Annotated in this window: 45 protein-coding genes and 1 pseudogene (1 of these 46 running past the window's edge); 24 read left to right on the forward strand and 22 right to left on the reverse strand. The window is 58.8% G+C overall.

All coding sequences use genetic code 11. The features are described 5' to 3' along the window. Positions 1–153: 153 nt before the first annotated feature. The 5 genes from K6U75_00005 to K6U75_00025 form a co-directional block, all read right to left on the reverse strand. Positions 154–975 carry a hypothetical protein gene (locus K6U75_00005; GenBank protein ID MCL6473421.1) on the reverse strand — a complete coding sequence of 274 codons (822 nt, stop codon included), beginning with the start codon at positions 973–975 and terminating at the stop codon, positions 154–156. Positions 976–991: 16 nt separating this feature from the next. Next, complete coding sequence (locus K6U75_00010) at positions 992–4,924, reverse strand: DUF6531 domain-containing protein (GenBank protein MCL6473422.1); 3,933 nt, start codon at positions 4,922–4,924, stop codon at positions 992–994. Positions 4,925–4,938: 14 nt separating this feature from the next. Beyond that, complete coding sequence (locus K6U75_00015) at positions 4,939–6,015, reverse strand: tetratricopeptide repeat protein (protein ID MCL6473423.1); 1,077 nt, start codon at positions 6,013–6,015, stop codon at positions 4,939–4,941. A 112-nt stretch (positions 6,016–6,127) separates the two neighbouring features. Continuing rightward, complete coding sequence (radA, locus tag K6U75_00020; GenBank protein MCL6473424.1) at positions 6,128–7,495, reverse strand: DNA repair protein RadA; 1,368 nt, start codon at positions 7,493–7,495, stop codon at positions 6,128–6,130. Next, positions 7,488–8,708, reverse strand: a complete 1,221-nt coding sequence (locus K6U75_00025) for an acetylornithine transaminase (protein MCL6473425.1) — start codon at positions 8,706–8,708, stop codon at positions 7,488–7,490. The genes radA and K6U75_00025 overlap by 8 nt, the downstream gene beginning before the upstream one ends. 168 nt (positions 8,709–8,876) lie before the next feature. Here K6U75_00025 and K6U75_00030 point away from each other — a divergent pair, with 168 nt between their 5' ends. The 5 genes from K6U75_00030 to K6U75_00050 all read left to right on the forward strand — a co-directional run bounded on the left by K6U75_00030 (position 8,877) and on the right by K6U75_00050 (position 14,643). Next, the gene (locus tag K6U75_00030) at positions 8,877–9,464 is read left to right on the forward strand and encodes a Uma2 family endonuclease (protein MCL6473426.1); all 588 of its coding nucleotides are present in this window, start codon (positions 8,877–8,879) and stop codon (positions 9,462–9,464) included. A gap of 75 nt (positions 9,465–9,539) precedes the next feature. Continuing rightward, on the forward strand, positions 9,540–11,801 hold the full coding sequence (purL, locus tag K6U75_00035; GenBank protein MCL6473427.1) for a phosphoribosylformylglycinamidine synthase subunit PurL: 2,262 nt from the start codon (positions 9,540–9,542) through the stop codon (positions 11,799–11,801). Beyond that, positions 11,801–12,187: a nucleotidyltransferase domain-containing protein gene (locus K6U75_00040; protein ID MCL6473428.1), complete on the forward strand. Its 387-nt coding sequence runs from the start codon at positions 11,801–11,803 to the stop codon at positions 12,185–12,187. Before purL ends, K6U75_00040 begins: the two co-directional genes overlap by 1 nt. Before the next feature lie 37 nt (positions 12,188–12,224). After that, positions 12,225–13,661 (forward strand): tagaturonate epimerase family protein, encoded by a 1,437-nt coding sequence (locus K6U75_00045; GenBank protein MCL6473429.1) that lies wholly within the window; start codon positions 12,225–12,227, stop codon positions 13,659–13,661. Positions 13,662–13,665: 4 nt separating this feature from the next. Then, positions 13,666–14,643, forward strand: coding sequence for a hydroxyacid dehydrogenase (locus K6U75_00050; GenBank protein ID MCL6473430.1), 978 nt, complete (start codon positions 13,666–13,668; stop codon positions 14,641–14,643). Positions 14,644–14,750: 107 nt separating this feature from the next. On the opposite strand, the gene K6U75_00055 is transcribed toward K6U75_00050, so the two are convergent. Next, positions 14,751–15,434, reverse strand: a complete 684-nt coding sequence (locus tag K6U75_00055) for a DUF1080 domain-containing protein (protein MCL6473431.1) — start codon at positions 15,432–15,434, stop codon at positions 14,751–14,753. A gap of 72 nt (positions 15,435–15,506) precedes the next feature. Then, positions 15,507–16,340: a class A beta-lactamase-related serine hydrolase gene (locus tag K6U75_00060; GenBank protein ID MCL6473432.1), complete on the reverse strand. Its 834-nt coding sequence runs from the start codon at positions 16,338–16,340 to the stop codon at positions 15,507–15,509. Between the two features lie 254 nt (positions 16,341–16,594). Here K6U75_00060 and K6U75_00065 point away from each other — a divergent pair, with 254 nt between their 5' ends. Then, the gene (locus K6U75_00065) at positions 16,595–17,179 is read left to right on the forward strand and encodes a GNAT family N-acetyltransferase (GenBank protein MCL6473433.1); all 585 of its coding nucleotides are present in this window, start codon (positions 16,595–16,597) and stop codon (positions 17,177–17,179) included. Between the two features lie 329 nt (positions 17,180–17,508). Continuing rightward, a complete protein-coding gene (locus K6U75_00070; protein MCL6473434.1) occupies positions 17,509–18,138 on the forward strand; it encodes a Fe-Mn family superoxide dismutase in 630 nt (209 codons plus the stop codon). Positions 18,139–18,189: 51 nt separating this feature from the next. Here the strand turns inward: K6U75_00070 and K6U75_00075 are convergent. From K6U75_00075 to K6U75_00090, 4 genes and pseudogenes are all read right to left on the reverse strand, one after another. After that, positions 18,190–18,965: pseudogene (locus K6U75_00075) on the reverse strand (site-specific DNA-methyltransferase). 117 nt (positions 18,966–19,082) lie between these two features. Then, positions 19,083–19,802 (reverse strand): hypothetical protein, encoded by a 720-nt coding sequence (locus tag K6U75_00080; GenBank protein MCL6473435.1) that lies wholly within the window; start codon positions 19,800–19,802, stop codon positions 19,083–19,085. Positions 19,803–19,902: 100 nt separating this feature from the next. Next, the gene (locus K6U75_00085) at positions 19,903–22,140 is read right to left on the reverse strand and encodes a hypothetical protein (protein ID MCL6473436.1); all 2,238 of its coding nucleotides are present in this window, start codon (positions 22,138–22,140) and stop codon (positions 19,903–19,905) included. Further along, the gene (locus K6U75_00090) at positions 22,137–23,642 is read right to left on the reverse strand and encodes a ComEC family competence protein (GenBank protein MCL6473437.1); all 1,506 of its coding nucleotides are present in this window, start codon (positions 23,640–23,642) and stop codon (positions 22,137–22,139) included. Before K6U75_00090 ends, K6U75_00085 begins: the two co-directional genes overlap by 4 nt. A gap of 209 nt (positions 23,643–23,851) precedes the next feature. Between K6U75_00090 and purF the strand changes: the two genes are divergently transcribed. The 13 genes from purF to K6U75_00155 all read left to right on the forward strand — a co-directional run bounded on the left by purF (position 23,852) and on the right by K6U75_00155 (position 41,075). Further along, positions 23,852–25,333: an amidophosphoribosyltransferase gene (gene purF, locus K6U75_00095; protein ID MCL6473438.1), complete on the forward strand. Its 1,482-nt coding sequence runs from the start codon at positions 23,852–23,854 to the stop codon at positions 25,331–25,333. A gap of 317 nt (positions 25,334–25,650) precedes the next feature. Further along, positions 25,651–27,786, forward strand: a complete 2,136-nt coding sequence (locus tag K6U75_00100; protein ID MCL6473439.1) for a CZB domain-containing protein — start codon at positions 25,651–25,653, stop codon at positions 27,784–27,786. 255 nt (positions 27,787–28,041) lie between these two features. Beyond that, entirely contained in the window at positions 28,042–29,097 is a 1,056-nt protein-coding gene (locus K6U75_00105) for a hypothetical protein (GenBank protein MCL6473440.1), read from the forward strand. Between the two features lie 5 nt (positions 29,098–29,102). Continuing rightward, complete coding sequence (gene tsaE / locus K6U75_00110; GenBank protein MCL6473441.1) at positions 29,103–29,594, forward strand: tRNA (adenosine(37)-N6)-threonylcarbamoyltransferase complex ATPase subunit type 1 TsaE; 492 nt, start codon at positions 29,103–29,105, stop codon at positions 29,592–29,594. Further along, entirely contained in the window at positions 29,563–30,246 is a 684-nt protein-coding gene (tsaB, locus tag K6U75_00115) for a tRNA (adenosine(37)-N6)-threonylcarbamoyltransferase complex dimerization subunit type 1 TsaB (protein ID MCL6473442.1), read from the forward strand. Before tsaE ends, tsaB begins: the two co-directional genes overlap by 32 nt. Before the next feature lie 151 nt (positions 30,247–30,397). Further along, positions 30,398–31,999 (forward strand): hypothetical protein, encoded by a 1,602-nt coding sequence (locus tag K6U75_00120; protein MCL6473443.1) that lies wholly within the window; start codon positions 30,398–30,400, stop codon positions 31,997–31,999. A 124-nt stretch (positions 32,000–32,123) separates the two neighbouring features. Next, positions 32,124–32,861, forward strand: coding sequence for a Uma2 family endonuclease (locus K6U75_00125; protein ID MCL6473444.1), 738 nt, complete (start codon positions 32,124–32,126; stop codon positions 32,859–32,861). 7 nt (positions 32,862–32,868) lie between these two features. Further along, the gene (gene tatC / locus K6U75_00130) at positions 32,869–33,675 is read left to right on the forward strand and encodes a twin-arginine translocase subunit TatC (protein ID MCL6473445.1); all 807 of its coding nucleotides are present in this window, start codon (positions 32,869–32,871) and stop codon (positions 33,673–33,675) included. An 87-nt stretch (positions 33,676–33,762) separates the two neighbouring features. Next, positions 33,763–38,280, forward strand: coding sequence for a hypothetical protein (locus K6U75_00135; GenBank protein MCL6473446.1), 4,518 nt, complete (start codon positions 33,763–33,765; stop codon positions 38,278–38,280). After that, the gene (locus K6U75_00140) at positions 38,277–38,540 is read left to right on the forward strand and encodes a type II toxin-antitoxin system HicB family antitoxin (protein MCL6473447.1); all 264 of its coding nucleotides are present in this window, start codon (positions 38,277–38,279) and stop codon (positions 38,538–38,540) included. Before K6U75_00135 ends, K6U75_00140 begins: the two co-directional genes overlap by 4 nt. Before the next feature lie 5 nt (positions 38,541–38,545). Beyond that, the gene (locus K6U75_00145; GenBank protein MCL6473448.1) at positions 38,546–39,325 is read left to right on the forward strand and encodes a zinc-ribbon domain-containing protein; all 780 of its coding nucleotides are present in this window, start codon (positions 38,546–38,548) and stop codon (positions 39,323–39,325) included. Then, the gene (locus K6U75_00150) at positions 39,322–40,251 is read left to right on the forward strand and encodes an ABC transporter ATP-binding protein (GenBank protein MCL6473449.1); all 930 of its coding nucleotides are present in this window, start codon (positions 39,322–39,324) and stop codon (positions 40,249–40,251) included. Before K6U75_00145 ends, K6U75_00150 begins: the two co-directional genes overlap by 4 nt. Then, positions 40,248–41,075, forward strand: a complete 828-nt coding sequence (locus tag K6U75_00155; GenBank protein ID MCL6473450.1) for an ABC transporter permease — start codon at positions 40,248–40,250, stop codon at positions 41,073–41,075. Before K6U75_00150 ends, K6U75_00155 begins: the two co-directional genes overlap by 4 nt. On the opposite strand, the gene K6U75_00160 is transcribed toward K6U75_00155, so the two are convergent. The 8 genes from K6U75_00160 to K6U75_00195 form a co-directional block, all read right to left on the reverse strand. After that, complete coding sequence (locus tag K6U75_00160) at positions 41,006–42,517, reverse strand: ATP-binding protein (GenBank protein ID MCL6473451.1); 1,512 nt, start codon at positions 42,515–42,517, stop codon at positions 41,006–41,008. The two genes, K6U75_00155 and K6U75_00160, sit on opposite strands and share 70 nt — an antisense overlap. Positions 42,518–42,743: 226 nt before the next feature. After that, positions 42,744–44,198, reverse strand: coding sequence for a molybdopterin-synthase adenylyltransferase MoeB (moeB, locus tag K6U75_00165; GenBank protein ID MCL6473452.1), 1,455 nt, complete (start codon positions 44,196–44,198; stop codon positions 42,744–42,746). 17 nt (positions 44,199–44,215) lie between these two features. After that, a complete protein-coding gene (locus K6U75_00170) occupies positions 44,216–44,644 on the reverse strand; it encodes a M67 family metallopeptidase (protein ID MCL6473453.1) in 429 nt (142 codons plus the stop codon). After that, positions 44,644–45,585 (reverse strand): cysteine synthase family protein, encoded by a 942-nt coding sequence (locus K6U75_00175; protein MCL6473454.1) that lies wholly within the window; start codon positions 45,583–45,585, stop codon positions 44,644–44,646. The genes K6U75_00170 and K6U75_00175 overlap by 1 nt, the downstream gene beginning before the upstream one ends. A gap of 131 nt (positions 45,586–45,716) precedes the next feature. Further along, positions 45,717–46,745, reverse strand: coding sequence for a Gfo/Idh/MocA family oxidoreductase (locus K6U75_00180; GenBank protein ID MCL6473455.1), 1,029 nt, complete (start codon positions 46,743–46,745; stop codon positions 45,717–45,719). A 59-nt stretch (positions 46,746–46,804) separates the two neighbouring features. After that, on the reverse strand, positions 46,805–47,776 hold the full coding sequence (locus K6U75_00185; protein ID MCL6473456.1) for a GGDEF domain-containing protein: 972 nt from the start codon (positions 47,774–47,776) through the stop codon (positions 46,805–46,807). An 84-nt stretch (positions 47,777–47,860) separates the two neighbouring features. Next, complete coding sequence (locus K6U75_00190) at positions 47,861–48,736, reverse strand: homocysteine S-methyltransferase family protein (GenBank protein ID MCL6473457.1); 876 nt, start codon at positions 48,734–48,736, stop codon at positions 47,861–47,863. 11 nt (positions 48,737–48,747) lie between these two features. Then, the gene (locus K6U75_00195; GenBank protein MCL6473458.1) at positions 48,748–49,191 is read right to left on the reverse strand and encodes a CBS domain-containing protein; all 444 of its coding nucleotides are present in this window, start codon (positions 49,189–49,191) and stop codon (positions 48,748–48,750) included. Positions 49,192–49,346: 155 nt separating this feature from the next. Here K6U75_00195 and galT point away from each other — a divergent pair, with 155 nt between their 5' ends. Next, positions 49,347–50,327 (forward strand): galactose-1-phosphate uridylyltransferase, encoded by a 981-nt coding sequence (gene galT, locus K6U75_00200; protein MCL6473459.1) that lies wholly within the window; start codon positions 49,347–49,349, stop codon positions 50,325–50,327. A 240-nt stretch (positions 50,328–50,567) separates the two neighbouring features. Here galT and K6U75_00205 read toward each other — a convergent pair whose 3' ends face one another. The 3 genes from K6U75_00205 to K6U75_00215 form a co-directional block, all read right to left on the reverse strand. Beyond that, a complete protein-coding gene (locus K6U75_00205) occupies positions 50,568–51,599 on the reverse strand; it encodes a transcriptional regulator (GenBank protein ID MCL6473460.1) in 1,032 nt (343 codons plus the stop codon). Between the two features lie 250 nt (positions 51,600–51,849). Continuing rightward, the gene (locus K6U75_00210; GenBank protein ID MCL6473461.1) at positions 51,850–52,698 is read right to left on the reverse strand and encodes a deoxyribonuclease IV; all 849 of its coding nucleotides are present in this window, start codon (positions 52,696–52,698) and stop codon (positions 51,850–51,852) included. A gap of 16 nt (positions 52,699–52,714) precedes the next feature. After that, on the reverse strand, positions 52,715–53,827 hold the full coding sequence (locus K6U75_00215; protein ID MCL6473462.1) for an Mrp/NBP35 family ATP-binding protein: 1,113 nt from the start codon (positions 53,825–53,827) through the stop codon (positions 52,715–52,717). 434 nt (positions 53,828–54,261) lie between these two features. Between K6U75_00215 and K6U75_00220 the strand changes: the two genes are divergently transcribed. From K6U75_00220 to K6U75_00230, 3 genes are all read left to right on the forward strand, one after another. Further along, positions 54,262–55,716, forward strand: coding sequence for an L-fucose/L-arabinose isomerase family protein (locus K6U75_00220; GenBank protein ID MCL6473463.1), 1,455 nt, complete (start codon positions 54,262–54,264; stop codon positions 55,714–55,716). Positions 55,717–56,138: 422 nt separating this feature from the next. Then, entirely contained in the window at positions 56,139–57,062 is a 924-nt protein-coding gene (locus K6U75_00225) for a hypothetical protein (protein ID MCL6473464.1), read from the forward strand. Position 57,063: 1 nt separating this feature from the next. Then, a protein-coding gene (locus K6U75_00230; protein MCL6473465.1) for an exonuclease SbcCD subunit D crosses the window boundary here: on the forward strand, positions 57,064–57,671 show its 5' portion. Its footprint extends 568 nt past the window's final position; the window shows 608 of its 1,176 coding nt (coding positions 1–608); it begins with the start codon at positions 57,064–57,066; its stop codon lies off the right edge, out of view.

Raw genomic sequence — 57,671 nt, forward strand, 5'->3', positions numbered from 1 at the left:
TAGGCTAATGTTAAACAAATATCAACGATACCGCAGCCCTTCGGGTCTGCCCCCATCACCACCCCGTTCCCCACATACGCATACAGGTTGATGCCCCCCTCCAACCCAATCGGGTCGCGGGTCAAAAAACATAGCTGCAACAACCTTTGAGCCTCAAATGTCACCATGTTCCGACAAAAACCTGCTTGCCTCGGGATGCTTTTGCAAGAACCCTTCAAGACGCTGCGTCCTGCCGTGTTTTAAATAGGCGGAAACCAGCACCTTCATCAGATTCAAGGAACGGTTTTCAAAAAACGGTTCCCGCACCCCCTGTAATTCTTCTGCTTTCCTTCGAAACACTTCTGCTTCCTCTAAGCAACGCTCCAAAATCGTGAACCAGTCGGGGTCGTCCTCCTCGCCAATGAACCGGAGAGCTACCTGCGCCGGTCCTGCGGGTATCACATCCTCTGGTGACAGATAAGCATACTCGTCCTCTCGTTCAAAAACCACCAGGTTTAATGCAGAGCCTGAAAGCGCATTCCTGAACTCTAAATGTGCGACGAATAAATGGGCAAACGCCTTCGCCAGCCTCTCGTATCCTGAGGCTAAAGCTAGTTCTGCAAGGTCGGATAGAGCGTACTGAAGCGACCGTGTACCGACGGACAAATACTGCACATATTCCCATTCTTTGCGCAGAGCCTCCGCGATGTCACCTCGGTTTAAGGCTGCCCTGCTGAGTTTGCGTAGAGGCTCGTAGTGTTCTGGGGCGGGAAAGGCAGGAGGAGAGTAATTGGGGTCGCACAGCCTGCTGAGCAATGCTCGCTTGGTCTCCAAGCGTGAACGCCACTCCTCTGGAAGGTTACCTCTCTCATCCAGATACTGCTCAAGTACGTGGAGAGCGGCGCTAAACTCGCCTTTCTCCTCAAGTTCTATTATACGGCCGAGTATCCTGAGTATATGGGCAGGCGTGCCGTGACTGGATATTCTCCTAATCATGGGACTTTCCTCACGCTCAATAGATGGCGAACGGCTCGTAAGGCCGGTAATCGGGTCCAGGTCCAATGTTCCTAACACAATCGAGAAAGCATCTGTCAAAGCACTGAAAGTAAGCGATCCCAGAATTTCTCGAGCACAACGCCTCGCAAAGACCTATACATACTAAACGGAATCGCTCTGGATCGTGTCCATCCCTTCCATTGCCCGGGCAATCCGGTTGTGGCGACGGATTAGGGGTGGGGTTGCCGGGCGGAGGCGGAACAGGTAAGGGATGCGGCTCAGGAACTGGTCCTGGCTTAATGACCATCCCTGCACATCCAATACACGCTCCACCACACAATACTTTAGTCCATAGCGGCAGATTTTCCCATATCCCACTGACGCAATTACTCCAGCAGGAGGCATCGAATCCGCAGTCCCAACAACTGGCTACGAACCCCGCGAGGCACACTGCGCACGCTGCGCAGATGGCAGGAACCCATGCAAAGGTACCTCTGCTGTCTCGCAGCATGACGGGGCGATTGCGTGTGTAGGCGTAGAGATTGACCCCTCCCTCAAACCCAATCGGGTCTCGGGTCAAAAACCTTCCTGTCGCGGGGTCTAAGTAACGGTGCGTCAGTAACAGCACTCCCGTCTCCCCGTCGGTGTAGTAGCCCCACTGCGCCTTGTAGCCGTATGGTGTCGGGTTATTACCAGACATGCGCTGACCCCACGCATCGTAGGCAAGGTGCGCTAGCACCAAACCGTCAGCGTCCATCAGGTGCACTGCGTTGCCCTGCGGGTCAAACTGGTAGCCGGTGGTGCCATATACCAGCAAACCGTTTGCCCCGAAGACCACTCCTGCCACCGCGTTGCCCGCCGCGTCTAACTCACATACTAACTCTTCGCCGTCGTACAGATAATACCTCCTGCCCGATGCCGTCTGTTTCCACGCCCGCAAGCCGTCCCCGTTGTAGCCGGCAGTGAGGATGTTCCCATAAGCGGTCATCCGGTTCTCGGGGTCAAACGACAGGTTCACGCCTTTATACAGCACCGGGTTGCCGTTGCCGTCATAGCCAAAGCCCGCGCCGATGAGCTGGTTGTTCACATTGTAGGTGCGAGACTGTCCCTTGAACTGCGTCGGGTTCTGCGCCGGGTCGTAGGCGAAGTGGAAGGTATAGCCTCCCACTCGCGTGGACTGCTCCTGTAGCAACTGGTTCTTCGTATCGTAACTGAAGTTCGTGACGCCACCCAAACTGGGCGTGGCGGGGAACGACACCGTCATCTGCGTGCGGTTGCCCACCCCGTCGTAACGCAGGTTCTGGAAGTCCGAGAGCACATTACCCCCGACGTCGCGGTTGGTCAAACGGGTCAAAAAGCCGCGTGCGTTATACTCGTATGTCGTACTTGCCCCGTTTAGCGTCTGCGTCAACAGCCAGCCGTTGGGCGCATAGGTCCAGCTCGCGCTCCAGCCCAGCGCATTCAGCCCTACCAGCCTGCCTGCCCCGTCATACGTATAGCTATAGGTGCCTGCTGGGGTGCTCATGGTTGCGCGGCTGCCGTCCGCATGGTAACTGTAGGTGATGACCCGCGTCGGCAAGCCCGCATAGGTCACGCTCACGCTCAACGGGTTGCCCACATGGTCGTAACTGTAGGTGGTCACCCCTACGGCGTCCGTCATGCTCGCCCGGCGACCCTCCGAATCGTACGTGAAACTCACGTTCAGCGCAGGGTAAGCCGGATATTCGATACCTGTCAACAACCCTTCGGGGTCGTTATACACATAGTTGGTCACGATACCCCGCCCGTCCCTCCGTTGCACCACGCGCCCCGCGGCGTCATACGCGAACTGCACGCTATCCCCGCCCGGATAGGTGATTTGCACCAAATCGCCGCGCTGGTTGTAACTGAACGAGGTGGCGTTGCCCTTGCCGTCGCGCACCTGAACCACCCGATAGGTTGCATCATAGACGTAACTGACGACCTCCGTGCTGCCCGTGCGCTGCACCAAATGTCCTTCTGCCCCGTAAGTGTAACTCACCTGCCGGATTTGCGTGCCGCTCTCGTCATACTCCAGCACCTGACGCAGCGGTCCGCCCGGATACAGATACACGTTTTGCGTGCGCGCCCGCCCGCTCCCTTGCTGACCGGTCGCCGGGTATTGCACTAACACCAGTTGGTCTGCAATGTTATAACTGAAATCGGTCGTGTTGCCGTTGGCGTCCGTGACCTGGACCCGGTTGCCCCGCGCGTCGTACCGGTAGCGAGTGACATTGCCCAGACTGTCCGTCACCGTGAGGGGCTGCCCCACTTTGGCCGGCTGCGTGTAACTGCCGTCCTGCGTGTAGTTGTAGGTGGTTACCATCACCGGCGTCGCGTTGTTACCCGGCGCAGTCACCGTCAACACATTGCCCAGCGCATCATAAGTGTAGCTGGTAGTCACCGTCTCCCCGTTCACCGACCCCGGCTTGGGCGAGGTCACGCTCTGGACTAAACCCGACGGCTCGTAGTAGGTATACGTGGTGGGTGGCATATTGCCCTCCTGCACCCGTACCAGCCTTCCCAGTGGAAAGGCAGTGTAGTCGTACGTGTAGGTAGTCGTGATGCCGCGCGGGTTAGTCACTGTCAGCACATTGCCGTATGCATCGTAGGTGTAGGTGGTCTGCTTACCGTCCCGTTCCACGATGCGCGTAGGGCGTCCTGGATTGGCAGGGTCGTTGTATTCTATGGTGACGTGATTGCCCCCTGCGTCTATAGTGCCCGTGTTGCGCCGGGACGCGCTATATTTCTGGGTCCACTTGTAAACCTCGTTACCCAACGAGTTTTTCACCACCACTGTCGTCTGCTGCGCCGCAAGGTCGTATTGATACTCCGTACGATTGCCGTTGGCATCTACTCGCGCCACCACCCGTCCGTTACGGTATTGTAAGGTGGAAGTGGCTATTCCAATACCGGTAGGGCTCGGCACGGTGATGCTGGAAAGTAAAGGCTTATCCGTGGCATACGCCACATACCCATACGAATAGCGATTCGGCGGGTTGGGAGTGCCTGCCGCCACCACCTGCGACACCCAGGTCAAGCAGAGCACCGACAGGTTGGCGGGCATAGAATACCCATACGAGACCTGACGCCCATACGCGTCGGTAACGTTAGCCAGAAGGTTTTGTGCGTTATATGTCAGGCTCAACAACACCATGCCGCTGCCCGCCTCCGTCACTTGCAATAGCCGACGCTGGGCATCCCACGTGAAAGTAATCGACCGCCCGACGCGGTTGGTAATTGCACTCAACACATACACATAGCCGTCAACAGGCACAAACGTCCACTGCGTCTGGTCGCGCCAGGTAATGGTGACCGATTGCCACACATACGGCGTTGCCGAAGGAACTCCACGCACAAAGTAAGGGCTGCCGCTCGGAGGGGTCAACATCCCTGTCGGTTGCCCCTGCGCGTTCAACTCCGCCTGAAGCGGCTCTGCCGCGCCGTAAGGATAGACGAGCGTCAGGTTCCATGTATTCGGGTTGTTTCCTGCCCGCTGTAATGTGATGTCATAGGTATGCACCCATCCTCTAGGTAGCCCGGGCGACGATTGCCCAAGAATCGCCAATGAACTGTAGTAGTGCCGTCGCCACACGACCCGCGGACCATACGGGTTGTAGACCACCAAATCGTCAGCTGGACGATACGCCTCGACGCCGGCTGCCAGGTTGACCGGGTCGCCTGCGCTGGGCGCATACAGCGGATAGACACCCTCCGGTCCGCACGACCCACCACCGCCCGGCGGCTCCCCTCCATCTCCGGGGTCAGGAACCGGACACCCCGGCGGGTCAAAGGGACAGGTGCCTTCCCATGGCGGCGGAGGCGGTTCTAATCCCGGAGGTGGGTCTCCTTCCTTATTCGGTCTCTCATCCGCTAAGGCAATCGCTGTGAAAAGAAGTAGTGCGAAGCAGCCATAGATGAACCGACGCATTTCGCTCGTCCTCCTTACTTCTCAGGTAATGGAACTTGCGAAGAGGAGGCTGCTGTCATGGGCGCAAGCTCCAGCTGCTGTGCCAAACGCTTTGCCTCCGCCATCTTTCGCTCTTGTTCCTGACGGCGTGCCAGCACCTGACGCATTCCCTCCAGAGACCTTCGTGCCTGAGCCAGAAGCAACGAGTTGCGCTTCCCCGCCAGACGCTCGGGACGGTTCACCCCTTGCTCCAGGGCCGCGACAGAGCGGTCTGGGTAGCCCAGATGTGCCCAAATCGCCCCCTGCCACAGCCACGCCCGCTCCGGCAACGCATTGCCCAAAGCCAGCGCGCGAAGCACCATCCCCTCGCCCGACTCGCCAAACTGTTTCACCACCTCGAAGGCCTCCAGCGCTTCACCATACCGCCGTTGCCGGTACAGGCTGACGCCCAACCCATACCAAGCCTGCGCCAGTACGACAGGCGAAACGCCTTCCTTCATAGATACGATGGTGCGGTAATGCTTCTCCGCACCAAACGGGTCACCCTGGTACGAACACGCTTCCCCTACTCCCAGCAACGCGTAGGCCGCTGCGGTGCGCCCCACCTCGTCCGTGCGCGCGGAAAGGTTCCGGGCAATCTGCAGCAGCCGCGTCTTTGCCGACTCCAGCAGCTTGTACCGTTCCTCACCTGACACAGGCGGCTGTGCCCAAAAACGGGAGAGATACACAAAGCCTGTCTGCAGTAACGCCTCCGCTGCGATGTCGGGCTTAGCCAGAGGATCATCCGCCACCTGTTGGAACAGCCTCTGCGCCTCGTCGAACTGCCTGTCGTTGAGGCGATAGTAGGCGACCATCCAGCGCGCCTCCACTCCTACTGTTGTGCGTGGGTAGTCCTGCATCAACTTCTCAAACAGCGGACGTGCCTCTTCCCGTTTACCCTGGCTTTTAATGGCATACGCTTGTCGGAGCAGGCTGTCGGGGTCGGTAGAGGTATCTTGCTGAAGGTTCAGGCTAACGAAGGCATACGGCAAAACGAAGGGATCTGTACCCCCCGTTGGCTGGAGAGTAGAAATACACATCAACACCAGTGCTATGGTGATGTTTACTTTCATGCTCGCTCTCCCTCTAAGCAGTTTGTTCTATTATAACATAAGACTTGTGACATTGCAAGCCTTTTTGCGGGGGTGGGGCAAAAAAATCGTGCAGGGTTCGTCCGCGCGACACCTACCCCTCCACCACCCCCACGGCATCGCGGACGGTGTATGTGCCGTCCAGAGTAATTTCCACCCCCCGTGCCCGTAGCAGTTTGGCGTCGCGCCGCGCCAGCAGTACCCGCGAGAAGCCCAGACGCGCCGCCTCGCGCACGCGCTGCTCCGTGTGAACCACGGAGCGCACCTCGCCCGCCAGCCCTATCTCGCCAAACACCACCATATCGGGGGGAAGGGGCTTGTCCTTCAGGCTGCTCACCACTGCCAGCGCGACGGCTAAGTCGGCAGCGGGTTCGCGCACAGTGATGCCGCCCGCCGCGTTGACGAACACGTCCTTGTCACTCAGGCGCATGCCTGCTCGCTTCTCCAGCACCGCCAGCACCATGTTCACGCGGTTATAGTCCAGACCCGTTACCTGTCGGCGCGGCTGGCTGAGGTACGAGTGGGTCACCAGCGCCTGAATCTCCACCAGCAGGGGGCGCGTGCCCTCCATGATGGCGGTCACCACCGAGCCTGGGCTGTGCGTCGGCCGCTCCGACAACAGCCATTCGGAGGGGTTCTGCACCGCCACCAGCCCCTGCTCGCGCATCTCGAACAGCGCGACCTCGTCGGTGCTGCCAAAGCGGTTCTTGGTGGCGCGCAGGATACGGTAGTTCAGATGGGGGTCGCCCTCGAAGGTCAGTACGGTGTCCACCAGATGCTCCAGTGCCTTCGGTCCCGCCAGCGCGCCCTCTTTGGTGACATGCCCCACGAGGAACACCGCAACGCCCTGCTCCTTCGCCACCCGCTGCAACGCCACCCCACACGCCCGCACCTGTGCCACCGTGCCCGGCGCACTCTCCAGCTGGTTCGTTTGGGTGGTCTGCACCGAGTCCACCACGACCAGCGCGGGCTGCAGGTGGTCGATCTGCGCCAGTATCGCCTCTAGGCTGGTTTCCGACAGCACGAACAGGTTGACGCCCGTCACGCTCAGCCGTTTCGCCCGCAGTTTAATCTGGTGCGCGCTCTCCTCGCCCGACACATACAGCACCACACGCTCGTGGCTGAGGAGGTCTGCCACCTGCGTGAGAAGGGTGGACTTGCCCACACCTGGGTCGCCGCCCAGCAGCACAAGAGAACCGGGCACAATCCCTCCGCCCAGCACTCGATCCAGCTCCGTGATGCCTGTCGACAGGCGGGGCACATCTTCTGCTGATACCTCCGCGAGCCGAACGGGTTGCGCCGCGCCCAGTGGCGCCTTGCGCTCGGCACTTCGCTTGGGAAGGGGAGTCACGACCTCTTCCACCAGACTGTCCCACGCGCCACACTCTGGGCAGCGACCCATCCATTTGGGCGACTCATATCCGCACTGCTGGCAGACGAAGCGGGAGGACGATTTAGGCATGGCTGGTTTCCTTTACCGCGTTTTCAATCGCCGTCTTCAGTCGGTGTAACCCCTCGTCTGCCTCCTCGCGCGACAAGTTCAGCGGGGGCAACAGGCGGATGGTGTTCTCACCGGTGGCGTTCACCACCACGCCCTCTTGTAGCGCCTTGCCCACCACCGCTCTGGCGACAGGCACGTCGAGGTCAAAGCCAATCATCATGCCTGCACCGCGTATTTCGGTAACTGGCAGAGTCTCGCGCCATGAGGCAATCTGTTGGCGGAGATAGTCGCCCATCGTGCTTGCGTTGTGCAGCATACCCTCCGCCTCAATGGCTTCGATGGTCGCGAGAGCGGCGGCAGCGACCACCGGACCGCCCGCGAAGGTGGAGCCGTGGTCGCCTTTCTCCAGCACGTCTGCCGCCTCGCCCCGCGCCATGCACGCCCCGATAGGCAACCCGCCGCCCAGCGCCTTGGCGGAAGTCAGGACGTCGGGCGCGATACCCAGTTGTTGCCACAGAAACCACGCGCCCGTGCGCCCCATACCGGTCTGCACCTCGTCGAAGATGAGCAACGCACCCACCTCGTTGCAGCGTTCGCGCGCCGCGTGGAGGAACTCAACGCTTAGCGGATGCACACCGCTTTCGCCCTGAATTGGCTCCAGAATAACGGCGCAGGTGCTGGGAGTAATGGCTTCGCGCAGGGCAGGCACATCGTTGCGCGGCACCACGCGCACACCGGGCACCAGCGGCTCATAGGGCTTCTGATACTTTGCCTGTGCCGTCACCGACAGCGTGCCAAAAAGCCGTCCGTGGAACGCTCCCTCCACTGCCACAATCTCGATGGCAGGCGGTTCCTTGCGCTTGCCCCACTTGCGCGCGATTTTGAGTGCGCACTCGTTCGCCTCCGCGCCGCTGTTGCAGAAGAACACTTTGTCCATACCCGCCACGGCGGTTAACTTCTGCGCCAAACGGAACTGCGGCTCGGTGTAGAACAGGTTGCTGACGTGAATCAGTCGCGTTATCTGCTGCTGCACCGCCTGCACCACGCGCGGATGGCAGTGCCCCACCGCGTCAACGGCGATACCTCCCAAAAAGTCGATGTAATCCCTGCCGCTCGCATCCCACAGTCGCGCCCCGCAGCCCTTCACGAACAGCACCGGCTGCCGCGCGTAGGTGGACATGATGCATTGCGCATCAATAGTCTGTAACTCTTGTAGAAGACTCTCTCCCTCCATCGTTCCCCTTCTCCTTAGATAACATAATGGTATCGCATTTGGTAGAGGTTGGGCAAGGTGGGGTCAGGGCAGCTGGGCTGGACGGGCTCGGTCACGTGACACGTGCATAGGAAGCCCTTGACGACGGGGAATGAAGTACTGGATAATGCTGATTGGGGAGTGATACCTATGGTTCAAACGTTGGAGCAACCGAAAACCGTTCCCATCCCGCGCCGTCGGTTCACGCGCGAGGAGTACTACCGCCTGGCAGAGATAGGATTCTTTCAGGGGGAACGGGTCGAGCTCATTGAGGGAGAGATTGTGAAGATGTCACCCATCAGTCCGTTGCATGGGGAGGTCGTGACTCTGCTGGCGGAGCGACTTTGGCAACTGTTTGGGGAGGGCTACCGCGTGCGGGTGCAACTGCCGCTCTCTTTGGGCGATAGCGAACCCGAACCAGACATCGCCGTCGTGCCGGGCAAGGTAGGCGACTACGTTCACGCGCACCCGACGACCGCCCTGCTGGTAGTGGAGGTGGCGCAGACGTCACTGGAGTATGACCGCGAGGTAAAAGCCCCCCTGTACGCGCGGGCAGGCATCCCCGAATACTGGATTGTGAATCTGGATGGACACTGCATCGAAGTCTACCGTGACCCCGCGCCGATGGGCGAGGGCTATGGCTACCGTTCGCGACGGATTTACATGATGGGCGAGCCGATAGCCCCTTTGCAGAAGCCGGAAAGCGCGGTAAAGGTAGATGAACTACTCCTCCCCTGAACTCACCTTGAAGCTCCTGTCCCAGAATGTTATAATGCCCTCAGAAAGCCTGTGCATTCAACGAGGAAGGTTTGCATGATAGACCCGAAAGTGTACCGCGACATGGGCTTGAGCGACCAGGAGTACCAGCGCATTGTGGAACTGCTGGGACGGGAGCCCACCTACACCGAGCTGGGCATGTTCGCCGTGATGTGGTCAGAGCATTGCGGCTATAAATATTCGCGCCCCATCCTGCGCCGATTCCGAGAGTACCGCCAGGCAATGGAGGGCGGCGCACTGGAGAACGCGGGCGTGGTGGACATCGGCGACGGCTGGGGCATCGTGATGAAGGTGGAGAGCCATAACCATCCGTCAGCGGTAGAACCCTTTCAGGGCGCAGCGACGGGGGTAGGGGGCATCCTGCGCGATATTTTCACGATGGGCGCACGCCCGATTGCCCTGCTGGACAGCCTGCGCTTCGGCCCGCTGGACAACGCCCGCAACAGGTACCTCTTCACCCACGTGGTGGGGGGCATCTCGTGGTATGGCAATTGCGTGGGCGTGCCGACCGTTGCTGGAGAGGTCTATTTCCACAGATGTTATTCGGGCAACCCGCTGGTCAATGCAATGGCGGTGGGTCTTGTGCGCATCGACAAGATTGCACGGGCGCGCGCGGAAGGAGTGGGCAATCCAGTGCTTTACGTCGGTTCCAGTACCGGACGCGACGGTATCCATGGCGCGACCTTTGCCAGTGAGGAGCTGACTGAGGACTCGGAGGCGAAACGCCCCAACGTGCAGATGGGCGACCCCTTCGCCGAGAAACTGCTCATCGAAGCCACGCTGGAAGCGCTGGCAACCGGCGACGTCGTGGGCATTCAGGACATGGGCGCAGCGGGATTGACCTGCTCCACCAGCGAGACCGCCTTCAAGGGCGGTACGGGCATGGAGATCGACGTGCTGAAAGTGCCTCGCCGAGAGGAGGGGATGACTCCCTACGAGGTGATGCTCTCCGAGTCGCAGGAGCGGATGCTGTGTATTGTCAAAAAGGGGCGTGAGGAGGCAGTTGCCAGCATCTTCCGCAAGTGGGGGTTAAACGCCGTTGTCATCGGGCAGGTGACAGACGATGGCATCCTGCGCGTGAAGGAAGGCGAGCAAATCGCCGCCGAGTTCCCTGCCGCCTTCCTGACCGACGCCTGCCCGACCTACACGCTGAAGGCGGAAGAGCCAGCGTACATCGCCCGTGTGCGCGAGTTCAACCCCCTGCACCTGCCCGAACCCGAAGACTTGAACCGCGTGTTGCTGGGGCTGCTGGCATCGCCGTCTATCGCCAGCAAGCGATGGGTATACGAGCAATACGACCATATGGTGCAAACGCAAACCGCCTACCTGCCGGGCGGCGATGCGGCGGTGCTGCGCCTGCGCGGGACAGGAGGCAAGGGTATCGCCCTGAAAATCGACGGGAACGGACGTTACTGTTATCTGGACCCCTTCGTGGGCGGGATGCACACCGTTGCCGAATGCGCGCGCAATATCTCCTGCACGGGTGCGAAACCGCTGGCGGTGACCGACTGCCTGAACTTCGCCAACCCCGAGCGTCCCGAAATCTTCTGGCAGTTCGAGCGGGCAGTGGACGGCATCGCTACCGCCTGCGAGGTGCTGGAGACGCCCGTCATTTCCGGCAACGTCTCCTTCTACAACGAGACGCCGGATGGCGCGGTGTTTCCTACCCCCACCATCGGCATGGTAGGTCTGCTGGAGGACGCGACGCTACACTGCAAGGCGAGTTTCCGACGGGCAGGCGATCGGGTAGTTCTGCTCATCCCTGAAGGCTGGCGTGACCCGCTGCAGGGGCTGGGCGGCAGTGAGTATCTGGCGGTGGTGCATGACATCGAGGCGGGTGCGCCGCCTGCGCTGGACATTGATGCAGAGAAGCAACTGCAAGCCTGCGTGCGCGAGGCGATTGCGCAGCGGCTGCTGCACAGCGCGCATGACTGCTCTGACGGCGGTCTGGCGGTGGCGCTGGCGGAGTGCTGTCTGCCCGTGCTGGGCCAGGTGAACGGTGGAGAAGGGCTAGGGGCAGACATCGCCATAACTACCGAGGATCGCACCGACGCCGCGCTGTTTGGCGAGACCGCTTCGCGCATCATCGTGTCGCTACCGCAAGCTAACCTGCCGCGCCTGCGGGAGATTGCCCAGACACACGGCATCGAGGCGCGTGAATTGGGCACGGTAACTGCGGAGCATGTTCTTCGCATCGCAGTGAACGGACGAGAGCGTATCTGCATACCGATAGACGACCTTCTGGATGCCTACGAAGGAGCCATTCCGCGCCTGCTGCAGCTGGAGGGAGGCGCGTGATGCCGATAGACATCACGACCCTGCCTGAAACCGTGCAGCGCGTCCTTGCCGAGGTGCAGCAGCACCCGAAAGTGGTGGCTATCTTCCTGTTCGGCTCGTGGGCGCGTGGCGAGCAGATGCCCATCTCCGACGTCGACATCGCCGTGCTGCTCGATAACCCCGATAAGCGCGACGAAGCGGACATCGGCAGCATGTACTCTCCCACCGTTGACCTTGTGCTTTTCCATCGGTTGCCAGTGCGCATTCAGTTTCAGGTTCTGAAAGAGGGGCAGCCGCTGTTCGTGCGGGATGAGGAGAAGCTCATCGAGACCACCTTTCAGTTGATGCGTCAGTATCACGAGATGGAGTGGATGTACCGCCGCTATTATGAGGAGATACTGCGATGAGGTTAGCCGAATGCATTACTAATGGGGAGGCGCGAGGGTGAATACAGACTGGAGCAGGGTCGCCGAGTTCGTAGAAAAACATGACATTCGCTTCTATCCCCGCTCGGTTCGGCAAGGAGAGGGGTTCGAAGTCGCTTTTGCAAAACAGGACTCGCACGGATTTGTAGTCAGTGTGTCGCCCCTACCCACGCCTGAGCCTGCTGACGCAGTGCTTCTGGAGGATGTGTATCTCTATCCGCTGGACTGGCACAACTATCTTGCATTAGGTGACCTGCTCGATCTGCGTCCCAGCGTTTGCACGAAGCCTCGTTCCTTCGGCACGGGTGACCGCTTGGGCATGGTCACGGCAGCGCACCTGCAAGCGTTGAGAAGCCATGATGTGTTCCCTGTGCTTGCCCAGCAGTCACCGCGGGAGCTGGTGCGCACCGGGCGTGATTTCCGTGACGTGATTTTAAGCGCGGTCAGCGGCGTGCTGGAATCTGGATACACTGGCAGATTCGGGGCGGATGCCGACCACATCAAGCATGAACAACAGCTGCGGCAGGCGATCGAGGCAGGCTATACAATGTACACTATCGACGTCAGCGACCGCATGCGCGATGTGACCCAGCTCACCCAGCCGGAAATTGCGGACAAGGCTCGCGCGCTATCACCGCTGAGCCAGAGCATCATCCGCGACCATGCGAACATGACTCTTCGTACCGAGAATGGGTTCCGTTACACGTTGCAGGCAGAGCGGCTGGTGCAGTCTGCCATCACCTTCGAGGATGCGGTGCAACAGGTGGTTCGTTTCTACGAAGTGCTGAAGAAGCATCTTGCCGCGTTTGACCTCGAGGTCTCTATCGATGAGAGCGCGCGGGTGACCACGCTGGAAGACCATCTGTACGTAGTAGAGTATCTCCAGCGAAGTGACGTGCGGTTGTGGAGTTTGGCGCCCCGCTTCCCCGGCGAGTTCCAGAAAGGAATAGACTTCGTGGGCGACCTGCAGGAGCTGGAGAAGGCGTTTGCCCTTCATGCCGCACTTTGTCAGCAGCTGAAGGGTTATCGTCTCAGCCTGCATTCCGGCAGCGATAAGTTCAGCATTTATCGCCTCTTCTGTGAGGCAACAGGCGGCAACTTTCATGTGAAGACCTCTGGTACCAGCTGGCTGCAGGCAGTGCAGCTCATCGCACAGACCGACCCCACGCTTTTTACCGAGCTGTACCGTTTCTGTCTGTTGCATCTGGAGGAGAGCAAGCAAGCCTATCAGGTCTCCCTGTCTGCCGGGCAACTTCCACCGATGCCCCCGTCGGATTTGGGAGACTTTCTTGCGAGACCGTCGGTGCGTCAGCTATTCCACATCTCTTACGGCGTTTTGCTGGAAGAGGCGGGTAGGGAGATACGGAGCCTGCTCCATGCGCACGAGCAGGAACATTATCGTCTCGTGGCGGAACATATCGAGCGACACCTGCAAGCGCTGCAGTCGGTGAGGTGAGCTGTTGAACCTGCGTATCGCGATTGTCAACTCGAGCAGCTTCGGCAAGTACTTCCCGGAGCACCTGGAGCGGCTGAGCGGACTGGGAGAGGTTGCGCGCTTCGACTTTCCGGTCAACATCGACGGCAAATCGTTGGCGGACGCGCTGCGCGGATACAACGTGATTATCGCCAGCGTCAAACCCTACTTCACCCGCGAGTTTTTCGAACACAAAGACGAACTGTTGCTGCTCGCGCGGCACGGCATCGGCGTGGACAATGTAGACCTGAACGCGGCGCGTGCCAGAGGGGTAGTGGTCACCAAAGTAACACCGTGGGTGGAGCGGGAGGCGGTGGCGGAGCTGGCAGTGACCCTGTTACTGGACATCCTGCGCATGACGCACGAGGCGCGCCACGCGGTTTACGAGAGCCGCTGGGCAGAACGCGCCCGCTTCGTGGGCTGGGAAATCCAGGGCAAGACGGTGGGCATCATCGGCATCGGCAACATCGGCAGCCGGGTGGCGGAGATTTTGCGTAACGGCTTCGGCGCGAACACCATTGCTTATGACCCCTACCTGCATCCTGATACCATCCTTGCCCGCGCTGCGGAGCCGGTAGGGCTGGACGAGTTGCTACAGCGCTCCGACATCATCTCCCTCAACGCCTCGCTGAACGAGGGCAACTACCACATGCTGTCGCACCGCGAGTTCGGGCTGATGAAGCAGGGGGTGTTCCTCGCGAACACCGCGCGCGGCGAGTTGATCGACGAGGACGCGCTGGTCGCCGCCCTCGAGTCGGGGAAGGTGGCAGCCATTGGCATGGACGTGGTGGAGGGCGAGCCGATTGACGGCAACCACCGCCTGCTGCAGTATCCGAACGTGCTGATTGTGCCCCACATCGCCGCCTACACGCGCGAGTCGCTGCGCCTGATGGGCGAGAAGGTCGTGCGCGATGTGGAGAGCGTCGCCCGTGGCGAGATGCCGGAGGATGTGGTTGTTCCCTGATGGGGGAATGAACCTCTGGTGAGATTGCAATCGGGAGGGCGAACCTCCTGGTGAGCCGAAAAACATCAATCGACTCGGCGCGAGCCTCGCCCTCCCAAAGTGCGGACTCAGTAAAGCGGTCTTATCTTCACGTTGCGGAACCAGACCTCATGCCCGTGATTCTGCAGTCCAATGTATCCGGGTTTTACCATCTCCTTGTAGGCGTATTTGAACTTATTGGGTGTTCCGTCGGGGTTTTTACCGGCCTCTGTCCACTGGCTGAGGTCCACGTCCACGATTTTCTCTCCGTTCATGAACGCCATCAGGTGGCTATCGCGGCAGCAAATGCTCAAGCTGTTCCACTCGCCGGCAGGGCGAGCCGCGTTTTTCAACGGAGCCACGATGTCGTACAGCGCGCCGCAATCGTGCTTGCCAGGGTTCGGTCTGCCGTAGCTGTCCAGAATCTGGATTTCCATGCCCGTGTTGACCGGGTCGTTGCGGTCCCAGATGCGCACAAAGACGCCGCTGTTGGCATTGGGCGACATCTTGAAGTCGAGGCGCAGCACAAAGTTCTTGTACTGTTCGTTGGAATATAGAAAGCCTCCACCTTTGCCGGTACAATAAATCGTTCCATCCTCCACCCGCCAAGCTTCTGGAGGGTCGGCAACCGTCCAGCCCGAGAGGTCATTTCCATTGAACAGGAGCTTCCACCCGAAGCGTTGTTCGCGTGGGGAGAGGGTGTTGTGTTGTTGAGCGACTGCAGCAGTACACACGCACAACGTTATCCAGAGCCACAACCCTGAGCGTCGCATGGCTATTTACCTCCTCGCAATGGTCTTCTAAGCTGTATCTCTTCGCTATACTGGCGCCGGAAACCTGCCCAATCATGCTTTGGCATCCTCTGGACTGAGGCGGCGCCGTGCGGCTTCGTAGACCATCAGTGCAGTTTCCGCGATGAACTGCGCGGCAGTACGGCGGTTCTCAAAGCCGCGGGTAAGCACCACGAGCGTAAAGCATCCTGCGGGCATCCAGATAACCGCCGAGTCATGGTGGTGTCCGCTGATTTCTCCCGTCTTGTTTGCCACTTTCGCTTCGTCGGGTAACAGGTAGGGTATCTGGTCGCGGTAGAACTGCTCACGCATGATGTTCAGCATACGCTCGCAGCCCGACGAGGAGACCAGCGGCGTACCATCCACAGCGCGTATTTCGCCCTGTGCCATCCACTTCAGTAGGTCGGCAATCTCGGTGGCGCAGCAGAGGTTCTCTCTTCCCTGTTCGGCGGCAGCGAAATCATACATCTTGCGCTGCAGAGTGGTGTGGCAGAAACCCAACAATCGCAGAAACTCCTGCACCTTCTCCACGCCCACGCGGTCAATGAGCATGTTGGTGGCGGTATTATCGCTCAGCACAATCATCAGCACGGCAAGGTCGTGCAGAGTCAGCTCCAATCCGGTGCGCAGTTCGCGCAGGATGCCGGAGCCGGGCGTACGGTCGCAGTCGCGCAGAGGCATCTTCTCCTGCCAGTCGATCTCGCCTCGTTCCCTCAACCAGAAGAGCGCGGCAAGCAGGGGAACCTTGATGACACTGGCAGAGCGGAATACAAGGTCGCTGTGAATATCTACCTGCCAGTCGAAGTCCACGCCCCGGATTGCCAGCCCCACTTCGGCGGGGGAAGAGCCTATCTTTTCGGAGAGTTTCTGATCTATTCCCTGTCCCATCGGTGCGCACCCCGACATGCGCGAATTGCGTTCACGCTGAGCGTATAGTTAGTTGTACAGTCAGTTTCGCCCCCTCCTCCCATATTCTCCTGCTGGGGTGAAGGAATCCCCGCTTCGTAATACAAAAGGGTAGGGTGTGAATGCATGTGTCGGGTTTGAGCCTGTCTTCTCAGCGGTTTCGCAGACACGCTGGTTTACTGGATTCTGAACGCGGAGATAATTCGTTTGCTGGAGGCAGGGAAGGCGTAAAAGGGATGACTGCTTTCTGGCGCCGATGGATGGGGCGCAAACAGGTCATACTGTCTCTGGGCAAAGGCGCGGAGCTTCGTCAGCTTACCATGCAGGATGCACCCGCGCTATACGCACTCACCGTGCGAAACAGGGAACGGCTTCGTCGGTGGATGACCTGGGTGGACTTCGTGAGCAGCGAGGATGATACGCGCGGCTTCATCCGGGAATCGCTTCGCAATTTTCGTGCAGGACGCACTCTGCAGATGGGTATCTGGTGGGACAACACTCTGGTGGGCACCATCGGGCTGTTTCGCACCGCCAGCGCAGAGCCGGAAGCGGAAATCGGTTACTGGATCGACGAGTCTGCAGAAGGGCAGGGGTTAGTCACCCGTGCCGCCAGGGCGCTAACTCAGTATGCCTTTGAGCACTGGCAGGTGCCAACGGTGCGCATCCGCGTAGAGCCCGACAATGTGCGCAGCCGCGCTATCCCCGAAAGGCTGGGCTTCCGTCTACGTGGGGAGGTCGAGGAAGACTGGGCAGATGGCAGTCACCGCACCCTGCTGGTATATGTGATGCACGCTTCGGATTTTCAGAAAACAACTCAGTAAAAGAGCCGCAGAGCAAGCTATAACTACAGGCAGAGCCATCCTCAGTACCATTCCCTTTTGCCTTCCCTGTGAAATATTTCACGGGAAAACCGCGTCTGCACGCATTTTGCTATTGAAAATGTTGTTTTCGGTGAGGTACACTCAGAGCACCAGGCACACAGGAGGTGTTCGCCATCGCACGGTCAACACACGAGCACGATGAGGGGCGCAGACGCTTCCTCAAAGCCTCTGCGCTGGGTATAGCCATGGTGGTGAGCGGTTCGCCCGTCATCGGTGGCTTAGCGCAGCAAATGGAAAACGTTTCGAGACCCGACAGGAGGACAGGAGAGATGGAGATCGTCAAAATCGTAGCGAAGCCGCTACCCGAGAAAGTGTACAACACCGAGAGCGTGGGCATTTCCCGCAAAACGCATGATGAACATTACAAGTTGTATCAGGGCTATGTGAATAAGGCGAACGAAATCCGCGAGAAGCTGGCTGCCCTAGACAAGGACCCGGCGAAGGCAAACCAGACTTACTCCGACATCCGCGTGCTCAAGGTGGAGTATACCTTTGCGCTGGGTGGGGTGAAGAACCACGAACTGTACTTCGACATTCTGGGCGGCAAGGGCGGCGCGCCGACTGGCCCTGTGGCGGAGTGGATCAACAGGTATTTCGGCTCGTATGAGGCATGGGCACAGGATCTGAAGGCTACCGGCATCGCCGCGCGAGGCTGGGTATGGCTCGCGCTGGACCACGACGACGGAAGTCTGTTCAACTACATCGGCGATGCACAGAACACGTTCCCCATCTGGAACGCCACGCCCATTCTTGCGCTGGATACTTATGAGCACGCCTACTACTATGACTTCCAGACCGCGCGTGCCAAATATATCGACGCCTTCCTGCAGACGATTGACTGGGACGCGGTGAACGCGCGACTGGAGCAGGCGCTGAAGATGTACAACGCAGGACGATAAGAGAACCAACCAACGGTATGGGGGGCAACCTGTTCAGGTTGCTCCCATTTTTCATGATTCGACAGGCAACGCCAATTGAGCCTTCTCTTCCGCGCGGGGCATGAGCCGATACCTCTCCTCGATACACCCCAATTGCAGGCGGCGCAGTATCATCTCATGATATGTCGGGTCGATCTCGGCGGAGACAAAGTTTCTATGCAGCCTTCGGCACACCTCCAGCTCGGAGCCGCTACCTCCAAACAGCACCAACACGATGTCTCCGGGCTGCGTGCAGCTGAGTATCAGCATCTCCGCCAGCTTCTGCGGAATCTGGCAGGCGTGGATTGTTTTCTCCCTGCTGACGTTCTTCACCAGGTCGAAATAGAACCAGCTGTAAGGCATTCTGCCTTTCGAGCCATTGGCGAGGTTCTGTTTGATGCGTTTGTCCGTTGGGTTCTGGTAGGGTTGCGCAACCTGATCCTTATAGAAGCGGTTGCGCTCACTCTTGCGACAGTGCAGGATGCTTCGGTGGGCAGTGGTAAAACGGCGCGTGGGCTGTGTCCCACATTCGTATTGTATATCCAGACGTAATCGTGAACTGCGTAGCAGGCTTCGTCCAGAAACTTCACCCGCAGATAGGCGTTCTGCTTCGGATAGTTCATCAGGAACATGTTGCCGTCGTCTTTCAACACCCGAAGCGACTCTCGTGCCAGTTCGATGTACCATTCAATATACTCCTCGAAGCTGCGCGTATAGGATTTATCCCCGTATTTGATGCCTACATTGTAGTCCGGGTCGCCGTACACCATATCGACACACTGGTCGGGGAGCGACTTGAGCAGGTCCATCACATCGCCCAGGTAAACTTTGTTCAGATATTGTGGTGGAAACTCATGAACCACCCAGCTTCACCTCCTCTGCAGACGGTACTCCGCCTTGCGAATCAGGCGGATGGAATCCAGCCTCTACACATCGTCGAAAGTGTAAAGGTATAATCGAACGCTTGTCGTTGGATAAGCCAGCCCCCGTCTCCTTCGAGACTGTTTCAAAACATAGCAGGCATTTATTTCCTTGACATTCATTTTGAGTTCTTTCGCTTTCTGCACATAGAAGCAAACCGGGTGAAACAGTTGGTAGATCGCGAAGTCTTGCAGGAAGCTGCTTTTGGCTTCCAGCACCGTCACGGTACTCTGATATTCCAAAGTCAGGTCTATTTCCATCTGCTGCTCTACCGCACGAATTCTCGAGTTCCCAACCGTGTACTCAAGGTCTATACGGGTGCGTCCAGGCACATAGATTTTCGGTGATGCTACCACATCCTCGTACAGGAAATCATGCAAGATGTGCTGGTTGAAAACAAGGGACAAAACGCTCGACTCACCAGTATCCAGGTCGTTCAGCAGGCTCTTACGGTATCGCCAAATAGTTACCTCATGCTCCTCAATCTCTTCGAAGATATGGTACCACTTTTCCAGCTCCCGGATAAACTGGTGTTTACCTTTACCTACATGAGCTACACAATAACCTCGCTGCCGAATTGTTTCCGGCAGTACAGAAATAGTATCTACTTTTGTCGCGTCGTATTGATTGCCGAAGCCAACTTTAGATGCCACCCTTTTGACGTCTTCGTTGGTGGAGTTCCACTTCCCCCGCTGTTCGCACTCGCAAAACAGCATCTCCAGCACTTGTTGCTTCTTTGACAGAGTATCCCGTTGTTTCCTCATCGCCACGCTGGTGTCGTGCCAAGTTTTGCTTCATAGCCGAAAAATCATATCATGCCTGATGTCAATATGTCCAGCCTCCTCCAGTCTCCAGCAGCTGCCCAAACTGCCCGACGCCGAAGCGTTGCGCCTCCGGGAACGCCTTAATCCGCAGGCGGAAGACCACCTCGCGGTCGGCGCGGAAGCCCAACGGATTGTCGATATACCCCAAGCTCATCTCCCAGCAGTGCAAATCCCACGTCAACAGCAGTTGTCTGCCTTCAAACCGTTTCACATAACCGTTATAGGTGAGGTACGTCTGCACACGTAAGGGCAATCCGAAAACCTGCGTGTCCACCCACAGGCTGGCGTTCGCCCACTGACGGCGGATGGGGTCATAGACGCTGTTCAGATTCATCGAGAACGCCTGACTGCGTGCGCGGAGGTAGGCGCGCAGGTAGTTCCACTGCCCTTCGTTCAGGTTGAGAGTGGATTGCACGTTCAGAGTCCAGACGGGATTCGGCTGCCATTGTATTCCAAAGTTCAGGGGCTGCCAGGGGCGGCTCCCTCGCTGCCTGGTGAAAAGGTCATACCCCGTATACGCCCGCAGGGAAAAGGCGCGACCGGCGTTCCATTCCAGACCGGCGGAGACGAAATTGGTGGTGCCAGTGTGATCCGTGCGCAACGGGGTGAAACCATAGGGGCGCAGGTAACGATAGTCCATGTACCAACGGCTGTTCTGCCCGTAGCGCACCTGCCAGCTGGCGTTGCCTTGCAGGATGTACTGCGCGGTTCCGTCGCTGGTGAACACCTGCCGAAACAGCCCCGAATAGGTCAGGGAGGTTCTGTCCCCCACGGGCAGAGAGGGACTCCAGCGCGTTTCGAAGAGCAACCGCTGGATGGGCTGCCCTTGCGGCAGCTCGCGGAAGCTGCCCAGTCCCAGCTGCATCTGCAACCCCAAATCTCTGCCGAACAGCCGGCGGTCGGTGGTGGAGATGGTCAGTTCAGGGGTCTTTTCCAGTCCTCCGAAGGTGAACCCGCCTGTCTGTCCGCCGAGTGGCACGATGCGGTTGAAACTGAGGTTCCAGTCGAACTTCCCCGCATCGCCGCTCAGCATCGCCTGGGTGGCCAGTTGCTCCTGTTGAGAGCGCACCTCCTCACCCGATAGCGAACGAAAGCGCGACAGGTCGGTGGAAAGGGTGAGAGAGGCGCGAGTGCCCCAGCGCTGGTTCCAGCGGAGGCTGTTCACCGTCGAGTCCGAAACATAGCCTGCGCTGCTCTGCTGGCTGAGGCGCGACAGGATAGACAGGTTGCCGCCCGACCACGCCCGGCTCAGGCTCAGCTGCCAGCTGGAGGCGCGGGTATCTGAATAGTACAGATAGCTGCCGGAGCGCAGGTCGCCGGTGAGACGCGCGTCAAAGCCGAGCAACTTCTGTTCATGACGCAGCTGCGCCGTGACCGAGCGGGTGCCGCGGCTGCGGTCGTTCAGATAATACAGTGAAAGCAGTCCTGCCGCGCCACCGAGCAGATATTGCTGGTCGAAGCCCAGTCCGACGCCCTTCTTCTGCATCAGGTCGATGCGGGCGGTTCCGGCGTTATCGCCCAGCAGGTAGCCCAGCGCGGTTTTAATGTAATAGCCCTCCTCCACCGATTGCCCTACCTGTGGCAGCGTGCCTCGAGACAGACGGCGGTCTAAGGGAACCACTAAGGTGGGAATGGTAAACAGCCGCCTTCCGAGTGCGCTCAGGCTCACGTCACGCGCCACCAGCCGCTTGTCCACCACCACGTCCACCCGACCGGCGGAGAAGTGATAGTGCGGATGCTCCAGCAGGCAGGTGGTCATCTCTCCTCGTTGCAGGCGCGCGACGTCCTGTTCGCCCTCCAGCTCCTGACCAGAGAGGCGCACTGCCCCCTGCAGCTGATACTTCAAGAACTCGGGCAGCAGGTCTGCGCCCGCGCCCTCCAGCTGCCAGCGCCGCCGGCGGACATTGAGGCGCAACATCTCGCCTCTCGCGTCGACGCCGCCCCCTTCCAGCAGGACGCTCCCTTTGAACAGGTATTCGCCTCTGTCTAGATTGCCCTCTACCCCCTGCGCCTGAATGGTGTATTCGCGCCATCGGGCAAGGATGTCGGTGGCTTGCAGGTTGTTTTGCGCATCCAGAAACAGCGTGCCGAAGCGGTCGATGTCGATGCGCTCGGTCTTGCGAGAAAGGGTTCCCGATGGCTGTACGGCGGGCGTGGGTTCATCCACCTGAGCGAAGGCAGGCATCAGAGCAATGAAGAGATACCAGGCAATGGTGTTGAGAGCCTTCCATCTCTTCACTGCGTGGGCTCCTTTCTCCGTCGTGAGGCGCGTGCGCTCAGGGCGAGTAGCGCGGTGAAAAACAGAATGTAAAACCCGACGATAGCCCCGCGCGATGGGGTGGGGACGGTAAGGCTTGCCCACTCAGGCATGGCAAGCCACCGTACCGCCTTATCCACCATCCACGCGCTCAGCGCAACGGGCGCGGATAGCCACTCAGGTACCCAGGGCAGGCAGGCAATCACCAGCCCCATTGCCGTCAGCACCTGCACGGGCAGCGCGATGATGAGGTTTGCGATGGGCGCAATCAAAGACATTTGACCATAGTATAACGCGGTGAGCGGGGCAGACGCCACTGCGCAGACCACGCTGAACCCCAACGCAGCGAGAAGACCCCCTGCAGGCTTTAGTCTGCCACCCGTTACGCCAAAGGCAACGGCGTTCAAACAGCCTGAAGCGGCAACAATCGCGGCGACAAGGGTGAAGGAGAACTGAAAGCCGGGGTCCAGCAACGCCCCGGTATCGGCGAGTACAATCAGGAATCCCGCCAGTGCCAGCGAGGTGGGCAGGTCTAGCTCACGCTGCAGAGCCACTGCCCCCGCCACCAGTGTGCCCATCACCGCGGCGCGGAAAGAGGGTTCTCCTCCCGCCGCCACACCCACAAACAACCACATGACTGCAATCACGGCGAGCGCAGATACCCGACGGGACAGCCGAAGTAATCTGCACACCGCCCACACCGCCACTGCCAGCATCGAAACATGCGTTCCCGAAGGGGAAAGGATGTGAACTGTGCCCGTGTGGCGGAAACTTTCGCGAATGGCGTTATCCAGCCGTGTGCGGTCGTTCAGCACAATGGCGGCAGCGAGATGCCCTTCGCGCGTAGGCAGGTGATAGCGCAGGTTCTGGATTAATCGCCGGCGCAGGCGCGAGAAGAACACGCGCCAACCGGAGTCGCTCACCTTCACCGCGCGATAGGGGCGAAGGGTGCGCACCACCCCTCGCCGACGCAGGTAGTCCACGAAGGAAGCTCCAGAAGCTCCGAGCGCTTCGGGCAGCCGCATTCTGCCCTCCAGCCGTAATCTCTCACCAGCGTAGGGGGTATCCATCCGCTCTTCGGGCAGCTCTACCCACAGGTAGGTCGGGATATGGAACACCCGTTGACCTGCCTGTATGCTTCGGGCGCGAAAGACGAACCGACTGATGCCGCGTCGTTTGACAGGTTCGCTCACCACCTCGCCGACCACAAGCACCGCCTCACCGTGCGGTAGGGTTTCCCATAAAATACCGGCCTGTGCAGCGTGTCGAATGCCCTGTACACTACCCAGCCACATCGAGCAAAGTATCAGCATTGTCGTTGCGGTTGGCAGGTTCCGTCGTTGCCACAATAGCCAGAGAACGCCACTTGCCAGCAGACAGGCGTTCACAACGGCAATTGGAGAGAACGTGACCCCAGCCGCGGCGCCCAGCAGGTAGCTGCCGCAAAAGGTGGCCAACGGTCTGCCGTTCACCGCTTGAAGCACACCGGCTTGCCTGCCTGTGTTGTATGACGTGAGCACCGGTTTTGTCGTGTATGGTCATGCGTTAGGATTGTGAAACTCCGATTCTTCCGTCGTTTGGTTTGTTCCTGCGCTGTGCTGCGCGCATCACGCAACATCCGCAAGACTTGCTTTCGACCGCCGTTTGTTGATACCATTATGGGTGTCGGAGCCGGGTTTCGGGATGGTGACCAATGGGCGCTGATAAGGGTTTGTTTGACCGTCCGCGCGAAGAATGCGGTGTGTTCGGCATCTACGCGCCGGGGGAAGATGTGGCGCGTATCACCTTCTTCGGATTGTATGCGCTACAGCATCGCGGGCAGGAGAGCGCGGGCATTGCCGTCTCGGATGGCGAGCGCGTGCTGGTGCATAAGGAGATGGGGCTGGTCTCGCAGGTTTTCGACGAGGAGACGCTTGGCTACCTGCGCGGTCACATCGCTATCGGGCACACGCGGTATTCCACTACGGGTTCCAGCGTGTTGCGCAATGCTCAGCCCGTGATGTGCGAATCGCCTATCGGCACGCTGGCGGTGGCGCATAACGGCAACCTGGTGAACGCTTCCCCGCTTCGCCTGCGCCTGCAGGAGGCAGGGGTGCACTTCCACAGCACGAACGACAGCGAAATCATCGCCCGCCTGCTTGCCACGGAGCTGGCAGAGTTTCGCGACCCTGTGGAAGCCATGCGTCGCGTGATGCAACAGATTGCAGGCGCGTACAGTCTGGTCATCCTCACTCCCAATCACCTGATTGCCGCCCGTGACCCCTACGGCGTGCGACCGCTATGTCTGGGGCGCATTAACGGTCATCACGTGATTGCCTCAGAGACCTGCGCTCTGAACGTGGTGGGGGCAGATTTCGTGCGCGAGATTGAGCCGGGCGAGGTGCTGGTCATCGACGAAAACGGCTTGCGCGAGGAGCAGGCGGTGCCTCTACAACGGTACAGCCTGTGTATGTTCGAATTCATCTACTTTGCCCGCCCCGACAGCCACATCTACAACCGTACTCTGCACGAAGTGCGCCGGCGTATGGGGCAGGAGCTCGCGCGCGAACACCCTGCGCCAGGCGCGCAGGTGGTCATCCCCATCCCTGATACCGGCATCCCCGCCGCGCTCGGTTTTGCGCAAGCCAGCGGTATCCCGTATGCCGAAGGGCTGATTAAAAACCGCTACATCCAGCGCACCTTCATCCAGCCCGACCAGCGCATGCGCGAACTGGGGGTGAAAATCAAGCTGAACCCCTTGCGCGAGGTCATCTCCGGGCGCAAACTGGTGATGGTGGACGACAGCATCGTGCGCGGAACCACCACCGGCAAGATTGTGCGGATGCTTTTTGAGGCAGGCGCGAAGGAGGTGCATGTGCGAATCACCTCGCCTCCCATTCGTTATCCGTGTTTCTACGGTATCGACATGGCGACGCGCGAGGAACTGGTTGCCGCCTCGCACAGCGTGGAAGAGATACGCGAAATGATAGGCGCGACCTCGCTGGGATACCTCAGCATCGACGGGATGCTGCGGGCGGTGCGGATGAAGCGTCATCATTTCTGCCTTGCCTGCTTCGACGGCAGGTATCCTATCCCCGTGCCCCGCGATGTGAAACTGAGCAAGAATCTCTGGGAAGGGGAGGAGGAAGCGCCTCAGCCCGCCTTCTGCGGCAGTCCGGAGACAGAGAAGGAATAGATTGGCTATCGAAATCGTCTATCTACACAGCGAACCGTGCCCTGTGCGACGAAAATTGTCCATCCTCTGCTTCCTTCACAATTTCACCCTGCTAAACTTCTCAGAGGATTCCGATAATATCTGGTAGGGGTCATGCAGCTGAGAGGTCGTGAGCGTTACACGTCGCGGGAGGGGTGTGCCTGGTTGCGATTGCTATCGGAACAGCAAACCACCAGCGAACCGAAAACCGTGTCTCGCTGTTCGCAGGCAGGACGTGTGAAGCCCTCTCTTTACCGCGTGACCCGTGAACCTTCATCGCATGGGGGTGAGAAGACAAAATGGAAAACCTGTGCGCTTTCATGCACATCAACGAGGCCAACCTGAACCTGAGGAAGGAGTTTGTGGGCCTGGCGGAAGAGGACGTGCGTATCCTGAGGAAGCTGCAGCCCTGGGCAGAGCGCGTTGCCGGCGCTATAGCCAAAGAGTTCTACGATGCGCAGTTTGCCTTTGCTCCCACCCGCGCGTTCTTCGAGCGTTACGCACAGAAGAAAGGCGTCACACTGGAGGAGCTGCGCCAGAGCCTGGAAAAGACACAATCTCAATACTTCCGCGACATCTTTGACGAAGCGGCAGGCAGTGGTCAATTCGGTATAGACTACTTTGAGAGAAGGCTGCGCATCGGTTATGTGCATGCGGTCATAGACCTTCCTCAGAAGTGGTATGTGGGTAGTTACGTCCTCTACCAGCGTCTGGTGCGCAAGTACCTGCACCGCGACTTTCGCTGGAAACCTGCCTTCCGCGCCCGTGCCGAAGAGGCTATTTTCAAGGTGTTCAACTACGACATGCAGGCGGTGACCGACTCGTACCTGCTGGAGCTGGTGAGGCGCTTGCGTATAGAAATGTCGACCACGCACATCGAGCAGAACGCAGACCGAACCGAGAAAATGGAATGGACCTCGCAGCAAATGTCCATGCTGTTTGACGCACTGGACGCCGTATCACGTGGTGATTTGTCTCACCAGCTGTCCTCTTCGCAACGTCAGGGAGAACAGACCTTGCTGACACAATTTGACACTGCGGTAAGGTCGTTAGCGCAAGTGATAGCCGAGGGGCGCACTATCTCGCGCGAGGTGGTCGACGGCGTGAAGAAGGTGGGCGAATTGATGAACGCGCTGGTTAGCGTGGACGGTAGCAACTTCTCCGGCGACACGGTGGTGGAAATGCTGGAGCAGCTGCAGAGAGCGGTACACGAGGTAGCTAAAGGTGCGGAGTCCACCGCGCTTTCGGCGTCACGCGGAGTGGAAGGCGTCAGCGCGATTGTGGAGGATATCGGTCGTATGGCAGAGCAGTTGAATGACGCGCAACACGCCGCGCAAGAGGTGGGCGTGGTAGCTGTGCAAGGACGCGAGGGACTGTCGCGCTCCAAGCAAGCGATGGAGCGGCTTGAGCAAGATACACGCCAGCTGGCGGAACAGCTGCAGCAGCTGGTACAGATGTCCGCACGCATCGGCGGCATCCTTGGCACCATTGAGGAGATTGCCGGGCAGACCAACCTCTTGGCGTTGAATGCGGCGATAGAGGCGGCCCGTGCAGGAGAGCATGGACGCGGTTTCGCGGTGGTGGCGGATGAGGTACGCCGTTTGGCGGAACAATCCGCGCAAGCCACGCAGGAAATCCGCCAGATTATTCGGGAGGTCACACAGCAGGCAGAGAACGCTGCGCAAGCGATGGACGCCAACCTCGCCGCAGTAACCGACGGCGTCAGACAGTCGCTGGAGGTCGGGCAGGGGCTAAGTGCGATTCTGCAGTCTGTTGAATCGATCGTCCAGCAGGTGGAGCAATCTGCCTCTTCCGTGCAGCGGGTACAGCAGAACGCCCAGCAGATGCTCAGCGAGATCGAGCACATCGCCGCCATTGCGCAGGAGTCGAGCGCCGCTGCAGAAGAGATGCTGGCATCCAGCACCAACGCCATCGAGTCTACCCGACAGGTGGCAACTGAGATTGCTCACGAGATGCAAGCGCTCGGGGGACTGATTGACAAACTGCGCTTCTCGATGGGGCGGTTCATTCTGAATGCAGAGGAAGCCAGGCATCTCGGTGACAAGGTGGAGATTTTCAAAAAAGCGCACCTGAAGTGGGTGGAACGTTTGGAGAACCTCATCTACCGCGGTGTGCGCATCCCGCGCGAGGAGCTGGTATCGCACCGCAACTGCGCGCTGGGACAATGGTATTATTCGGTGGGTGAGACACAGTTCGGCAACCTGCCCGAGTTTCGCGCGATTGAGCCGCCGCACGAGAAGCTGCACCAGACCGCGCGACAGATTGTGGACTGCATCGACCGCAACGACCGAGCGCAGGCAGAGCGGTTGCTGGAGCAGGTACGCGGCATCAGCAAAGAGATAGTGGCAGGACTGGACCGCCTGCGCGAAGCCGCTGAAAGGCAGGAGACGACCTCGTTGCCCCGCGCGGCGTAACCACCGAACGTACGGAGAGCATGGAGAGAACCCATCTCTATGCTCTCCGCTTCCTCTGTGGTAAAGACCCTTCCATCAACATCCAGCAGGAAAATCTCGCAGCTGTAGCGAAATACTCACTGGTTCGGGACGTTCCACAGACCAAGCGAGGACGCAAGTTGCAGATGCTTTCATGGCGCTCCGTCTTGAGATGGACACAAGCGGAGGTTCTACTGCGGAGGTCCTGACATACGTGCTACCTAGGAGGAGCATCTCATGCGAGCGTTTCTTTGGCTGTTCATCATCGGGGTCGCGGCAGCGGTAAGCTTGCGCGGGGCGCAACCGCCCACGTCGTCGCCGCGCATATTGCATGACCCGCGTGAAACGCATCTGGCAAATGTACAGCAGTTGACCGACGGCGGCGAGAACGCCGAGGCGTACTTCTCGTTTGACGGAAAGAAAATCATCTTCCAGTCCACCCGACCGCCTTTCAAAGCAGACCAGATGTTCACGATGAATCCGGACGGCTCGGACGTGCGGCTGGTCTCGTCGGGCAAAGGACGGTGCACCTGCGGTTTCTTCTCGCCGGACGGCAAAAAAATACTGTATAGTAGTACCGACTGGTGGTCAGATGAACCACCCCCGCCGCCCGACCGTTCCAAAGGATACGTATGGGGGCTTTATCCGTACCGCATCTACATTGCAAACGCCGACGGCTCCAACCGCAAAGCGATTACCGACGGTGAGGGCTACAACGCCGAAGCCTCCTTCTCGCCGGATGGCAAGAGGGTGCTGTTTACCTCCGACAGGGACGGTGACCTAGACCTCTACGAAATGGACCTGCGAACCGGCAAGGTCAAGCGACTGACGAACGAGCTGGGTTACGATGGTGGACCGTTCTACTCGTGGGATGGCAAATACATCGTCTGGCGGGCAAGCCGCCCGCGCACCCCTGAAGAGATAGCGGACTACAAGGCATTGCTGAAGGAGCGTGCCATTCGCCCCATGAATCTGGAAGTCTGGGTGATGCGCTCGGACGGCACGGGTAAGAGGCAGGTAACGCGACTCGGAGGGGCGAACTGGGCTCCGTTCATGCATCCCGACAACAAGCGCATCATCTTCTCGTCCAACCACGAGGACCCGCGTGGACGCGAGTTTGACCTGTATATCATCAACGTGGATGGAACGGGCTTGAAACGCATCACCTATACGCCCGAGTTTGACGGCTTCCCCATGTTCTCGCGGGATGGGAAGAAGCTCATCTGGGCTTCGAACCGAAACAGCAAGAGACCAGGAGAGACCAACATCTTCGTGGCGGACTGGCGTGATTGAGTGCGATGTCGTTCAGTTTGTCGACCCATAGTGCGGAAGAGACGCGGCGGCTGGGCGAAGCGCTGGCGCAAGTGCTGCAACCGGGCGATGTCATCTGGCTGAGGGGGGATCTGGGCGCGGGCAAAACCACGCTGGCGCAGGGCATTGCCTCGGGGCTGGGCGTGCGCGAGCCCGTCCTCAGCCCTACCTTCACGCTCATCCGCGAGCATCGGGGGCGTTTGCCTTTCTTCCACGCGGATGCCTATCGGCTGGAAGGGGCGGAGCAGGCGGCGGACCTTGGGTTGCAGGAATACTTCGCACGGGGTGGGGTTTTCGCGATTGAGTGGGGCGAACACATCGCAGACGCTCTCCCTGAAGAGCGGCTGGAAATATTGCTGGAGGGAGGCGCGGATGAGCATCGGCGAATCACCATCCGCGCATACGGCGAACGCTACGAGCAACGCGTACAGCAGCTGGAGGAGGCTATTGCGACTGCTGGCTTTAGAGACAACGGGTGACATCTGTAGCATCGCTGCGGTGCAAGACGGTGAGGTAGCGGCAGCTTTTGCCTTCGCGCACAGGATGCAGCTCTCCACCCGTCTGATGCCGCTCATCGACCACCTGTTACACACCGCAGGATGGCAAATCGGAGAGGTGGACGCCTTTGCCACAGGTTTGGGACCAGGCTCGTTTACCGGCACGCGCGTGGGCGTGATGACCGCCAAGACCTTCGCGCAGGTCTACGCCAGGCCAATAGTTGGGGTATGCAGTCTGGACATCCTTGCGGCGGAATATACATTCATCCCGCACCACCTGATATGTGCGGTCATCCCCGCACGTCGCGGAGAGGTGTACGCTGCCATCTATGAAGGCGGTTCACCGATACCGCAACCGGTGGTAGAGCGGGCAGTGTATACTGCCGAAACGTTGCACAGTGCGCTCCTGCCCTATATCGCCAACGACGTAATTGTTACAGGGGAAGTGCCTGCTGAGTTTGTGCACGCGCTGGCAGATTACCCGGTGTGTCTTGCGCCTATCAAGCATCCTCGCGCGGAGACACTGGGACAGCTGGGCACGAAGTTGCTGGAGCGTGGACATCGCGACAATCCATTAACCCTTGTGCCCATGTACCTGAAGCCACCTGCTATTACCATGCCGAAAACGGCGTAGCAGGAACATCCACCTGCCTGCGCGAAAGATAAAAAAACAGACGCTGTAACCTTTCAGGGGTGTTCGGCGTCCAAAAGAAGAGTGCAGAGGTCGCTATCCCTGTGCAGCGATGATGTATTCTTTGTGAGAGAACAACCGGGAGGGAACGCAAATGCCCAACTATTCCGCATGGAGAGCCGCACTGGCGACGGTGATTGCGCTACTCGGCGTGACGGCGCTTGCACTGGCTCAGGGGACGCCTTTCAACATCCTGCGTCCGGCGGATGGCGCGATCGTTCGTGAGAAGGTGCGTATCGAAGTGCCGCGTGCCAGCATTCCACAGGGTGGTTTTGTCGGCATTTACATTGACGGCAGATTCCACACATCGCTGGCGCCCCGACAGGACGATAAGGAACCTCGCCTGCGCTACATCTGGGACACCAAGATGCCCATACTGGACCCCTCGACCCAGAAAACAGAGCCGATTCAGGATGGCGAGCACACCATCACGGTGGTGCTATATGATCCCGAAGGCAAGGCAATAGACCGCGCCGAGGTTCGCGTGCAGGTAGCAAACCGCGAAGGGATTAGTCTGCCAGCGATAGGCGCTCGTCTGCAGTATCGCTTCCGGCTGGGTGAAAACGTCAACTACAAACAGCACGACGAAGTGATTCTGCTGGCAGGGCAGACAGGCGCAGAGATTACCGGTGGAGTTACCGGTGAGCAGGTAGCCTATGAAGCCGATACCTTCTTCAACCTGTTCGCCTACGACGTTCGGGGCAACACCTTTATCATCCGCCAGCGGGCGAACAAGCAACAGGTTCTGGCGTACAATCAGCCAGTGTACACACTGGGCGAGGAGATGTTCCGCGCGGTGTTGCAGTTTGTGACTCCGCTGGGCAACGTCGTCTACCAGAACGTGGACACCACCAACGACCCCTACGTCTTCCGCGTGATGGTTCTGCCCGTTCTGCCCGAACTGCGCGTCAAGCCGGGCGATACGTGGACATCATTTGCCCATATCCTGCTGCCCGACATGCCAGTGGAGCGGGCACGCAAGGTGCTGGCGCAGAACAAACTGGAAGGCGTGGAGTGGGAAGGTGGCTATCCCACCGTGAGGATACGCCAGACGTACGAGGGCACACTGTCCGGCACACTGGAGTTCAGCAACTACGTGCTGCAGAATCCGAAAGTGAAGCTGGACAGGACGCTGTGGTTCGCCTTTAACGCGGGGCGGCTGGTGCGCACTGAGACCACCGTGGAGATTGAGGGACAGGTACCCACCGGTGTGCAGCCGGGGCGCCTCGCCGGATTGGGCGGGATGCCAGGCGCACCGATGATGGGCGGTACGATACCCGGCTATGGTGGGCCGATAATGGGTGGCCCACGCGCGGCTGGCGGCGCGCCGATGATGGGCGGACCCATGCCTGGCTACGGTGCGCCGATGGGCGGCTTTGTCGGTGGCATGGATGATGACCGCTCGGGAATGGCTGGACGTAGACGTGGCGCACCAGGAGTTCCCGGCGTACCGGGAATGCCTCCGGGAGCCGCCGCGGGTGGACGACGTGGCGGCACGGCCTACGGTGCGCCGCCTGGCATCCCTGGTGTTCCCGGTGTGCCGATGATGGGCCCCGCCCCTGGCACCGGGGGACGGATGGCGCGAGGTGGCTTACCCGGACTGCCGGGTGTGCCGCGTGCTGGTGGCCTGCAGGCTCGGGAGCAGGCGCCGTTGAAGCTGAAAGTGGTGCAGTCGGTGCAGCTGCTTCAGCAGTAAGGGGGAGCTTTCCCTTCCGTTGACGGGCGGAGCCAGATAGAGACACTCCGCCCGTTTCTGTTATAATGAGAGAAACCTCCTGCAAGCGGGCGCACAAACTGGTATAATACCAACGGTGATGGAAATGGCGGTACAACAGGTAGCGACAAAAAAGATTGTCTATCCGGAAAGCGATGGCAAGCCGATGGCGGATAATACCAGGCAGCTGGAAAGCATCGTGTACCTGTACGACAACCTGAGCGCACTGTTTGCGGACAGAGAAGATGTGTTCGTGGCGGCAGACCTGTTCTGGTATCCGGTGGAAGGGCATCCCGAAATCCGCACCGCTCCCGACGTGATGGTGGCGTTCGGGCGTCCGAAAGGACACCGCCCATCCTACAAGCAGTGGGAGGAGGACGGTCTCGCGCCGCAGGTGGTGTTCGAGGTGCTCTCGCCAAGCAACCGCCCCTCCGACCTGATAGAGAAGTTCCTGTTCTACCAGCAGTATGGGGTGGAAGAGTACTACCTGTATGACCCGGACAGAGGGATACTGGACGGCTGGATACGCAAGGAAGGCGCGCTCCACCCGATACCGAACCCGGACGGCTGGACCAGCCCGCGCCTCGGCGTGTGTTTCACGCTGGAGGAGGGACAGCTGGTCGCCTATCGTCCAGACGGGGAGCGGTTTTTAACCTATACAGAGCTGCGCCGCCGTGTTGAAGAAGAGCGTCATCGGGCAACGCAGGCACAACAGGAGGCGGAGCAGGCGCGCATTCAAGCAGAACAGTTGCAGCAGGAGGCGGATCAGGCGCGTCGGCGTGCAGAACGGCTGGCGCAACGTCTGCGCGAACTGGGTATCGACCCGGAAGAGGTCGCTGGATGAGGTGAGTATGAACAGCAGTGCAACCGCTGAAGTAGAGCAGCCCGAACTTGAGGAGAAGGAGATAGAAGACCGTCCCGCCGACTTGACCGAGCATCTGGAAGAGCTGCGCACGCGCATCGTCCGGTCGTTGTTTGCTATCTTCGTCGGTTGGGTGGCAGGCTATATTCTGTTTCCTGCCGTCTATCATCTGGTTTCTCTGCCTCTGGAAGAGCCTTTACGCAAAGTTCAGGGAAGGACGGTGTTCCTGCACTTCGCAGACCCCTTCTTTTTGCGTTTGAAACTCTCGTTTGTGGTAGGGCTCATTTTCGCCGCACCCTACGTCACCTACCAGATATGGGCGTTCGTTGCGCCCGGTTTGACCCGCAGCGAGCGTCGTGTCGTGAAGATGTTCATCCCGTTCTCTGGTCTCCTGTTCGTGATGGGTGTGGTGCTGGGCTATTTGTTCTTGCCGGCGGCTATCCGCTGGTTTCTGTCCTACCTCGCCGATTACGGCAACGCTACCCTCCTTCAAAACCCCCTCAGCTACGTGCTGCTGGCAGTAAAGATTTTGCTCGCGTTCGGGCTTTCCTTCCAGCTGCCTATCGTGCTGATTGTTCTGGCGAAGCTGGGACTGGTTACTTCCACGCGCCTGCTGGCTTATTGGCGTCATGCCATCGTCATCATCTTCGCTCTGGCGGCTATTGTGACGCCAACCAACGACCCTCTGTCGCTGATGGTGATGGCACTGCCAATGGTATTCCTGTATTTTCTCACCATCAGCGTGGTGAAGCGCATGGAGAGAAACCAGGCGAAGCAGAACAAAGCGGACGGGTAGCCGCCCGTTGCAGGAGCCCGGTGCCGCAAAGGGAATGTAAAGATAGCGGGGAGTAAAATCGCCTGCAACAAGGAGGGTGTCACTGCCATGAAGCTGGTTTGGCAGGTGCTGCTGCTGGCAGTAATGTGCGTTTCTGGCAAGGCGCAGGGATACTGGGATGCCTATGCGCCTCAACGGGTGTTCACCACCGACGAACAGCCTCTGATTACCGTATCGGGTGCGGGTACGCACCGCTTGGTGATTCAGGCGTATCGGGTCGACGAGAACAAGGTGGCGCGATACCACCTGAATCAGGTCAGCCCACTGGCTCTGAAAGGCAAGCCCGTTGGTGCTCCCCAAATGGTTCTGCTCAAGCCTCCCTCTGCGCAGCGGTTGTACCATGCGCGAGAAGTGCGTTTACCCCGTCTGCCCGCGGGCATGTATGTCGTCACCGCCGTCGATGGACGGGGCAACTCCCGGGCGAGCCTGCTGTGGGTATCGGATATCGGGCTGGTAGTCAAATACGGTCCGGCAGGCAACACCGTGGTGCGCGTGGTGCGTCTCCAGGACGGCAGAGGCGTGGCGGGGGCGACCGTGGCGCTTTACTGGAGAGAGAACAAACCTGTGGCTCAAGCCACCACCAGCCTCGATGGCATCGCTGAGCTCCCGCCCTGTCCGGGTATCGGTGAAGCCGCCATGGTGTGGGCGTTCAAAGGGCAGCATCGTGCTGCGACCTACATCTCGCGGGGCGAAGCGTCTCCTTATACGCACTACCTGTTCACCGACCGTCCGGTGTATCGCCCGGGTCAGAAGGTGTATTTGAAGGGCATTGTGCGTGAGCGCGTCGAGAACGACTACCGCGTACCCCAAATCAGCGAGGCAAAAGTCAGTCTCCTGGACCCAGAAAGCAAACCGATAGCGGAGCAAACCCTGCCTGTAAGCGCGCAGGGAACCTTCGCCGGCGAGTTTACCCTGCCCGAGGAGACACCTCTGGGAGGGTACTCTTTCAGGGTAGTTTACCTGCGCGCAGGCGTCATGGAGCCGGTGGAGGTATCGGAGTACGCCGGTGGTTTTGAGGTACAGGAGTACCGGAAGCCGGAGTTCCGGGTGAAAGTAGAACCCGCGCAGCAGGTGTACATTCGCGGTGAAACGGTAACCTTCCGTCTTCATGCGGAGTACTATTTTGGTGCGCCGGTAACTCAGGCTCGGGTACGCTACTACCTTTACAAACGCTACCTGTGGGACTGGAGCTGGTGGGAGCAAGAGGACGACTACCGCGAACTGTACGGGACGGAAGAGGATGAAGGGGAGGTATACGGTGGCTACGGTGAACTGCTGACGCAGGGAGAAACCACCACCGACGCCCAGGGCAACGCCATTATCCGTATACCCGCACGGGCGCACGCCGAACCCTGCAGCTACGCACTGGAAGTGGAAGTAACCGACCTGACCTTCCGCACCGAAGAGGCATCGGCATCCGTGGATGTATATCCGGCAGCAGTGCGGCTGGACTGGCGGTCGGAGGCATGGTGGCTGCAGCCAGGACAAACGACCAAGTTCGAGATCCGCGCCACCCATTCGCGCACCAAACAGCCGTTAAGCACGGTGGTCAAAGTGGCGGCGTATCGCATACGGTGGTTCCGTGTTCAGCGAGCGCAATGGAAGCACGAGGAGGTTTTGCTGTGGAGCCGCACGGTGCGCACCGACGCACGGGGGATTGCCAGCGTGGAGTTCACCGCGCCGCGTGAAGGCGAGTATCTGCTGCGGGCATCAGCGGTGGACGCACAGGGGCGGAGTACGCGCAGTGAGTATCGCGTCGGGGCGTACACCTCTTCGTATGGAGGCGAGGAACTGGGCGCGCGTCAGACGCTGGATCTTTCGCTGGATCGCAGGAACTACCTGCCCGGACAGGCTGCGAAGGTGTTGATACGTTCCTCTGTGCCCGACGCGGAAGTGTGGTTTACCGTAGAGGGGCGTAAGGTGTTCGACTCGCGCGTGGTGCGGTTGCGCAACGGTGTTGGGGTGGTAGAGCTGCCTACAGAATGGCAACACGCGCCAAACGCTTTTGTATCAGCGAACCTTGTCAACCGCAAGAGCCTCATCCGCGTGCAGAAACTGCTTCGAGTAGCCCCAAAGGGCAAGCTGCTTCGGGTGGAAGTGGTGCCGGATAAAGAGCGTTACCTTCCCGATGAAGAAGCGGTGTATACCATCCGCACGCGCGACGATGAAGGCAAACCGGTATCGGCGGAGGTGGCTCTGGGCGTGGTGGACGAAGCCATCTACGCTATCGTGCCCGACTACACACCAGACATTCGCAAGTTCTTCTGGGGTGCGACGCCCAACGCAGTGAATACCGCTGTTTCTTTCGGCAGAGAGTATGCGGCAGGGGCGGCGAAGGAATTGGCGTATAAGAGAGACGAACAGGTCCGTCGACGCTTTGAGGATACCGCGTTCTGGAACCCCGCGATTGTGACCGATAGCAACGGAGAAGCGCGGGTACGGTTCCGGATGCCCGAAAACCTCACCGAGTGGCGGGCAACGGCGCGGGCGATTACCGCCGATACCGCCGTCGGCATGGTACGCAGCTATGCCAAGACCTTCAAGCCTCTGCTGGTACGCCTGCAGACACCGCGTTTCCTGACGCAGGGCGACCGTTCCATCATCGCAGGTGTGGTGCATAACTATACCGGGAAGCCTCAGGAGGTGCAGGTCTCCCTGCAGGTTGGTGGTTCGGTGCGCATCGCGGAAGGACAGAGCAGACGGTTGACCCTGCCGCCGCAGGGACAGGCGAGTGTGGAATGGACGGTAGCCGCGGATTCGGCGGGAGAGGCAGTTTTCACTCTCACCGCCCGTTCGACGGACGAATTCGACGGCATGGAGCTGAAGGTTCCAGTATACCCCCGGGGAGTACCTCGTGTTTTCGCTTCGGCTTCGGTAGTGGAACAAGCGGTGGAGAAGCAGTTTCGTCTGGCAGCCCAGCGCGTTCCGGGTAGCCTGAAAGCGGTCGTGCGGGTGGCTCCGTCATGGTTTGGCGCGGCGGTGGGTGCGCTGGATGAGATATTGACCTACCCCTACGGCTGTGTGGAGCAAACGGTGCATCCCATGCTCAGCGCGCTGCGGGTGCTCGAGGTCATGGACGCGCTGGGCGTACAGGATGCGGAACGCCGCCAGAAGGCACAGGAAGCGGTGCGCAGAGGCATTATTCGCCTCAGCGCAATGCAGTACGGGTCAGGAAGTTGGGGATACACGGAGCACTCCACGGATAATGTTTTGTGGACTGCGTTGGCACTGGATGCGCTGCGAGAGGCGAAAGAGGCAGGTTTTACGGTCTCGGAGGAGCGCGTCCAGCGGGGTACCAACGCCTTGTTCCGGCTCATCTCAGCGACGCCATCCCAGCCCCCCAATCTGAAGGGACTACCAAAACCAAAGCAGGAACTGCTGATGGCGCAGTGGATGCATCGTCTCAACGAGAAGGCTCATGCGCTGGCAACGGCGGCGCGAATCTCGCCCCGCTGGGCTCAGAAGCCGTTGCTGCGTCTGTACGAAGCGCGACGGTATCTGAACACGTCATCGCAGTGTGCGCTGTTGATGGGTTTGCAACAGGCGAACTTACCGGCGCAGGCAAAACGGCTGTACGAAGAGATTCTCGCCCGTGTCATCCAGACGTCCACCACCGCCTTTTGGCGCGAAGCCACTCCTCAGATGAATCGTCAGGTGGAATGGCTGTGGTACGCTCAGGATACCTACGCTACCGCATGGGTCGCGCGGGTGATGGTGCGGAACGACCCGCGACACCCCTTACTGCCGAAGGCACTGCGCTGGCTTGCGGAGAAGCGACAGGGCGAATACTGGCTATCCACCAACGACACCGCGCAGGTCATCATGGCGCTGGTGGAGTATGCCCAAAGAATGCCTCAGGTAGTGAAGGGCACACATCGGGTGCAGGTGGTGCTGAACGACAGCGTGGTCAGGGAGCTGCAATACGGGGCGGAAGACTGGCTGCGCCCGGAGGACACGATAGAGATACCGACCCGCCAGCTGCGCGATGGAAACAATGTGCTGCGTATCGAGCATGAGGGGGAAGGCGCGGTGGTGGCGTCGGTGATGGTGCGTTACTTCGAGCCGACTGAACGTGTGCAGGCGACAGCGCAACAGCTGCGGGTGGAACGAACCTATCTCAAGCGTGTGCCTCGCCAGCTCACGCCTGAGGAGCGCAGGCGGCTGCTACGCCGTTACAGCGACGAATCGGAGTATCTGTGGACATTGCAGCCCGCGAAGGGCGTCTTCCGCCCCGGCGAGCAGCTGGTGGTGAAACTGGTTATCCACTGCGCTACCGATGTCTATTACGGCGTCATCGATGACCCCAAACCCTCCGGCTTTGAGTTCGTGGAACGCACGGCGGACAAGTACGACTGGAGATACTGGTATTCGCGCCGGGAGGTGAGAGATGACCGGGTGGCATATCTGTGCGAGCGCATTCCCAAAGGCAAGAGCGTGATTACCTATATTTTGCGGGCGGAGCGTCCGGGGCAGGTGCGCGCCCGACCGGTGCAGGCGTTCGGCATGTACCTGCCTGAGGTTAACGGCAACAGTGGGGAGAACGCGGTGAGGGTGGAAAAGCGATGAAGACGTTCGGCAGGAGCTATCGTGCCATTGTGGAACCAGACCACCCGCAGGGTTATGTGGCGATACTGCCTGCGGTGCCCGGTTTGATGGCGCACGGCGAGAGCGAGGAAACGGCGGTAGAACTGCTGAATGAACTGTTGCGGAACCATCTCATCCAGCTGGAGAACGCGGGGCAACCGTTGCCCGACGACGGTGTCGAGATATTGTGGGACGAGGAGGACGAGCAAGCGGGAGCAAAGCTGGTTCATATAGAGGTCTAACCGAAATGGGCGTTGGCGAAGGGCTGATGCTTTTCATACTGGGCGCATTGCTGGCAGCGTTCCCCGTGTATCGCTTCATTGGCTGGTGGATTGAGGGCAGTATCGCAGGCGGGGAGCTGGCGGTACTGTTATGCACGTATATCGGTCTGATGGGGCTGCTGCTGGTGAGCGGCAGTGCGTGGCTGGCGTTCATGGCATTGATGCTGCTGGTCTCAGGGGTAGCCATAATGCCCTGGCTGGGGGAGATGTTCAATCGTCGTGCGCTGAGAAAGATGGATGAAGAGGAGATGTATCGCGCACGAGACGTTCTTGCCGCAGACCCCGAAAACCATCTCGCCCGAGTCGTTCTGGCGGAGAAGCTGTACAAGTTGGGCAGGTTAGACGAAGCCATCGAGCATCTGGAATATGCGGTGGAGAGTTCGCCTGCGCTCTCGCGATTGGAAAGGGGCAAGCTGCAGTCGTGGAAGCGCGAGCAAGCCTATGCCCAGCGCAAGCTGGTCCTCTGTCCGATGTGCGGTGCGGAGAACCCCGGCGAAGCCAGGCGGTGTATCCAGTGCGGCAGCCCCATAGAGACTTTTGCCGCGCTCAAGGAATGGGCGGCTCAAGAGCAGGTGGTGCAAAAGGTGTTGCGGGCCTGGCTGACGGTGATGGCGGTGTTGACCGTGTTGAGCTTTGTCTTCATGCTGCTGCCTCTGGAAATGCAGGGGCTGGTTACCATTGCCGCGCTGATTGTGGGCGCGTGGTTCTTTTTGAATAGAGTGAAGGCGTGGAAGCAGACGGTATGACGCAGTACGCGATAGAAACCCATCATCTGCGCAAGATATATCGTTCCCGACTGAGGAAGCAAGTGGTGGTTGCAGTGGACTCGCTCGACCTGAAAGTGCCGCAGGGGTGTGTGTTCGGTTTCCTCGGTCCGAACGGCGCAGGCAAGACCACCACCATCATGATGCTGCTGGGTAATGTCTATCCCACCTCTGGCTCCTTCCGCATCTTTGGGAGTCCTATTTCGAATATGGGCGTGCGCAGGCGCATCGGCTTCCTGCCGGAAAAGTTCCAGTTTCATGAGCTGCTCTCGGCAGAGGAGTTACTCTGGTTTCACGGCAGGCTGGCTGGAATGGACCGGCAGTTGCTTGCCCGGCGTGTGCCGGAGGTACTGGAGCAGGTAGGGTTGTCCGAGCGGGCGCGTTCGCGGGTGCGCGAGTTCTCCAAAGGGATGCAACAGCGCCTGGGCATCGCACAGGCTATCCTGCACGACCCTGACCTCATTATTCTGGACGAACCGACCTCTGCTCTGGACCCGCTGGGCAGGCGAGACGTACGCGACCTCATCCTGCACCTCAAATCGCAAGGCAAAACGGTCTTCTTGAACTCGCATCTGCTGTCGGAAGTGGAGATGGTGTGCGATGAGGTGGCAATCCTGCGCGGCGGCAAGGTACAGCGGCAGGGACACCTGGACATGTTGCTGCAGGTACATCCCGTTGTGGACGTGGAGCTGTGCGTTCCATCGGAGCGTGTCATGCAGGCTGTGCGTGCGATGTCGTCGGTGCTGTCGCAGGACGGTACCCGCTTCACGGCGGAAGTGCAGAGCGACGAGGATATCCCTGCGCTGGCGCGGTGCATTGTGGAGGCAGGCGGAGACATCATGCGCTTTGTGCCACGTCGCGAGAGCCTCGAAGACCTGTTCGTGCGGGTGGTGGAAGAGACGAAGTGAGGGCAGTCTATCTGATAGCTTCCTTGACCCTGAAAGAGACCCTGCGTCGGCGTCTCTGGATAGCCTCTTTGCTGGCTTCGCTGGCGGTAGTTGGGTTTGTGTTTGTGGCTAAGCTGGGGGCTTCGGTGCGCCCGAACGACCCGATTGTGCAGAGCGTGGTTCCCCGCATCACGCTAATTTTGGGGCTGGACGTAGTGAAGTTCTTCGGCTCGGTGATGGCGATGACGCTGGCCTCGGGGGCGATTGCGCTGGAGATCGAGCGGGGGATGCTCTACGCCATCCTGTACAAGCCAGTGCATCGCTATCAGGTAGTGCTGGGCAAATGGATTGGCGTGCTGGTGTTCGCGCTGGTCAACACCTTATTCTGGACGGTTCTTCTGTACGTGTCTGTTCGCCTGATGATGGGCAAAAGCTATCTGGAGACATGGCGTGCTCCGCTGGTGGTGTTGTTGTATCCCGTGCTGTTTGGCACGCTGACGCTGTTTTTCTCCACCTTCGCCTCGATGGGTTTGACAATTGCGCTGTCCATCATCGCCGCGGGGGTGGCATGGTCGGAAAAACCGATGCGCGAGTTCGGTATCGTGTTCGATATTGAAACGTTGCTGAACGTGGCAAACAACGTGCGATGGGTGGTGCCGATGAATCACCTGCGCCGATGGGTGCTGGAAGAGATGATGGTCATCGTGCCTGAGCGGATGTTAGCCAGCCAGCGGTTTCAGGCTTTCGAGAGCCCGCCAAGCGGGTGGGAAATCGGCTATGTGTTCGGATATATCGCGGTCGTGCTGGCGCTGGCGATACTGGTATTTGGTAAGAGGGACGTTTGATCGATCAGCCAAACTTCATCGGGCACGCTTTGTGCCGTAGCGTACAGCTCAGGGGAAAAGCCACCTATTGCGAAGATGGCGTACACGGCGCGTTTGTGCTGCAAAAGGTGCGGGACGGTCTGCACCTTTGCCTTCAGGTCCACAAGAACGTCTGCTCCTGCTGGCCGACCGAGATTCCATTTGCACTCCGCAAAAAGGCGTCTCCCATCTGACAGGTCGGCGACGATATCAATTTCTGTCCGTCCGTCGCGGCTCCAATACCTGCTCGCCTGAAGTATGTGGACGTGAAAGCGGTTTGGGCAGTATGTTTGCAGCCACTGCAGGCATATCTGTTCAAAAATCTGTCCCATATAGACGGGCAAGTAGGGCCTCATTCGCGTCTCATACACAAAAACAGGGTCAGAAAACTCCAGCAGGCTTTTGTGGGGCGCAATGAAACGGTACCAAAAGGCAAGGAATGGGTCAGCAACGCGGTAGAGCAGACGGCGGCGGCTGTCCTCTGCAAACGGCATCTCCTCCCGTATCCATCCTAGCTCCGTGAGCGTGCGCAGGTAGAAGCTGAGAGAGTTTCCCGTTCCGCTCAGTTGCTGAATGCGCCCATACTGTGTCTCCCCCGACGCAATAACTCCAAGCACCGCGTTGTAGGAGGCAGGGTCGCGGATTTGCTGAGTGCCAAGCAAATATTCTACCTCGTAGCGTAGCGGGCTGCCCGGACGCAAAAGCAGGTTAATTATTTCGTCTTCCATCGGCTGGCTGGTGTCTACCAGCGCATGGTAGCGCGGTGTTCCTCCTAAAACCCCGTACATTGTGAGTTTCTCGACGACGCCGTAAAGCGGGCTGCTTGCGTAGAAAAGTGCCGTTTGGTGGTAGCGGAAGGGCGTTATTTGCAGAATGCCGGCGTTGAACCTGCCAAACAAGGGAGAATTGGGTTCGCCGAGTGCCTTCATCATGGACAGATGAGAGCCGCTTAAAATGACCATCACCGTCGAGTGGGCACCTTCTCGATCCCACCATGCCTGAAGGATAGAAGGCAAGTCGGGAGATTGTTCCGCCAGGTACGGGAATTCATCCAGGATAAGGATGAAACGTTCCCGACGTTTCCACTGCTCACAGACATAATGCAGGAGGGCTTGCCACGATACTGCAAGGTCAGATGGGGCAAGAGAGGTTCCTCCCAAACTTTCCAGAAGCTGGGTAGCCAGCAGCAATCGTTGTGTTGGGGCGGTAGTCTGTTCAGCGAGGTAGTAGCATGCGGGTTTGGGCATGTTTTCGCCTGCCACAAAGCGCTGCAACAAGTATGTTTTGCCCAAACGCCGTCTGCCGTAAACCAGCGCCATTTGGCCTCCCTGAGAGGGATGTGACCAGGCTCGTTCCAGAGCCCGTAGCTCATCCTCTCGGTCGAAAAACGGTTCTGGATGTAGAAATCCTGCGCTCGCTGGCATGGCGGTCTACTCCCAAATGTGGTTTACTAAAGTATACTTTACTAAAGTATACTTTAGTAAAGTGTGCTTGTCAAATCAGTAGAGGGGTGTTCGATAAATCCGCCAAACGGCACTTCAAGCGCGAAGCCCCCCGCGCAGGACATTCTCCGCCCCGCCCGCGGCTCACCTGGAGATTGGGCGTTGACAAACGTCGTCTAAAGCCGAGGTTTCTACAGCGGAAACGCCATCAATACTTCGGCACGGTCGGGTCGACTTCATCGGACCACTGCAGGATGCCCCCTTGCAGGTTTTTCACCTTTCGGAAACCTGCCGCCTTCAGAAACGCGGTGATTTGTGCGCTGCGCTTGCCAGAGCGGCAGTAGACCACAATCTCCCGCGCCGAATCGAGTTCGTGCATCCGGGCGGGAATAGTATTCATGGGGATCAGCACCGCGCCGTCCAGACGGCAGATTTGCCACTCTACCGGCTCGCGCACGTCCAGCAGGAAGATGTCTTCGCCCGAATCCAGTCGTCGCTTCAGGTCGGTGGGAGTAATTTCTTCGATGGCATCCACCGGCCCCGAACTCTCCTCTCCGCGCACCCCGCAGAACTCCTCGTAGTCGATCAATTCACGGATGACCGGGTTGGGCCCGCACACAGGGCACTGCGGGTTCTTGCGCAGCTTCAGCTCGCGGAACTGCATCTTGAGGGCATTGAACAGCAACAGCCTGCCGATGAGCGGCTCTCCCCGTCCCAGTATCAGCTTGATGGTCTCCATCGCCTGAATGGTGCCGATGATGCCGGGCAGCACGCCCAGCACTCCGCCTTCCGCACAGCTGGGTACCAGCCCCGGCGGCGGGGGTTCAGGGTACAAACAGCGGTAGCAGGGTCCCTCCTTGGCGTAAAAGACCGAAGCCTGTCCTTCGAAGCGGAAGATAGAACCGTATACGTTCGGCTTTCCCAGCAGCACGCAGGCGTCGTTAACCAGATAGCGCGTGGCGAAGTTGTCCGTGCCATCCACGATGATGTCGTACTCTGCAAATATCTCCAGCGCGTTCTCACGGGTAAGTCGGGTTTCGTAAGTTTGTACGGAGATGTTTGGGTTCATCGCCAGCAGACGCTCTTTAGCCACCTGCAGCTTGGGGCGCCCTACATCTGGGGTGGTGTAAAGCACCTGACGTTGCAGGTTGGTGAGGTCTACAACGTCGAAATCCACCAGTCCGATGGTGCCAACACCCGCCGCGGCAAGATACAGCGACAGCGGTGCGCCCAGCCCCCCCGCGCCGACACATAGCACCTTCGCTGCCTTCAGCTTCAGCTGTCCCTCCATCGCCACGTCGGGAAGGATGAGGTGTCGGCTGTAGCGCAGGATCTCCTCGTTGTCCAGCCAAGCCTGCTGTGCTGCTTCCGGAGCCGCCACCGACACGCTACCCCCCGCAATAGAGGGCACAATCATCAGCGTATCGCCGTCCTTGACCGGTGTGCCCAGCCCCTGAAGATAGCGGGTATCCTCCTCTCCCAGGTACACATTGACAAAGCTGCGCAACTTACCCTGCTCGTTATACAGGTGCTTGCGCAGGTCGGGATAGGTTTCTACCACCGCCTGCAGCGCCTCGCCCACTGTGCCTGCCTGCACCTGCACTTCGCTCTGGTTACCGGTGTAGGACTGCAGCGCACTGGGTATCAAAACGGTTATTGCCATGCCATTCACCTCTCTCGTCAAAGTCCGCGTATTTCGGTAGGCTCCCGCTCGAAACCACTGCGGTCTTCCAGCAGTCGCCAGCAGTGCATTTCGGCAGGTTTGCCCTTCTGAACCGAGATAATGAGATAAGAATAGTAGGGCAGGGCGTTCTCTCGGTCAAACTCACTGGGACGCGCCGGATGGTCGGGGTGCGAATGGTAGAAGCCCAACACTTTCAGTGATTTCTGTTTCGCCTCGCGCTCCAGCTGCATCATCTGCGCCGGCGTAATCAGGAAGCGTCGTTCGCGGTTGTCTTTCTGCTCGTTGACGATGGGGATAACCTCCTCCACCCAGCGCACGTCGCCACCCAGTTCTCGCCCCAGCAACGCGCCACAACACTCATGGGGGTACTCCGCTCTGGCGTGCTGGCGGATCTTAGTAGCCTGTTCGGCGCTCAGCGAGAGCATCACTCCTCCTCTTCCCACAGTGGGTCTGTGATATAGCGACTGCCTCCATCTGGCGCTAGCGCGACCACTGTGCCACAGGAAATCCGCTCTGCCACTCGGAGCGCACAACATACCGCTGCCCCTGCAGAGATGCCCACAAACAGCCCCTCCTCGCGGGCAAGCTGGCGCGCCATTGCGTGAGCCTGCTCGGTGGACACCTCCATGATTTCATCCGGCACAGCAGGGTCATAAATCCCCGGCACCAGAGCGGTTTCCAGATGTTTCAGCCCCTCCAAACCGTGAAACGGGCTATCCGGTTGCACCGCAACGAGCCGGATACCCGGATAGTACTCCTTCAGACGTCGCCCTGTGCCCATCATCGTGCCGCTGGTGCCCAACCCCGCCACGAAGTGCGTGACCTCGCCCTGCGTCTGCTCCCAAATCTCGACGCCTGTCGTCTGATAGTGCGCCTGCCAGTTCGCGGGGTTGTTATACTGGTCGGGATAGAAGTATCGCTCTGGCTCGGCTTCCACCATTTGCTGCACCTTACGGATGGCACCATCCGTTTGCTCCCGCGGGTCGGTGAGGATTAACTCCGCCCCGAAGGCGCGCAGCATCCGTTTCCGCTCCGCATTGGCGTTTGCAGGCAGGCACAGCTGCACCCGGTAGCCGCGCGCCGCCCCGATCATCGCATAGGCGATGCCCGTATTGCCCGAAGTGGCGTCGATAAGGATTTTGTCCGGCGTCAGCAAGCCTTCCTGCTCGGCTACGCGAATCATGTTCCATGCGGGACGGTCTTTCACCGAGCCGCCCGGATTGAACCATTCCGCTTTGATGAACACCTGCACTCCCTGCGGTAGTGACCGTGTTACCCGCCGCAAACGGATGAGCGGCGTGTTGCCAATGAGCCTCTCTATCTCCCACCCGGTAGACGGGGATCTTCGCGTTTCTCTCTGTTGGATGCAGGTGCTCACTGTTTAACCTCTAGCTATTCTAATCCTGACATAAAGTATACCCTTGGTCGACATTGGAATGCAATGGGGGATGGGGTATCAAACCCGGACCTGCCTGTCATCCCGGTGGGGTGCGTGCACTACGAAAGGCGAACAGGCTGTGAGGTTTCGGCGGACTGCAGGGCTGCTTCGATGACACGGATGACCTCTCGCGCCTGTTCGGGTTGGACAGCCAGTTTCTCGCCGCGCAACAGCACCCCCGCGATGTTGCGGTAGTACTCGCTCCAGTCGCCGCGCTCGCTGTCTATGGTGCGCTCGGTGACCTGTTCTTCCTGATGCAACCACACCCGTGCCCGATGTTGAGGCGGTTCCACTGTCGCGCCGATGTTCCCGGTTCGTAAAGCTTCCTCTTGCGGGTCCAAACCATACTTCACCAGCCCGCCGCGGTCGCCCAGCACATACCAGCGGGGACGTTCGGCGGCGCGGAGGTAGTTCACTTCCACAGTAAAGGTGCGCCCGTCGCCGTAATCCAGCACCGCGCGGATGAAGCTCTCAACGTCGCTCTGCCACATGCGGAAATGTCGCCACGCCATCACCTGCGTGGGCAATCCCATCAGCTGAATCGCCTGGTCTATGAGGTGCGCTCCCCAGTCGTGGAGCAGAGAACCCATCGATTCGCGTTGGGAACGCCAGCGACTGGAATGTCCGTAACGCCCGACGCAGCTTTCCACCTGCCATATCTCACCCAGCAAGCCTTCTTCCATCACCTTGCGCACGGTCAGGTAGTCCCAATCCCATCGGCGGTTGTGAAAGACGCTCAACAGGAGGTTGCGCTTCCACGCTTCGTGGATAAGGTCATCCGCTTCGGCAGTGGTAATGGTGAAGGGTTTGTCTATCACCACATGCTTGCCCGCCTGCAAAGCCATCTTGCCGAGCGCATGGTGGGTATGGTGTGGGGTGGCGATGACCACCAGCTGAACCTGTTCGTCTGACAGAAGTTCTTCGGGTTGCGCGTAGGTGCGCACATTCCACTGCTGGCGCGCCTGTTCGCGGCGTTGCGCATCCCGCGACGAGACCGCTACCAGACGCAAGCCTTCAATCTGGGTAATGAGTGGACAGTGGAAAACACGTCCCGCATAGCCGTAGCCCACAACGCCAACGCCTATCAATTTGCCACCTCCCGAAGGCTATCTCTTGTCCGTGCGGTATGTATAGAGGAAGGTCAATACTAAGCCGCCTGTTCATCCTGCTTGTCCGTTGGGGCGACGCATACCCGGTTACGCCCGAGACGTTTCGCCTCATACAGCGCGCTATCCGCCTGCTGAATCAGGTGGCTGGAATCCACCCCGCTGCACCAGCCTGCCACTCCGATACTCACGGTCACCGCGCGGTTGGGAAACGGGTGCTGAGCGATGACCTGCCGAATGCGCTCGGCAACGTTCAGTGCAGTATCTATTTCTGTATCCGGCAGAATCACCGCGAATTCCTCTCCACCATAACGGGCTACGAAGTCATAAGCGCGGATGTTTTCGGAGATAAGGCGTGCCACCTCGTGCAACACTGCATCGCCCTGCAGGTGACCATACGTATCGTTATACTGTTTGAAGTGGTCCACGTCGATAAGCATCAGGCAGAGCGGTAGTCCTTTGCGGCAGGCGAGGCTAATCTGCGAGTGCAGATTCTCCTGAAACGCCCGGTGGTTGCCCACCTGTGTCAGGGCATCGGTTACTGAAAGGCGCTCCAGCAGTTCATTGCGCCGTTGCAGCTCTTGCTGCTGCTGTTTTTGTGTCAAAGCGTATTGCTCCAGCTGGGCAGCCATCATATTGAAGCTGTCTGCAAGCAGGTGGAAATCATAGGGCGCCCAGCGTGAGGCTGTCACCCGGTGGCTGAAGTGACCGCTGGCGATGGCGTGGGCGGCGGCGATCAGACGCCGAATGAGCTTCACCACCGGATATATCAGCCACATCGTTGCCAGTGCGGCGACCCCGAGGCTCGCCAACAGAGTGGGCAGCAAGGATTGCGTCAGAATCCGCCGGGCAATCTGCAGCACCATGTCGTGCGGCACGCCCGCCTGGTGTAAAGCCGCAACCATCTGGTGATAGGCGATAGCGGTATGCAATCCCAGTGCCGCCGCCATACACAATAAGACGCCGATGAACAGTCTTCTGCGCAGGGAGAGACGTGCTAATAGCTTCACCATGTTGCCCCCGGAAGGACGCAGCTGCAGTCCCTGTCAGAATCGTCGGCATTTGATGCGATGTGCTGCGCTGTCAGAATTACGGGTTTAGCGCAGGCGATTCAGCGCAGCGACGATAGCGCGGGTGAATTCCGGGGTGGAACCACAACACGACCCGATAATGCTGGCTCCCGCTTCCACGAACTGCGGCACGAACTCCGCCATCTCCTCGGGCTTCTGGGTATATACCGCTTTACCCTCTTCCAGCACAGGCATTCCGGCGTTGGGTTGAGCGATAAGCGGTATGGGCACGGCGGCACGCATGCGCCGAATGACCGGAACCATCTCCTGTGCGCCGGTGCTGCAGTTTGCCCCCACAACCGCTGCGCCTTCCTGCATCAAGGTGGTTGCAGCCTGCTCGGGGGTGACTCCCATCATGGTGCGTTCGCCAGCGCCAAAACTCATGCAGGCAATCGCTTTCAAGCCCAGCGATTTCGCCGCTCGGAGGGCAACCACAATCTCTTCGAGAGCCATAAAGGTTTCCAGAATCACCGTGTCTGCGCCGCCTTCCTGAAGCGCAGCCATCTGCTCGCTGAAGACCTCAAAAGCCTGCTCCTCGCTCAGGTCGCCCAGCGGTTCCAGCAGCTCTCCTGTGGGTCCCACGGATGCCATGACGGCTGCCGAGTCGCCTGCTACTTCGCGTGCCAGCTCCACTGCCCGCCGATTGATTTCCTTCAGCAACTCGTGCCCGTTCACGTTGTGAGCCATCAGGCGGAGGCGGTTGCCGCCGAAACTGTTGGTGGTCAGCAGCTGCGCCCCCGCTTCCAGATAGGCACGATGCACCTGCTGCACCTTTTCGGGGTGGTTCAGGTTCCATGATTCCGGACATTGCCCTGCCGTCAGTCCCATCGACTGAAGCATGGTACCCATTGCCCCGTCGGAAACGAGCAGCTTGCCCTCTAAAATCTCGTGCAGCCAGTCCATCATTATCCTCCTCACAATCGGTCTTCCAGCACTGCCTGACAGATGTCGATGCGGCTGATAATGCCCACCAGTTTGCCCTCGGCGGTGACAGGCAGCCGTTTGACCTTTTTCTGCAGCATAATGGCGGCAGCCTCCAGTACGTCGGTGTTTTCGTCTACCGCAATGACGTTACTGGTCATTGCCTGTTTGACCTGCATACCACGCACTCGCGCCGCGCGGGTGGGCAGGTCCTGCCACTCGGTGCGGTAGCTTTCCTCCGTAGTCGCCTTATCGGGCTGGGGGAGAAGCTCCCGGATGATGTCATGTTCGGTGATGACACCTACCAGATGACCTTCGTCGTCCACGACGGGCAGACCGCTGACCTGATAAAGGTCCATCTTGTCCACTGCATCCCGAAGGGTATCCTCTGGCTGTACCGTGACCACATGAGTATGCATCAGTTCCAGCACTCGCATGACCTGTTTCGCCTCACTTCAGCCTTGTTGGCACAGATGTAATTTTTCCCATCAGAGCCGTTATCCCTGCACGGTGTCGAAGGGAATTGTTCACGTCTTCTCTAAAATACGGATGTCAACATCTGGTGCAGACAACGTGTGGAGGAATATGATACATGTCGGAGCTGCGGTGGCATCCGTATCTGGAGCAGTGGGTGATTACGGCAACGCATCGTCAGGAACGCACTTTCCTGCCTCCGAAGGAGTATTGTCCGCTCTGTCCAACCCGACCGGGCAGCATGGAAACAGAGGTTCCCTATCCCGACTACGAGATTGTCGTCTTTGAGAACCGGTTCCCCTCACTCCAGCGCAGCGCACCGGAGCCTGCCGTCGAGGCTACCCCGCTGACCCCGGTCATGCCGGCACAGGGTGTGTGTGAGGTGGTGCTTTACACTCCTCAGCACGAGGGGGAGATGGCGGACCTGTCGGTGGAACAGATTGCAAAACTGGTGGAAGTTTGGACAGACCGTTTTGAGGAGTTGTCCAGCTATCCCTTCGTGGAGTACGTGTTGATTTTTGAGAATAAGGGCAAAGAGATTGGCGTGACGATTCCGCACCCGCATGGGCAGATATATGCCTATCCGTTCCTGCCTCCGTTGATCGAGAGGGAAATCCTGTCCGCGCGAAAGTATTATGAGCAGTTCGGCAAGTGTCTGGTTTGTGCGGTGATGGAGCAGGAGTTGCAGGATGGGCGAAGGCTTATCACCCGCAATGAGCATTTTGTAGCTTTTGTGCCCTTCTTTGCGCGGTTCCCCTACGAGGTGCATGTGGTACCCGTGCGCCACGTCGGTACCCTGCCCGAAATGAGCACGGAAGAGCACTGGTCGCTGGCGGAGATGCTCTCTGTGGTGACGCGCACGTTGCGCAATCTGTGGGAGATGTCCATCCCCTATATTATGCTGCTGCACCAGTCGCCGGCGCGAGAGGTGAATAGCCCCAGCTATCACTTCCATGTGGAGTTTTATCCCTTCAACCGTACTCGCGACAAACTGAAGTATCTGGCGGGTTCCGAGCAGGCTGGCACGTTTATCAACGATACTCTGGCGGAAGAGACTGCGGCGTCGCTGAGAGAATCTCTGGCGAGGTTGCAAAAATAACCAGTCGCTGAAAAAAGTTGTAACCTGAGGGCTGAGGCTGCGTCAATAATAGTGACGGCAGCTCGATTGAGGGAAAGCCCTCCCTTCTGCGGCAACAGCAACCGCAGTCCGCAGACCGCCTGAACAAGGCGGTTATTTTTTTTGCCCCTCGTGACGGTGTTTGTTTGAAACGGAACGTCCTTCCCCACGCGGGGAAGGACGTTTCACACTCCTACCTTACATGCGGGAGACGAGGCGACGTTACATCCCACCGGACGTAGCGGCTGTGCCCTGAGGAGCGTAGAGCGCTGCCATCGCCTGCGTCATCTTCGCAAACTCCTGCCGCAAGTACTCCGGCTCCAGCACCTCGGCATCGGGTCCCCATGACAGTATCCACCATGAGATTTCCTTGGTGCCATAGGTTTCCGCAATGCAAATCATGCTGCCGTCCGGTTGCATCTCCATCTTGTAGAATCGCCTTCCATGCGTGTCGCGCACGATATGCGCCACACGAGGCGAGAACTTCACCTTCACGATGACTTCGTCGGTCTTACCCCACACACCCCACGACCGCTCGAACCAGGTGTCGGGGTCAAAGCGAGTGGGCTTGCGGAACTTCTGGGGCAGCATCTCCGCCTCGCGGATGCGGGACACGCGGAACAGCCTTACCTCGCCGTGTCGCTCGGAGAAGGCAAGCAGATACCAGTGGTGCTCACGGAAGGTGAGATGGAGCGGATGGATGACGATTTCCTCCTCCTGATTGGTAGAGGCAGCCCAGTAACGAATACGCACCTTACGTCTGAGTGCGAAGGCGTTTTGCAGCGTGAGCATGATAGTCTGGAAGGCAAAGTAGTTGGCGTAGGTGTCGGTGTCGATGCTCACGTGCTGTTTGAGCCGGTCCACCTCACGCTGGGTTGCGGCATCGAGCATGGAGCGGATTTTGTTCATTGCGCTCTGCAGGTCTTTGGCGAAGATACTACCCTGCATGATGGCAGGGTTGGATGCCGCAATCTCCAGAGCGAGAGCCTCTTGCGGAGTGAACCGGATGGGTTCCAGGGAGGTCTGAGGCTCCAGAATGTACTGCCTTTGCCTTCGGCTGTAGCGCTTTGCCAGCAAGTCGTTGTTCTCGAGCAGCCGCAGGTAGCGATACACCGTGCGTTCAGACACTCCCAGCTTTTCCGCCAATCGCTTGGGCGTCAGGTCCTCCTGCTGGCGGATTTCCTTCATCAATGTCAGAAGTCGCTCGGTCTTGGGACGTCTGGCTTGGAAGCCATACATGTTCACCTCGGGCATGTCGCATTCCCTCCCATGTTTGGTTTTCACTGCCATGGTCGCATGTAATGGTTTGACGGTTGACCCTGCTCTTTAATCTTATAACAACACATGCGCAGAAGTCAAGCGCTTCACCACACAAACTGAAAATTTTGGTAAATTTTTTACATGTACCACGTGATTCTTGTCTAAGTTTATTATAAACAGTAAGAAGACAAACAAAACGGGAATTCAACTAAAAGGCAAGCCGAACTCTGCAGCGCCGTCCTGACTAAAAGCTGCTGAGAAGCTCTTTCAGCCGTTGTAAGTTGACGGGATGCATTTTTTCGGGCTCCGGCGTTTCGAGGATTACCGGCACGTGTGCGATGCGAGGTTCGTGCAACAGGATGCGGAAAGTCTCCAGTCCAAGCTCACCTTCGCCGATATGCTCGTGGCGGTCTACACGACTTCCCAGAGGCTTCTTCGCGTCGTTGACGTGAATCACCTTCAGCCGCTGCAGACCGATAATCCAATCAAACTCATCCAGCGTGGCAGATAATGCCTCAAAGGTACGGATATCATAGCCAGCCACGAACACATGACAGGTATCGAAGCACACTCCAATACGCTCCGAGCCTCCTGCCATGTCGATGATGCGAGCCAGATGCTCGAAGCGATAGCCCAGGTTGGTTCCCTGACCGGCAGTGGTTTCCAGGGCGATACCCACGCGCAAACCTTCGGTTTGCTGGAGAAGAAAGCGCACGCTTTCGCCCAGTGTCGCCAGACCCGCCTCCTCCGACGAGTTGAGATACGCACCCATGTGTGTGACGACCCAGGGGATGTTCAGCGCTTCAGCCCTCCGCAGCTCGTCCAGAAAGGCTTCGCGACTACGCTGCAGAACATCCTTGTCCGGAGCAGCGAGGTTAATCAGATAGGAGTCATGGGATATGATGGTATCAATACCTGTCTGCTGGCGTGCTTCATCAAAAGCGGCAATCTCCTCTTCGGAAAGAGGGCGCGCACGCCACTGGCGCGGGCTGGTGGTGAACAGCTGAACGGCGGTGCATCCGATCTCATGACCCGAAGTAATCGCCTTATGAAGACCACCTGTGGTGGGCATGTGCGCACCCAGTAAGCGCATGTTTGCCATCATGTGCCTAGCCCCTCTCCATATACGGTATATCGCGCAGGAGCGTATGGTCTGCCATGCTGTGAATGCTGCACTGTGCCGCCAGCGCCTGTGCAATCTCGCGGAAGGCTTTCGCCTGTGCGGACTCGGGGTGCGCTACCACTGCAGGCACACCTTCGTCCCCGCTGACGGAGATGTTCGGGTCCAGCGGGATGGAGCCGAGGAACGGTACTTGCAGTTTATCCGCAGCGTATTTTGCGCCCTTACCGGCAAAAACAGAGGTGACCTGACCGCAATGTGGGCAGGCAAAGCCCGACATGTTCTCAATAATACCCAGTATGGGTATAGGCCGCCGGAGAGTTTCTTCCATCTTGCGGAACATGGCTACCGCCTTTCCCGCGATAGTGAATGCCACGTCTTGAGGGGTCATAACGATGACAACGCCAGTTATGGGTACGGACTGCGAGAGTGTGATGGAGGCATCACCTGTTCCCGGAGGCAGGTCTACAATCAGGTAGTCTTTCTCTCCCCATTCCACGTCGGTCAGCAGCTGCCTGACCGTGCCTGCGACCATGGGACCGCGCCAGATGACGGCACTATCGTCGGGCAACAAGAACCCCAGCGACATCATTTGCACGCCGTAGCGCTCGATGGGGATGATTTTGTCGTTGATAACAGGAGGAGTTTCACGGGTGCCCATCATCAGCGGAACCGACGGGCCATATACATCGGCATCCAGCAATCCGACCTTCGCGCCCAGCTGCGCCAGAGCGACCGCGAGGTTGACCGCTACGGTGCTCTTACCGACACCACCTTTGCCGCTGGCAACCGCCACCACCTGCCGAACGGTCGGCAGCAGGTCCTCAGCCCCGATGCTGCGAGAACGCGTGCTGGCGGTCATCTCCACGTTGACTGACTTGACGCCGGGAAGCTGCAATACCGCCTGAGTAGCCTGTGATTTCATCAGGTCCTTGACGGGACAGGCAGGGGTGGTCAGCTCTATCTTGAAAGCCACGTTGCCGTCGCATATCTTCACGTCTTTCACAAAGCCGAGGCTGACGATATCACGGTGCAGGTCAGGGTCTACGACTGAACGAAGCGCATCCAGAACCTGTTGCTCGGTGATGGAATGCTCACTCATCCTCTTGACTCCTTCTGAGGCCGGAAAGGCTTTTTACAGGATTGTACCCCGAAGCGTTCTGGAAGGCAAGTCGGTCAGAGGGTGTGCGAGACATGGTAGGAGTCAGGCAATTGTAATAGTCTTGCAGAGTTGGCGACACAAAGCGACATCATCTGTCATTCTGAGCGAAGCGAAGAATCTCTTTTGAGGCGCAGAGATGCTTCGCTTGCGCTCAGCATGACAGGAAAGTGTCGCTTCATTCGCTGGAACAAACCTCGAGGCGATTCCACGAACACCCTTAGTCGGTCAGAGGGTGTTCGATAAATCCGCCGGACACCCATGATGGGCGAGGGCCCTCCGAACCTTAAACCCTTCTCCAACCGTGAGCAGGAAAAAGCGATATCGGAAAGAGAATCACTTCATGAATGCATAACTGCAGGGAGGAGGGATATTCAATGGTACAACTTCCGCGCATAAAACTTGGACTAATCGCCGCAAACCGCGGTTTCTTCAGCGACGAGCTCGCCGCGAAGATGCGCAATGAGACCATTACCGCGATGCGCGAAGCAGGCATCGAAGTGGTCGTGCCAGATGAAAGCATGACCAAACTGGGTTGTGTGGAAACCCTGAAGGAGGCATACATCGCGGGCAAACTCTTCCGTGAGCAAGGCGTAGACGGTATTGTGGTCGCGGCGGTGAACTTCGGCGATGAGCAAGGCGTGGCCGCTGCTATCAAAACCGCCGACCTGAACGTGCCGATTTACATCTTCGGATGCCAGGAAGAGGAAGTGCTTACACCCAGTACCCCACGCCGCGACTCGTTCTGCGGGCTGCTCTCGATCGGGGAGGCGCTGCGTCAGCTGGGTGTGGAGTACACGGTAGGACGGGTGCCCATCCTGTTCCCTCGCGAAGAAGCGTTCAAGAAGGACATCCTGCGCTTTGCCGCCGTGTGCCGCGTGGTCAACGGTATTCGCAAGGCGCGATATGGGCAGATTGGTGCGCGTCCGGATGCTTTCTGGACATGCCGCTTCGACGAGAAGATGCTCCAGCGTTTGGGACCGACGGTGGTCACTCTGGACTTGTCCGAGGCAATCGCTGCTGTCCAGCGCATGGACCCCGAAAGCGCGGAGGTGCAGCAGAAGATGCAACAGATTGCCCAGTACGCGGATGCCAAGGGCGTGCCTGCAGAGGTAGTGAACAAGATGGCGCGCTTCGAGCTGTTTGTGGAGCGCTTCATCGAAGAGAAGGGGCTGGACGCACTGGCAATCCAGTGCTGGACATCGATCCAGATGAACCTGGGCATCTGTACCTGCACCACAATGAGCCGACTGGGAGACCGGGGCATCCCATGCGCGTGCGAGTCGGACATTATGGGCACGCTGTCCATGCACGCCGCACTGCTGGCATCCGGCGCACCGGCTACCCTTGCCGACTGGAACAATCTGCACAACGAAGACCCCGAGCTGGCGAACCTGTGGCACTGCGGCGTGTATCCCACCACTTTCGCCAAGACACCTCCGCGCATCGGCGTACAGGAGATTATCGCCACCACGACCGGGCGTGATAACGCGACCGGAGTGATCGAGTTCGAGGTGAAAGAGGGACCGGTCACCCTGTGCCGTATCACGCAGAGCGCAGATGGCGAGTGGAAAGCGGCGCTGGCACAAGGTACGATTGAGGAGAACCGTGCGAAGACCTTTGGGGCGTATGGATGGTGCCGCATTCCCGGCTTGCAGCGATTCTACAGAGACGTGCTGTGTCGGCACTTCCCGCACCATGTGGCAATGACGCTGGGCTCCGTGGGCGATGTGCTGTGGGAGGCTCTGGGCAACTATTTCGGCATGGACGTGTATGCGCCCGACGCCGCCTCCGGTGTCTGGACGCCTGAACCGCCGTTCTGGAGCGATTGAGCATCAGCATCATGATGTTTGGGGCAAGCCTCCCGGCAGGTTGTCCTTACGTCATCGCCGGGGGGGCTGCAACCCCGAAACAATCATCAGGCAGACGGGGCGCTTGCTCGCCGAGGCCTCGCGATGGCGCGGTGCTATCGCCCTGGTGATGGAGAGGAATCTTCGGGTGCGCAATAGCGGTTAGGAGTTTCGCAGTTGAAAGACTGCGGCGGATTTTTGCGATATAAAGCGGCATTATCTGTCATTCTGAGCGAAGCGGAGAATCTCTTTTGCGGTTCTGAGATGCTTCGCTTGCGCTCAGCTTGACAGGAAATAGTCTGCGCAGTCGCCGAAAAAGTATTCCAGCCACCTGTTCACGGTAAATGCGTAACTCCTAAGCGGTAATAATAAGTGAGACGGTAAGAACAGGGGGGTGAACCCGATTGGAGAGAGGCACAATTGACCTGTCCAGAATCAAGACGTATCCGATTGCCGAACGCCACAATCTGGTCAAGCGGTCGGATTTCATCGCCGATACACGGGATTTTCCCGTCTGGCAGAATCGGAACTTTCTGCAGCTGGTCAGACGGGTAATACGGGCGGCTAAGGAAAAGAAGCAAATCATCGTGATGATGGGCGGTCATGTGGTCAAAAGCGGGCTCTCGTTGCTGATTATTGACCTGATGAAGCGAGGGGTCATCACCCACGTGGCAGGCAACGGAGCCGTGTCCATCCACGACTTCGAGATGGCGTTGATCGGCGAGACCAGTGAGTATGTGCCACGAAGTATTGAGGACGGCTCCTTTGGCATGGCGGAAGAGACCGGACGCTTCATGAATGAAGCCATCAATCGCTACGCCGAAGAGGGGATGGGATACGCCATTGGCCGGTGGATTGTGGAGCATAATCTGCCTTACCAGGAGTACAGCATTCTGGCGAACGCCTATCGTCTGGGGGTTCCCGTGACGATACACGTGGCTATCGGTACCGACATCATTCATCAGCATCCTGCCTGCGATGGTGCAAGAACGGGATTAGCAACTTATACAGATTTCAAAATATTCTGCCACAGCGTGGCTCAAATGAAGGAAGGATGTTACCTCAATTTCGGCTCGGCAGTTATCGGACCGGAGGTGTTTCTGAAAGCGCTGAGTATTGCTCGCAATCTGGGTTATCAGGTGCATCCCATAACCACCGCGAACTTCGACCTCCGTCGCGGGTTAAACGACTATTTCTATCGCCCCTCCAAGAATATCGTCGTACGACCAACCTCGCTGGGGGGCAGGGGATTCAATCTTCGGGTAGACCACAAGGTGAGCATTCCCTCGTTGCACCGCCTCGTGGTGGAGGCTCTGGAGGCGACGTAGTATGGCACAGGTATTGACTGTTGCCCATATCAGTGATACCCACCTGGGGTATCGTTCCCTGTCTAAGGAAGATGCTAGAACGGGAGTGAACCAGCGCGAGGTAGACGTGTATCACGCTTTTGCCCATGCGATGAAGGCGATACAGGAGGCGTCTCCTGACCTCGTGCTGATTACCGGGGACCTTTTCGATAAGAAGGTGCCGAGCATCTGGTCATTGCGGCGGGCGTTTCGAGTGTTGCGCACGGTTCAGGAAGCACGCGGCGGCAAGCCGCTCATCATCTTGGGGGGGAACCATGATACCCCTCGCACGCGCGAAAGCAGTGCGGTCTTCCCGCTATTCGAGGAGATACCCGGTATCAAATCCGTGTACGGAATGCCGCAGTGGGTGCATCTGCCTGACCTTTCGACAGCGGTGTTTTGCATACCCGCTGCTGGTGTCGTGCAACTGGTAGAACAGAACCTGCAGCCAGAGCCTGACCCGCGGTTCGTTTTTAACATACTCGCAGTGCACGGTATCCTGCAGGGAATGTTCAACTACGATTACACGCCCTTCTTCCTGCCGATGTCGCGCGTGCTGGATGAGCGGTGGGACTACATTGCGCTCGGCGA

It is taken from the genome of Bacillota bacterium, from assembly GCA_023511455.1.
Lineage (GTDB): Bacteria > Armatimonadota > HRBIN16 > HRBIN16 > HRBIN16 > HRBIN16.

Bases quoted from the DNA above. Each gene is read 5' to 3' on its own strand.
- K6U75_00135 (MCL6473446.1), top strand. From the start codon at position 33,763: ATGAAGCTGGTTTGGCAGGTGCTGCTGCTGGCAGTAATGTGCGTTTCT.
- K6U75_00185 (MCL6473456.1), bottom strand. From the start codon at position 47,776: ATGGTGAAGCTATTAGCACGTCTCTCCCTGCGCAGAAGACTGTTCATC.
- K6U75_00145 (MCL6473448.1), top strand. From the start codon at position 38,546: ATGGGCGTTGGCGAAGGGCTGATGCTTTTCATACTGGGCGCATTGCTG.
- K6U75_00205 (MCL6473460.1), bottom strand. From the start codon at position 51,599: ATGCCCGAGGTGAACATGTATGGCTTCCAAGCCAGACGTCCCAAGACC.
- K6U75_00195 (MCL6473458.1), bottom strand. From the start codon at position 49,191: ATGCGAGTGCTGGAACTGATGCATACTCATGTGGTCACGGTACAGCCA.
- K6U75_00210 (MCL6473461.1), bottom strand. From the start codon at position 52,698: ATGCGCTTACTGGGTGCGCACATGCCCACCACAGGTGGTCTTCATAAG.
- K6U75_00220 (MCL6473463.1), top strand. From the start codon at position 54,262: ATGGTACAACTTCCGCGCATAAAACTTGGACTAATCGCCGCAAACCGC.
- purL (MCL6473427.1), top strand. From the start codon at position 9,540: ATGATAGACCCGAAAGTGTACCGCGACATGGGCTTGAGCGACCAGGAG.
- K6U75_00010 (MCL6473422.1), bottom strand. From the start codon at position 4,924: ATGCGTCGGTTCATCTATGGCTGCTTCGCACTACTTCTTTTCACAGCG.
- K6U75_00055 (MCL6473431.1), bottom strand. From the start codon at position 15,434: ATGCGACGCTCAGGGTTGTGGCTCTGGATAACGTTGTGCGTGTGTACT.
- K6U75_00215 (MCL6473462.1), bottom strand. From the start codon at position 53,827: ATGAGTGAGCATTCCATCACCGAGCAACAGGTTCTGGATGCGCTTCGT.
- galT (MCL6473459.1), top strand. From the start codon at position 49,347: ATGTCGGAGCTGCGGTGGCATCCGTATCTGGAGCAGTGGGTGATTACG.
- K6U75_00170 (MCL6473453.1), bottom strand. From the start codon at position 44,644: ATGCTCTCGCTGAGCGCCGAACAGGCTACTAAGATCCGCCAGCACGCC.
- K6U75_00120 (MCL6473443.1), top strand. From the start codon at position 30,398: ATGCCCAACTATTCCGCATGGAGAGCCGCACTGGCGACGGTGATTGCG.
- K6U75_00015 (MCL6473423.1), bottom strand. From the start codon at position 6,015: ATGAAAGTAAACATCACCATAGCACTGGTGTTGATGTGTATTTCTACT.
- K6U75_00100 (MCL6473439.1), top strand. From the start codon at position 25,651: ATGGAAAACCTGTGCGCTTTCATGCACATCAACGAGGCCAACCTGAAC.
- tsaE (MCL6473441.1), top strand. From the start codon at position 29,103: ATGTCGTTCAGTTTGTCGACCCATAGTGCGGAAGAGACGCGGCGGCTG.
- K6U75_00125 (MCL6473444.1), top strand. From the start codon at position 32,124: ATGGCGGTACAACAGGTAGCGACAAAAAAGATTGTCTATCCGGAAAGC.
- K6U75_00190 (MCL6473457.1), bottom strand. From the start codon at position 48,736: ATGGACTGGCTGCACGAGATTTTAGAGGGCAAGCTGCTCGTTTCCGAC.
- K6U75_00070 (MCL6473434.1), top strand. From the start codon at position 17,509: ATGGAGATCGTCAAAATCGTAGCGAAGCCGCTACCCGAGAAAGTGTAC.
- tatC (MCL6473445.1), top strand. From the start codon at position 32,869: ATGAACAGCAGTGCAACCGCTGAAGTAGAGCAGCCCGAACTTGAGGAG.
- K6U75_00060 (MCL6473432.1), bottom strand. From the start codon at position 16,340: ATGGGACAGGGAATAGATCAGAAACTCTCCGAAAAGATAGGCTCTTCC.
- radA (MCL6473424.1), bottom strand. From the start codon at position 7,495: ATGCCTAAATCGTCCTCCCGCTTCGTCTGCCAGCAGTGCGGATATGAG.
- purF (MCL6473438.1), top strand. From the start codon at position 23,852: ATGGGCGCTGATAAGGGTTTGTTTGACCGTCCGCGCGAAGAATGCGGT.
- K6U75_00025 (MCL6473425.1), bottom strand. From the start codon at position 8,708: ATGGAGGGAGAGAGTCTTCTACAAGAGTTACAGACTATTGATGCGCAA.
- K6U75_00040 (MCL6473428.1), top strand. From the start codon at position 11,801: ATGCCGATAGACATCACGACCCTGCCTGAAACCGTGCAGCGCGTCCTT.
- K6U75_00140 (MCL6473447.1), top strand. From the start codon at position 38,277: ATGAAGACGTTCGGCAGGAGCTATCGTGCCATTGTGGAACCAGACCAC.
- K6U75_00005 (MCL6473421.1), bottom strand. From the start codon at position 975: ATGATTAGGAGAATATCCAGTCACGGCACGCCTGCCCATATACTCAGG.
- K6U75_00030 (MCL6473426.1), top strand. From the start codon at position 8,877: ATGGTTCAAACGTTGGAGCAACCGAAAACCGTTCCCATCCCGCGCCGT.
- K6U75_00150 (MCL6473449.1), top strand. From the start codon at position 39,322: ATGACGCAGTACGCGATAGAAACCCATCATCTGCGCAAGATATATCGT.
- moeB (MCL6473452.1), bottom strand. From the start codon at position 44,198: ATGGCAATAACCGTTTTGATACCCAGTGCGCTGCAGTCCTACACCGGT.
- K6U75_00065 (MCL6473433.1), top strand. From the start codon at position 16,595: ATGACTGCTTTCTGGCGCCGATGGATGGGGCGCAAACAGGTCATACTG.
- K6U75_00160 (MCL6473451.1), bottom strand. From the start codon at position 42,517: ATGCCAGCGAGCGCAGGATTTCTACATCCAGAACCGTTTTTCGACCGA.
- K6U75_00105 (MCL6473440.1), top strand. From the start codon at position 28,042: ATGCGAGCGTTTCTTTGGCTGTTCATCATCGGGGTCGCGGCAGCGGTA.